Source organism: Serratia proteamaculans (genome assembly GCF_013337185.1).
Taxonomy (GTDB): Bacteria; Pseudomonadota; Gammaproteobacteria; order Enterobacterales; family Enterobacteriaceae; genus Serratia; species Serratia proteamaculans_D.
In genome coordinates, this window is sequence record NZ_SWDE01000010.1 from 1 (window position 1) to 55,764 (window position 55,764).

At 57.0% G+C, this 55,764-nt stretch carries 58 protein-coding genes and 1 tRNA gene; 18 read left to right on the forward strand and 41 right to left on the reverse strand.

The annotated features are described in order from the left end of the window. Window positions 1-15: 15 nt before the first annotated feature. A complete protein-coding gene (gene mtnK / locus FCL49_RS23785; protein WP_174355380.1) occupies window positions 16-1,215 on the reverse strand; it encodes an S-methyl-5-thioribose kinase in 1,200 nt (399 codons plus the stop codon). A 143-nt stretch (window positions 1,216-1,358) separates the two neighbouring features. Between mtnK and mtnA the strand changes: the two genes are divergently transcribed. Beyond that, on the forward strand, window positions 1,359-2,387 hold the full coding sequence (gene mtnA, locus FCL49_RS23790) for an S-methyl-5-thioribose-1-phosphate isomerase (RefSeq protein ID WP_174355381.1): 1,029 nt from the start codon (window positions 1,359-1,361) through the stop codon (window positions 2,385-2,387). 17 nt (window positions 2,388-2,404) lie between these two features. On the opposite strand, the gene FCL49_RS23795 is transcribed toward mtnA, so the two are convergent. The 3 genes from FCL49_RS23795 to FCL49_RS23805 are packed head-to-tail and all read right to left on the reverse strand — an operon-like array spanning window position 2,405 to window position 4,244. After that, complete coding sequence (locus FCL49_RS23795; protein WP_174355382.1) at window positions 2,405-2,947, reverse strand: 1,2-dihydroxy-3-keto-5-methylthiopentene dioxygenase; 543 nt, start codon at window positions 2,945-2,947, stop codon at window positions 2,405-2,407. After that, the gene (gene mtnC / locus FCL49_RS23800; RefSeq protein WP_174355383.1) at window positions 2,944-3,633 is read right to left on the reverse strand and encodes an acireductone synthase; all 690 of its coding nucleotides are present in this window, start codon (window positions 3,631-3,633) and stop codon (window positions 2,944-2,946) included. Before mtnC ends, FCL49_RS23795 begins: the two co-directional genes overlap by 4 nt. After that, window positions 3,630-4,244 (reverse strand): methylthioribulose 1-phosphate dehydratase, encoded by a 615-nt coding sequence (locus FCL49_RS23805; RefSeq protein ID WP_174355429.1) that lies wholly within the window; start codon window positions 4,242-4,244, stop codon window positions 3,630-3,632. Before FCL49_RS23805 ends, mtnC begins: the two co-directional genes overlap by 4 nt. 160 nt (window positions 4,245-4,404) lie before the next feature. Here FCL49_RS23805 and FCL49_RS23810 point away from each other — a divergent pair, with 160 nt between their 5' ends. Further along, window positions 4,405-5,565: a pyridoxal phosphate-dependent aminotransferase gene (locus tag FCL49_RS23810; RefSeq protein ID WP_174355384.1), complete on the forward strand. Its 1,161-nt coding sequence runs from the start codon at window positions 4,405-4,407 to the stop codon at window positions 5,563-5,565. Further along, entirely contained in the window at window positions 5,553-6,326 is a 774-nt protein-coding gene (locus FCL49_RS23815) for an amidohydrolase (protein ID WP_174355385.1), read from the forward strand. The genes FCL49_RS23810 and FCL49_RS23815 overlap by 13 nt, the downstream gene beginning before the upstream one ends. 36 nt (window positions 6,327-6,362) lie before the next feature. On the opposite strand, the gene FCL49_RS23820 is transcribed toward FCL49_RS23815, so the two are convergent. The 10 genes from FCL49_RS23820 to FCL49_RS23865 all read right to left on the reverse strand — a co-directional run bounded on the left by FCL49_RS23820 (window position 6,363) and on the right by FCL49_RS23865 (window position 15,029). After that, window positions 6,363-7,715: a nucleobase:cation symporter-2 family protein gene (locus tag FCL49_RS23820; RefSeq protein WP_174355386.1), complete on the reverse strand. Its 1,353-nt coding sequence runs from the start codon at window positions 7,713-7,715 to the stop codon at window positions 6,363-6,365. Between the two features lie 37 nt (window positions 7,716-7,752). Then, on the reverse strand, window positions 7,753-8,088 hold the full coding sequence (uraH, locus tag FCL49_RS23825) for a hydroxyisourate hydrolase (RefSeq protein WP_174355387.1): 336 nt from the start codon (window positions 8,086-8,088) through the stop codon (window positions 7,753-7,755). Next, the gene (uraD, locus tag FCL49_RS23830; RefSeq protein WP_174355388.1) at window positions 8,081-8,581 is read right to left on the reverse strand and encodes a 2-oxo-4-hydroxy-4-carboxy-5-ureidoimidazoline decarboxylase; all 501 of its coding nucleotides are present in this window, start codon (window positions 8,579-8,581) and stop codon (window positions 8,081-8,083) included. The genes uraH and uraD overlap by 8 nt, the downstream gene beginning before the upstream one ends. After that, the gene (hpxK, locus tag FCL49_RS23835; protein WP_174355389.1) at window positions 8,581-9,837 is read right to left on the reverse strand and encodes an allantoate amidohydrolase; all 1,257 of its coding nucleotides are present in this window, start codon (window positions 9,835-9,837) and stop codon (window positions 8,581-8,583) included. Before hpxK ends, uraD begins: the two co-directional genes overlap by 1 nt. Further along, window positions 9,837-11,078: a pyridoxal-phosphate-dependent aminotransferase family protein gene (locus tag FCL49_RS23840; protein ID WP_174355390.1), complete on the reverse strand. Its 1,242-nt coding sequence runs from the start codon at window positions 11,076-11,078 to the stop codon at window positions 9,837-9,839. The genes hpxK and FCL49_RS23840 overlap by 1 nt, the downstream gene beginning before the upstream one ends. Before the next feature lie 43 nt (window positions 11,079-11,121). Then, entirely contained in the window at window positions 11,122-11,865 is a 744-nt protein-coding gene (locus tag FCL49_RS23845; RefSeq protein WP_174355391.1) for an amino acid ABC transporter ATP-binding protein, read from the reverse strand. Then, the gene (locus FCL49_RS23850; protein WP_368040127.1) at window positions 11,846-12,502 is read right to left on the reverse strand and encodes an amino acid ABC transporter permease; all 657 of its coding nucleotides are present in this window, start codon (window positions 12,500-12,502) and stop codon (window positions 11,846-11,848) included. Before FCL49_RS23850 ends, FCL49_RS23845 begins: the two co-directional genes overlap by 20 nt. Beyond that, window positions 12,502-13,167: an amino acid ABC transporter permease gene (locus FCL49_RS23855; protein ID WP_174355392.1), complete on the reverse strand. Its 666-nt coding sequence runs from the start codon at window positions 13,165-13,167 to the stop codon at window positions 12,502-12,504. The genes FCL49_RS23850 and FCL49_RS23855 overlap by 1 nt, the downstream gene beginning before the upstream one ends. Before the next feature lie 12 nt (window positions 13,168-13,179). Next, complete coding sequence (locus tag FCL49_RS23860; protein WP_174355393.1) at window positions 13,180-13,971, reverse strand: transporter substrate-binding domain-containing protein; 792 nt, start codon at window positions 13,969-13,971, stop codon at window positions 13,180-13,182. Window positions 13,972-14,189: 218 nt separating this feature from the next. Then, window positions 14,190-15,029, reverse strand: a complete 840-nt coding sequence (locus tag FCL49_RS23865) for a MurR/RpiR family transcriptional regulator (protein WP_174355394.1) — start codon at window positions 15,027-15,029, stop codon at window positions 14,190-14,192. Window positions 15,030-15,174: 145 nt separating this feature from the next. Between FCL49_RS23865 and FCL49_RS23870 the strand changes: the two genes are divergently transcribed. The 4 genes from FCL49_RS23870 to hpxZ are packed head-to-tail and all read left to right on the forward strand — an operon-like array spanning window position 15,175 to window position 18,762. Then, complete coding sequence (locus FCL49_RS23870) at window positions 15,175-16,761, forward strand: gamma-glutamyltransferase family protein (RefSeq protein WP_174355395.1); 1,587 nt, start codon at window positions 15,175-15,177, stop codon at window positions 16,759-16,761. A gap of 25 nt (window positions 16,762-16,786) precedes the next feature. Beyond that, window positions 16,787-16,978, forward strand: coding sequence for an oxalurate catabolism protein HpxX (hpxX, locus tag FCL49_RS23875; protein ID WP_174355396.1), 192 nt, complete (start codon window positions 16,787-16,789; stop codon window positions 16,976-16,978). Further along, window positions 16,975-18,375: an AtzE family amidohydrolase gene (locus FCL49_RS23880; protein WP_174355397.1), complete on the forward strand. Its 1,401-nt coding sequence runs from the start codon at window positions 16,975-16,977 to the stop codon at window positions 18,373-18,375. Before hpxX ends, FCL49_RS23880 begins: the two co-directional genes overlap by 4 nt. A gap of 3 nt (window positions 18,376-18,378) precedes the next feature. Continuing rightward, on the forward strand, window positions 18,379-18,762 hold the full coding sequence (gene hpxZ / locus FCL49_RS23885; protein ID WP_174355398.1) for an oxalurate catabolism protein HpxZ: 384 nt from the start codon (window positions 18,379-18,381) through the stop codon (window positions 18,760-18,762). Between the two features lie 31 nt (window positions 18,763-18,793). On the opposite strand, the gene FCL49_RS23890 is transcribed toward hpxZ, so the two are convergent. Both FCL49_RS23890 and FCL49_RS23895 read right to left on the reverse strand, forming a co-directional pair. After that, window positions 18,794-19,678, reverse strand: a complete 885-nt coding sequence (locus tag FCL49_RS23890) for a siderophore-interacting protein (protein WP_174355399.1) — start codon at window positions 19,676-19,678, stop codon at window positions 18,794-18,796. Window positions 19,679-19,683: 5 nt separating this feature from the next. Beyond that, a complete protein-coding gene (locus FCL49_RS23895; protein ID WP_174355400.1) occupies window positions 19,684-20,907 on the reverse strand; it encodes an MFS transporter in 1,224 nt (407 codons plus the stop codon). A gap of 137 nt (window positions 20,908-21,044) precedes the next feature. Between FCL49_RS23895 and FCL49_RS23900 the strand changes: the two genes are divergently transcribed. Genes FCL49_RS23900 through FCL49_RS23920 form a run of 5 tightly spaced genes read left to right on the forward strand, consistent with a single transcriptional unit; the run spans window position 21,045 to window position 29,081 of the window. Continuing rightward, entirely contained in the window at window positions 21,045-22,790 is a 1,746-nt protein-coding gene (locus FCL49_RS23900) for an IucA/IucC family protein (RefSeq protein ID WP_174355401.1), read from the forward strand. After that, window positions 22,787-23,737, forward strand: coding sequence for a GNAT family N-acetyltransferase (locus FCL49_RS23905; RefSeq protein ID WP_174355402.1), 951 nt, complete (start codon window positions 22,787-22,789; stop codon window positions 23,735-23,737). Before FCL49_RS23900 ends, FCL49_RS23905 begins: the two co-directional genes overlap by 4 nt. Further along, complete coding sequence (gene iucC, locus FCL49_RS23910) at window positions 23,734-25,482, forward strand: IucA/IucC family protein (protein ID WP_174355403.1); 1,749 nt, start codon at window positions 23,734-23,736, stop codon at window positions 25,480-25,482. The genes FCL49_RS23905 and iucC overlap by 4 nt, the downstream gene beginning before the upstream one ends. Beyond that, complete coding sequence (locus FCL49_RS23915) at window positions 25,479-26,807, forward strand: lysine N(6)-hydroxylase/L-ornithine N(5)-oxygenase family protein (RefSeq protein WP_174355404.1); 1,329 nt, start codon at window positions 25,479-25,481, stop codon at window positions 26,805-26,807. The genes iucC and FCL49_RS23915 overlap by 4 nt, the downstream gene beginning before the upstream one ends. A gap of 36 nt (window positions 26,808-26,843) precedes the next feature. Continuing rightward, window positions 26,844-29,081, forward strand: coding sequence for a TonB-dependent siderophore receptor (locus tag FCL49_RS23920; RefSeq protein WP_174355431.1), 2,238 nt, complete (start codon window positions 26,844-26,846; stop codon window positions 29,079-29,081). Window positions 29,082-29,144: 63 nt separating this feature from the next. Here the strand turns inward: FCL49_RS23920 and puuE are convergent, their stop codons facing one another. Genes puuE through FCL49_RS23935 form a run of 3 tightly spaced genes read right to left on the reverse strand, consistent with a single transcriptional unit; the run spans window position 29,145 to window position 30,993 of the window. Next, window positions 29,145-30,083 carry an allantoinase PuuE gene (gene puuE, locus FCL49_RS23925; RefSeq protein WP_174355405.1) on the reverse strand — a complete coding sequence of 313 codons (939 nt, stop codon included), beginning with the start codon at window positions 30,081-30,083 and terminating at the stop codon, window positions 29,145-29,147. Between the two features lie 17 nt (window positions 30,084-30,100). Next, window positions 30,101-30,832: an allantoin racemase gene (hpxA, locus tag FCL49_RS23930; protein WP_261421017.1), complete on the reverse strand. Its 732-nt coding sequence runs from the start codon at window positions 30,830-30,832 to the stop codon at window positions 30,101-30,103. Next, window positions 30,832-30,993, reverse strand: a complete 162-nt coding sequence (locus FCL49_RS23935; RefSeq protein WP_174355406.1) for a hypothetical protein — start codon at window positions 30,991-30,993, stop codon at window positions 30,832-30,834. The genes hpxA and FCL49_RS23935 overlap by 1 nt, the downstream gene beginning before the upstream one ends. Before the next feature lie 127 nt (window positions 30,994-31,120). Between FCL49_RS23935 and FCL49_RS23940 the strand changes: the two genes are divergently transcribed. Then, on the forward strand, window positions 31,121-32,581 hold the full coding sequence (locus tag FCL49_RS23940; protein WP_174355407.1) for an NCS1 family nucleobase:cation symporter-1: 1,461 nt from the start codon (window positions 31,121-31,123) through the stop codon (window positions 32,579-32,581). Between the two features lie 46 nt (window positions 32,582-32,627). Here the strand turns inward: FCL49_RS23940 and FCL49_RS23945 are convergent. After that, window positions 32,628-32,704: transfer RNA gene (locus FCL49_RS23945), tRNA-Asp, on the reverse strand. Window positions 32,705-32,850: 146 nt separating this feature from the next. Beyond that, the gene (gene dnaQ, locus FCL49_RS23950) at window positions 32,851-33,591 is read right to left on the reverse strand and encodes a DNA polymerase III subunit epsilon (RefSeq protein ID WP_174355408.1); all 741 of its coding nucleotides are present in this window, start codon (window positions 33,589-33,591) and stop codon (window positions 32,851-32,853) included. Between the two features lie 72 nt (window positions 33,592-33,663). Between dnaQ and rnhA the strand changes: the two genes are divergently transcribed. Further along, window positions 33,664-34,131 (forward strand): ribonuclease HI, encoded by a 468-nt coding sequence (gene rnhA, locus FCL49_RS23955; RefSeq protein ID WP_017891706.1) that lies wholly within the window; start codon window positions 33,664-33,666, stop codon window positions 34,129-34,131. Here the strand turns inward: rnhA and FCL49_RS23960 are convergent. After that, complete coding sequence (locus FCL49_RS23960; RefSeq protein ID WP_174355409.1) at window positions 34,128-34,847, reverse strand: class I SAM-dependent methyltransferase; 720 nt, start codon at window positions 34,845-34,847, stop codon at window positions 34,128-34,130. The two genes, rnhA and FCL49_RS23960, sit on opposite strands and share 4 nt — an antisense overlap. A gap of 44 nt (window positions 34,848-34,891) precedes the next feature. Here FCL49_RS23960 and gloB point away from each other — a divergent pair, with 44 nt between their 5' ends. Together gloB and mltD are read left to right on the forward strand one after the other, a co-directional pair. Further along, window positions 34,892-35,647 (forward strand): hydroxyacylglutathione hydrolase, encoded by a 756-nt coding sequence (gene gloB / locus FCL49_RS23965; protein WP_174355410.1) that lies wholly within the window; start codon window positions 34,892-34,894, stop codon window positions 35,645-35,647. Window positions 35,648-35,718: 71 nt separating this feature from the next. Next, window positions 35,719-37,107 carry a murein transglycosylase D gene (mltD, locus tag FCL49_RS23970; protein WP_174355433.1) on the forward strand — a complete coding sequence of 463 codons (1,389 nt, stop codon included), beginning with the start codon at window positions 35,719-35,721 and terminating at the stop codon, window positions 37,105-37,107. Window positions 37,108-37,170: 63 nt separating this feature from the next. Here the strand turns inward: mltD and FCL49_RS23975 are convergent, their stop codons facing one another. Together FCL49_RS23975 and FCL49_RS23980 are read right to left on the reverse strand one after the other, a co-directional pair. Continuing rightward, window positions 37,171-37,965: an endonuclease/exonuclease/phosphatase family protein gene (locus FCL49_RS23975; RefSeq protein WP_153857957.1), complete on the reverse strand. Its 795-nt coding sequence runs from the start codon at window positions 37,963-37,965 to the stop codon at window positions 37,171-37,173. 242 nt (window positions 37,966-38,207) lie between these two features. Next, a complete protein-coding gene (locus tag FCL49_RS23980; protein ID WP_174355411.1) occupies window positions 38,208-39,383 on the reverse strand; it encodes an MFS transporter in 1,176 nt (391 codons plus the stop codon). 105 nt (window positions 39,384-39,488) lie between these two features. On the opposite strand from FCL49_RS23980, the gene yafC reads away from it, so the two are divergent. Continuing rightward, window positions 39,489-40,373: a DNA-binding transcriptional regulator YafC gene (yafC, locus tag FCL49_RS23985; RefSeq protein WP_174355412.1), complete on the forward strand. Its 885-nt coding sequence runs from the start codon at window positions 39,489-39,491 to the stop codon at window positions 40,371-40,373. 47 nt (window positions 40,374-40,420) lie between these two features. Here the strand turns inward: yafC and dkgB are convergent, their stop codons facing one another. The 17 genes from dkgB to FCL49_RS24070 form a co-directional block, all read right to left on the reverse strand. After that, a complete protein-coding gene (gene dkgB / locus FCL49_RS23990) occupies window positions 40,421-41,224 on the reverse strand; it encodes a 2,5-didehydrogluconate reductase DkgB (protein ID WP_174355413.1) in 804 nt (267 codons plus the stop codon). A 141-nt stretch (window positions 41,225-41,365) separates the two neighbouring features. Beyond that, window positions 41,366-42,595 carry a beta-ketoacyl-ACP synthase gene (locus FCL49_RS23995; protein ID WP_174355414.1) on the reverse strand — a complete coding sequence of 410 codons (1,230 nt, stop codon included), beginning with the start codon at window positions 42,593-42,595 and terminating at the stop codon, window positions 41,366-41,368. Next, window positions 42,592-43,323, reverse strand: a complete 732-nt coding sequence (locus tag FCL49_RS24000) for a 3-ketoacyl-ACP reductase FabG2 (protein WP_174355415.1) — start codon at window positions 43,321-43,323, stop codon at window positions 42,592-42,594. Before FCL49_RS24000 ends, FCL49_RS23995 begins: the two co-directional genes overlap by 4 nt. Further along, entirely contained in the window at window positions 43,320-43,793 is a 474-nt protein-coding gene (locus tag FCL49_RS24005) for an ApeP family dehydratase (RefSeq protein ID WP_174355416.1), read from the reverse strand. Before FCL49_RS24005 ends, FCL49_RS24000 begins: the two co-directional genes overlap by 4 nt. Beyond that, a complete protein-coding gene (locus FCL49_RS24010) occupies window positions 43,790-44,959 on the reverse strand; it encodes a beta-ketoacyl-[acyl-carrier-protein] synthase family protein (protein WP_174355417.1) in 1,170 nt (389 codons plus the stop codon). The genes FCL49_RS24005 and FCL49_RS24010 overlap by 4 nt, the downstream gene beginning before the upstream one ends. Then, complete coding sequence (locus FCL49_RS24015; RefSeq protein ID WP_174355418.1) at window positions 44,959-45,531, reverse strand: DUF3261 domain-containing protein; 573 nt, start codon at window positions 45,529-45,531, stop codon at window positions 44,959-44,961. Before FCL49_RS24015 ends, FCL49_RS24010 begins: the two co-directional genes overlap by 1 nt. Then, window positions 45,531-47,837, reverse strand: a complete 2,307-nt coding sequence (locus FCL49_RS24020) for an MMPL family transporter (protein ID WP_174355419.1) — start codon at window positions 47,835-47,837, stop codon at window positions 45,531-45,533. The genes FCL49_RS24015 and FCL49_RS24020 overlap by 1 nt, the downstream gene beginning before the upstream one ends. Continuing rightward, entirely contained in the window at window positions 47,827-48,432 is a 606-nt protein-coding gene (locus FCL49_RS24025) for a LolA family protein (RefSeq protein ID WP_174355420.1), read from the reverse strand. The genes FCL49_RS24020 and FCL49_RS24025 overlap by 11 nt, the downstream gene beginning before the upstream one ends. Further along, window positions 48,429-48,857, reverse strand: coding sequence for an acyl-CoA thioesterase (locus tag FCL49_RS24030; RefSeq protein WP_174355421.1), 429 nt, complete (start codon window positions 48,855-48,857; stop codon window positions 48,429-48,431). The genes FCL49_RS24025 and FCL49_RS24030 overlap by 4 nt, the downstream gene beginning before the upstream one ends. Beyond that, a complete protein-coding gene (locus tag FCL49_RS24035; protein WP_174355422.1) occupies window positions 48,854-50,572 on the reverse strand; it encodes a glycosyltransferase family 2 protein in 1,719 nt (572 codons plus the stop codon). Before FCL49_RS24035 ends, FCL49_RS24030 begins: the two co-directional genes overlap by 4 nt. Next, window positions 50,563-50,907: a 3-hydroxyacyl-ACP dehydratase FabZ family protein gene (locus FCL49_RS24040; protein WP_174355423.1), complete on the reverse strand. Its 345-nt coding sequence runs from the start codon at window positions 50,905-50,907 to the stop codon at window positions 50,563-50,565. The genes FCL49_RS24035 and FCL49_RS24040 overlap by 10 nt, the downstream gene beginning before the upstream one ends. Then, window positions 50,904-52,235, reverse strand: a complete 1,332-nt coding sequence (locus tag FCL49_RS24045; RefSeq protein WP_174355424.1) for an AMP-binding protein — start codon at window positions 52,233-52,235, stop codon at window positions 50,904-50,906. Before FCL49_RS24045 ends, FCL49_RS24040 begins: the two co-directional genes overlap by 4 nt. Before the next feature lie 8 nt (window positions 52,236-52,243). After that, window positions 52,244-52,801, reverse strand: coding sequence for a hypothetical protein (locus FCL49_RS24050; RefSeq protein WP_174355434.1), 558 nt, complete (start codon window positions 52,799-52,801; stop codon window positions 52,244-52,246). A 42-nt stretch (window positions 52,802-52,843) separates the two neighbouring features. Next, the gene (locus FCL49_RS24055) at window positions 52,844-53,095 is read right to left on the reverse strand and encodes an acyl carrier protein (RefSeq protein WP_174355425.1); all 252 of its coding nucleotides are present in this window, start codon (window positions 53,093-53,095) and stop codon (window positions 52,844-52,846) included. Window positions 53,096-53,104: 9 nt separating this feature from the next. Next, the gene (locus FCL49_RS24060) at window positions 53,105-53,365 is read right to left on the reverse strand and encodes a phosphopantetheine-binding protein (RefSeq protein WP_017891685.1); all 261 of its coding nucleotides are present in this window, start codon (window positions 53,363-53,365) and stop codon (window positions 53,105-53,107) included. Window positions 53,366-53,369: 4 nt separating this feature from the next. Continuing rightward, window positions 53,370-54,188: a lysophospholipid acyltransferase family protein gene (locus FCL49_RS24065; protein WP_174355426.1), complete on the reverse strand. Its 819-nt coding sequence runs from the start codon at window positions 54,186-54,188 to the stop codon at window positions 53,370-53,372. Then, window positions 54,188-54,904, reverse strand: a complete 717-nt coding sequence (locus FCL49_RS24070; protein ID WP_174355427.1) for a beta-ketoacyl synthase chain length factor — start codon at window positions 54,902-54,904, stop codon at window positions 54,188-54,190. Before FCL49_RS24070 ends, FCL49_RS24065 begins: the two co-directional genes overlap by 1 nt. Window positions 54,905-55,189: 285 nt before the next feature. On the opposite strand from FCL49_RS24070, the gene FCL49_RS24075 reads away from it, so the two are divergent. Further along, window positions 55,190-55,579, forward strand: coding sequence for a hypothetical protein (locus tag FCL49_RS24075; protein ID WP_174355428.1), 390 nt, complete (start codon window positions 55,190-55,192; stop codon window positions 55,577-55,579). The last annotated feature ends 185 nt before the right edge of the window (window positions 55,580-55,764 follow it).

The following is a 55,764-nucleotide window of genomic DNA, read 5'->3' on the forward strand; positions in this document are numbered from 1 at the left end:
CGGCATTAAGAAGTTTTAGCCGTTTTGGCGGATGCGGGCCACTAACGCGTCTATATGTTCGATCTGCGGAGCGTTGACGATCAGAGCACGCCCCAACCCCAAAGCGTTGCGTTGGCATTCGGCACGCATTTCGGCGTCATCTATGCTGTCCAGATCGGCAACGTGTGCCAGGCCGATAGTTCGGCGGATCAACTCACTACCACAGTAGCCGACAGCATCTGTCCACACCTGCTGCAGGAACTGTTCGGCATAACCCGGCACCGCCAGTGCCGCTTCGCGGGTCTGCTGGTGGCACAATGCCAGGAAGCGATCGGCGAAAATCAACCACAGCTCGCGCACATCCTGCAGACGCTGCTCACGCCCGGCAGCGGCATCGCGCGGCCCGAACAGGCCCGGTAGACCGCAGTAGTTCAGCAACAGATTACCCAGCGCGGTGCCGACATCAAAACCGATCGGGCCATAGAAGCCGAACTCGGCGTCGATCGCCTTCAACTTGCCTTCTGCAACAAAAACCGAACCGCTGTGAATATCCCCGTGCAACAGCGCTTCCGCCTTGCTCAGGAAACGATGCTTCAGTCCGGCGATAGCCAGTCTCAGCGCTGCATCGTTACGCAGCTCAAGCACCTGCGGTAATAGCACCGGTTCGAACTGATTGCGCTCATGGTCGATATAGGGGTCGGTAAAGAACAGATCTTCGGTGATCTGGCACAGCTCAGGGTTGCTAAAGCGGCTGACCTCCGCTTTTTTCTGCTGGGCCGTCTGATAAAAATCGGAGGTATGGAACAGAGTTTGTGCCAAATATTCTGCCAGTTGCCCAGCCGCCAGCGGGTAATAGTGACCCTTGACCAATTCGCTGCGCCAGATGTGATGATCAGAAAGATCCTCCTGCACCATCACTGCCAATTCGGCATCGAGATGTAGCACCTTTACCGTATGCCTTGGGCAAAAACCGCCGTGAATCAACAAGGTCTCCGCTTCAATCCGCGCACGATCAAGCGTTAGCGGCCAGGATTCGCCCACGCAACGTACGTACGGCAGCGCCTGCTTTACGATCACCCGGCTAACGCCATCACGATCGCGGATCTTGAACACCAGATTCAGATTGCCGTCACCAATCTCGTCAGCGCTCACCAGCGCCTGTGGATCGGCTAACTGCCCGTATTGACGAGCATACTCAACGGCATCGGCAGCAGTAAACGTACGATAATGTGACATCCCCAACCCCTTTAATCTTTCTCACTGACCCAGCGATTATATTTTTTAGACGTAAAAGCATTTGGACGTCTATACATCCGGAAGTCATGTTGGCAGAATAGCTTTCCAGATGCAATAACTACGCAACAAGGAATTAACCGTCGATGCAAGCGCTTAACACCACCAGTTTGACCTTGAGTGACAACCGACTTTGGATCCTCGATCAGCAGGCTTTGCCGCAGGAAAAACAGTGGCGCAGCTGCGACAGCGTGGAAGAACTGGTCGATCATATCCTTACCCTGCGAGTACGGGGTGCACCGTTGATCGGCCTGTCCGCCAGTCTGTTATTGGCCTTGCTGGCAGAGCGCGGCTTGCCGCGTGAAGAACTGGAGCAGGCACTGATCACTCTGCGTGCCTCACGGCCAACGGCAGTCAACCTGATGAACAACCTGGACCGCATGAAGCTGGCACTGGCACAGCCGCAATGGGTACCTGCGATGATGGAAGAAGCGCTGCGATTGGTGGAAGAAGACCGAAAATTGTGCGATCGCATTGCCGATCACGGTGCCGAACTGGTGAAGCCCGGCAGCCGCCTGCTGACCCACTGCAATACCGGGGGCCTGGCCACCGCCGGTATTGGGACCGCTATCGGCGTATTGTTGCGTGCTCATCAGCAGGGCAAGGTGCAGCAAGTGTGGGTCGATGAAACGCGTCCGCTATTACAGGGCGGCCGGCTGACCGCCTGGGAACTGGGTGAACTGGGTATCCCCTACCGGCTGATTTGTGACTCCATGGCGGCCAGTCTGATGGCGCAGGGCCAGGTAGACGCCGTATGGGTGGGGGCCGATCGCATCGCTGCCAATGGTGACGTCGCCAACAAGATTGGCACCTATAGCCTGGCGGTACTGGCGCACTACCACCGCATTCCATTCTACGTCGCCGCGCCGCACACTACTCACGATCCACACTGCCCGAACGGGGCTGCCATCCCGATTGAGCAACGGGCCGCAGCTGAAGTGACCGGTGTCACCGGCAGCTTTGGCTCATGCCAGTGGGCACCCGTCGATGCCCCGGTTTATAACCCGGCGTTTGACGTGACACCGGCGGCATTGATTAGCGGTTGGGTCTTTGACAGCGGCGTGATCACGCCACAACAGGTTAATGAAGGGATTTTCCAACGGGCGTTGGGTTAACGCCCGTGTTGTAGCGCTCAGTCGAGACGCGGATAGGCATCGGCGATGTTATCGCCGGTGAAATGCGCCACCCAGCCTTCCGGGTTATCGAACACGCGGATGGCAGTGAAATTCGGTGCTGAGCCCATATCGAACCAATGACGGGTATTGGCCGGTACCGAGATCAGATCGTTCTTCTCACACAGGATCTGGAAGATCTTGCCCTCCAGATGCAGGCAGAACAGCCCGGCCCCCTCTACAAAGAAACGCACTTCATCTTCGCCGTGGGTATGCTCGGACAGAAACTTGCTGCGCAACGCTTCGCGCTGGGCATTATCCGGACGCATGCTGATCACATCCCAGCTCTGGTAGCCCTTCTCCGCCACCAACCGGTCGATTTGATGCTGATACGCGGCGATCACCGCCGCCGGCTCCGGGTTTTCACCCAGCTCACGATCCGCCTGCCAGCGTTCAAAACGTACGCCAATCTTCGCCAGTTGCTGCTCAATGGCCTGCGCGTCACGGCTCTGCCACAACGGCTGTTGCGGCTCTTTATCGCTGAAAATGGTCAATCCACTCATGAGGCAAACTCCCCTAAATCGATTTGATCAAAACGGTTAACCTGCGGATGCCGGCTCTGACTATCGGCTTCATCGCGGATCAGTTGGCAGGTATGCCAACCCGCGACACGCGCGGCGTCCAGCTCTTGATGAATGTCGGAAAGAAATAACAGTTCATCAGGGGCGATACCGATTTTACCGGCGATATTAAGGTACGAAGCGGTTTCACGCTTGGCACCGACGTGAGTATCGAAATAACCGCTGAACAGCGGTTGCAGATCCCCGGCATCGCTGTAGCCGAACAACAGCTTTTGCGCCTCTACCGAACCGGAAGAATAGACGTACAGCTTCAGCCCCTGCTGCTGCCAGGCGGCCAACTGCCCGGCCACCTCGGGATACAAATGCCCGCGGAAATCGCCGTTCTGATAACCGCTGCGCCAAATGATACCTTGCAGCGCCTTCAGCGCGGTGGATTTGCGGTCTTCGTCCATAAAGCGGTACAGCGCAGTAATCAGTTGCTCAATATCCGCCTGCGGCTGGTCAAGCTCCTGGCGTAAGGCGGTCAGTGGCGCGGCGACTTCGGCATCTTCTGCATGAAGACGGACAAATGTGGCCAGGCGTTTACGTGCGTAGGGGAACAGCACCTGATGAACGAAACGGATATCGCTGGTGGTGCCTTCAATGTCGGTAACGATGGCGCGGATCATTTTGCCTCCAGTAAACGGCGTTGCAGTTCGCACTGGAACAGGAATTCCAGCCCTTCAAGATGACGACGAGCCTCCGCGACCTGGCGCCCCCAGCAATACAGACCGTGGCCGCGCACCAGAAAACCGTACTGCAACGGCGTGACTTCGGCATGGGCTGCCACACGTGCCGCTAGTCGCGAGATATCCTGATCGTTATCGAAAATCGGGATCACCACGCTGTCCAGATGCGTAGTCTGCCCACCGAGTGATTTTTGCATTTCATAACCCTGCAATACCAGCCCATCGCTGCGTTCAACCCGCGACAGCACGGTCGCATTCACCGAATGCGTATGCAGCACCGCACCAATCTGCGGGTACAAACGGTAAATAAGGGTATGCAGACCGGTTTCCGCCGATGGCGTGCGACCGCTCGGCACATGGTTGCTGGCGGTTTCCACCAGCAGGAAGTCATTTTCGGTCAGGCTGCCCTTATCCTTGCCGGATTCGGTGACCAGACAATGTTGATCATCGAGACGCAGCGACATATTGCCGCCGGTCGCCGGGCACCAGCCCTTTTCACCAATCCAGTGACAGGCCGACAGTAACGCTTTAAGTTGCTGATTTTCAGTCATTAACATTTTTTGACCTGTAGGTTATAAGCAAATGATGCCTAGAATGATTTGATTAAGGGTAAGACTTTTTCTTCATTTAGCCATCTAAGCGTCTTGATTGCCAAATACTAACATCGTGTTATATTGACGGCAACATAAGCGCCAGGAGTATTAGCCTACGATGAGCACTTCAGCACTGATTCCCGAAAGTAAACTACCCGCGCTGGGCACCACTATTTTCACCCAGATGAGTGCGCTGGCGGCGCAGCATCAGGCAATCAACCTGTCGCAGGGCTTCCCCGATTTCGATGGCCCGGACTACCTGAAAGAACGTCTGGCCTGGCATGTCGGCCAGGGGGCGAACCAATATGCACCGATGACCGGCGTTGCCCCACTGCGCGAAGCCATCGCCGAGAAAACCGCTGCTCTGTACGGCTGGCTACCGGACGCCACTAACGAAGTCACCATCACGGCGGGTGCCACCGAGGCACTGTTTGCCGCCATCAGCGCGCTGGTGCGCCCGGGTGATGAAGTTGTCTGCTTTGATCCCAGCTACGACAGCTATGCACCGGCGGTGACCCTATCCGGGGGCACGCTAAAACGCATTGCGTTGCAGCCGCCGGCATTCAGCGTCGACTGGCAACAGTTTGCCCAAGTGCTGTCACCGCGCACCCGGCTGGTGATCCTCAACACACCGCACAATCCTTCTGCTACTGCCTGGCAAGCGGAAGATATGCAGCAACTGTGGCACGCCATTAGCGATCGCGAGATCTACGTGCTCAGTGATGAAGTCTACGAGCACATCTGTTTCGCCAGGGGCGGCCACACCAGCGTGTTGGCCCACCCGCAACTGCGCCAACGCGCCATCGCGGTGTCCTCTTTCGGCAAGACCTTCCACATGACCGGCTGGAAAGTGGGTTACTGCGTAGCACCGGCAGCGCTGAGCGCGGAAGTGCGCAAGGTGCATCAGTACCTGACCTTTTCGGTCAATACCCCGGCCCAGTTGGCGCTGGCGGATATGCTGCGCAGCGAGCCGGAACACTGGCAGCAGCTGTCGGCATTTTATCGCGCCAAGCGCGACCGTTTTGTGCAGGCGCTGTCCAGCAGTCGACTGGAAATTTTGCCCTGCGAGGGTACATACTTCTTGCTGGCAGATTACAGCGCCGTCTCCGATTTGGACGACGTGGCGTTCTGCCATTGGTTAACCGAGCACGTTGGCGTGGCGGCGATCCCGCTGTCAGTCTTCTGTGCCGATCCTTTCCCCCATAAATTGATCCGGCTGTGCTTCGCTAAACAGGATGCCACGCTGGATGCGGCTGCGGAGCGGTTATGTCGACTTTAAAAATTACCCTGTTGCAGCAACCTCTGGTTTGGCGTGATGGCGAAGCCAACCTGCGGCATTTTGATGAGCTGTTGGCGCCCTTAAGCGGCCGCGATTTGATTGTACTGCCGGAGATGTTTACCACCGGTTTTGCCATGGATGCCGGGGAAAGCGCACTGCCGGAGCAACAGGTTATCGACTGGCTGCACGGCTGGGCGAGCAAAAGTAACGCTCTGGTCGGCGGCAGCGTGGCACTGAAAACCGCCGAAGGCGCGGTTAACCGTTTCCTGCTGGTGGAGCCGAACGGCCGGGTGCATGCCTATGATAAGCGCCACCTGTTCCGCATGGCCGGTGAGCACCTGCACTATCAGGCAGGCAAAAAACGTGAAATTTTCGAGTGGCGCGGCTGGCGCATTCTGCCGCAAATCTGCTACGACCTGCGCTTCCCGGTGTGGTCACGCTATCAGCAGGATTACGATCTGGCGCTGTACGTCGCCAACTGGCCAGCCCCGCGCAGTAAACACTGGCAAACGCTGTTGGCCGCTCGCGCCATCGAGAATCAGGTGTATGTGGCCGGCTGTAACCGCGTCGGCGAAGACGGTAACGGCCTGAACTACAGCGGCGACAGCCTGATCCTCAGCCCGCAGGGGGAAACGCTGGCCCAGGTGGAACCTGGTGCCGCCGCACGGCTGGACGCCGAACTGTCGCTGGAAAACCTGCAAAGCTACCGCAGCGCCTTCCCGGCCTGGCGTGATGCCGACAGCTTCCTGCGCCACGATTGATATTCTCGGGCGCGGTTCTGAACTGCGCCCGTCATTTCAGGAAACCTCCTCTCCCGCCGTATTGTCTTGTGTAGCATCAATAGGGTTAAACAGCAGGTTCAGCAGCAACGCCACCAGACAAGAAGCGCTGATACCGGAATGCAATAAAGTACGTACCCAGCCCGGGAACTGGTCATAGAAACTCGGCATCACTATCGGGATCATACCAAAGGCAATTGCCGTCGCGACCACCACCAGATTCATGTTGTCCTTATAATCCACTTTCGCCAGAGTACGAATGCCACTGGCCGCCACCGAGCCGAACAACACCACACCGGCCCCCCCCAATACCGGCAACGGAATACAGGCCACCAGCCGCCCCAGCACCGGCAGAACCCCCAGCAGCACCAAAATGGCCCCACCGGCACTGACCACAAAGCGGCTCTTCACGCCGGTGATCGCCACCAGCCCGATATTTTGGGCAAACGAGCTTTGCGGGAACGAGTTGAATACCGGTGACAACGCGCTCGACAGCATATCGGCACGCAAACCGTTGGCGATACGGCGTGCGTTCACCGGTGAACCGACAATCTCGCCGACCGCCATCAGTCCGGCGGTGGTTTCCGTCAGCAACACCAGCACTATTAATAGCATGGAGATAATCGCACTCAGTTCGAAGGTCGGCCAACCATAGGCAAATGGCTCGGGAAAGGCCAACCATGGCCCGTTGCCGACGGCGGCAAAGCTCACTTTACCAGCCAGGAGCGCCGCCACGCAGCCAATCACCATCGCCAGCAATACCGACAGTCGTTTCAGCGCCGGAGAACCCACCTTATTGAGTAGCAAAATCACCATCAGCGTGAATGCTGCCAGGCCAATATTTCCGGTCGATCCCCAGTCTGCCGCCCTGGCGTTGCCGCCCATGGCCCAGCGCACCGCCACCGGCATCAGCGACAGCCCGATCACCGTCACTACGGTGCCGGTCACCACGGGCGGAAAGAAACGGATAATTTGCGAAAAGAATGGCGCGATCAACAGCCCGACCAGCGAAGCGGCGATCACCGCGCCAAACACCGCCGGTAGCCCGCCATCACCGGTGACAATCGTCACCATGGTCGCCACCCCGGCAAAGGAAACGCCTTGTACCAGCGGCAGTCGCGAACCGAAGCCGGGTGCCCCAAGAGTTTGCAGCAAAGTCGCCAGCCCACTGACAAACAGGGCTGCCGTCACCAACATGCCAATCTGCGGCGCACTCAACCCTGCGGCCGAACCGATGATCAAGGGCGGCGCGATAATCCCACCGTACATGGTCAGAATATGCTGTAAACCGTAGGCGAAGGTCTTTGCCAGCGGCAGTTTTTCATCTTCCGGGCAGCACGAAGCCGCACCCTTATCCTGAGACAGAGCCATAAGTACCTCGTCAATGCGGGTTAACCGCTAAGGGCGTTTAACTGCCCCGGTAGGTCGAATAGGAATACGGGCTGATGAGCAGCGGTAAATGGTAATGCTGCGCCGCATCCTGGATGACGAAATCGATAATTGCCGTGGCGTACAGCGTGGCACGCAGGTCAGCGGCAAAGTAAGCGCCGAGATCGGCAGACAGGCGGTAATGTCCGGCGCCCAGACTGTCAGAGGTGAGATCACGCGCGCGGCCGTCAGCATCGGTCTGGCTCTCTGCCAGAGTTCGCCACTGCCCGTCCTGTTGATATTCCAGCCACACCCGTACGCCCGCAGCGGGTTTACCCAGTGAGGTGTCCAGAATATGGGTGCTGATATTACTCATCGCTCAGTAACTCCTTAAAACGCAGCATGGTGATTTCACGCAGTTGTTCGGCTGTTTCCTGCCGTTCCTGTTCCACACTGTTGCTCAATCGCCTTTGCAACTCGCGCAGAATGCTCTGGCCGTCACGACCGGCGGCACGGATCAAAAACACCTGGCCAAATTGCTGTTCATAGCGTCGATTGCCGACCCGCAGCGCTTCGGTCAGCTCTGCATCCTGCGCGTTGACCGCCGCTTGTTCACGCTGCGAAAACTGCGCCTCTTGCCCCTGGCCTTTGGCCCGTTCGCCGATACGCGGATGCTGCGCCAGTGCCTGGCTGACCTCTTCCGGCTGCCAGCGCAATGCCGCCTGCCAGGCCACCGCCAGTGCGGCTTCAAGGCTGCTGAATGGCCGCGCCACCATCACCGCCGCAATCCAGGCCGCAATATCCACGCAGGGCCGCAGTAAACGTTCAGCCTCCGCCTCCGGTAACTGATTAAATCGCTGCAGACGCATCAGCCATCCTCCCAACTGCCAACCGTCTGGCAGTAAGTCTGGATCGCCAGCGCCACGTCGGACTGGCTGACGGCTTCGGCCGGATGGTGGCTAATGCCGCGATCGCAGCGGACAAACAGCATCCCCACCGGCCAACAGGCCGCTACGGCAATAGCATCATGCCCGGCACCACTCGGCAACGCCATGCTGCGCCCCTGAACCGCCATCACGCCCTGCTGCCAGCGCTGTTGCAAATTTGCATCACAAGCCGTTGCATTTATGCGGTAAAACTCTTCGCTGTCAAAACGCAGTCCCCGACGGGTACAGATCGCCTGCGCCTGTTCCAGCAGTTGCGTCAGCAACGCCGCCAGCGGGCCATCTTCCGGCCCACGCACGTCCAGCGACAGCCTGACCTCACCGGGGATCACATTAACTGCCCCTGGCAGGCTTTCAATCCGGCCGACGGTCGCCACCAGATGTCCGTCACCGGCCGAGGTCATCGCCTCTACCGCCACCATCCATTCTGCCGCCGCCGCCAGTGCGTCTTTGCGTTGCCCCATCGGCACGGTACCAGCATGCCCAGCCTGACCGGTAAAAGTGCAGTTAAGCCGACGGGCACCGTTAATCGCCGTCACCACGCCCAAAGCCAGATCGGCGACCTCCAGGCACGGTCCCTGTTCAATATGCAGTTCCAGATAGCCACAAATATCACTGGGTGCTCGCCGCGCTTCACCGACGGCTGCAGGATCCAGCCCAAACTCACGCAACGCCTGTGCCACGCTGATACCGTCGGCATCGGTGCGCTGCAGCCAGTCGGCTGGCCACTGGCCGGTAATGCCCCGGCTACCCAGCAGCGCGATACTAAAGCGTGTGCCCTCTTCATCGGCAAAGCCAATCACCTCCACCGCCACCGGCAAACGTCGCTGCTGCCGATGCAAATGCGCCACCACTTCCAGCGCGGTCAACACGCCGAGCATGCCGTCATAGCGCCCGGCGTTGCGTACCGTATCCAGATGCGACCCGAGCAGCAGTGCGGGGGCATTGGGCGTTTGGCCTTCATAGCGGCCACAGAGGTTGCCGACGCTGTCCTGCCAAACTTCCATGCCGATAGTGCGCATCCAGTCGCCGACCAGCTGGTTGGCGCGTTGATGCTCCGGTGACAGGTAGACCCGCGTCAACTGGCCCGGTGTGGCGCTGATCGCCGCCAGCGCATCGCAGCGGTCCATCACCCGTGCCGCGGCCTGCTCCGCCTCCTGGGCGGTTAACAGCGCCGCCATCAACGACTCCCGTCGTCGTAGGTATTCCAGGCCGCCTGCAGCGCTTCGCCCTGTTGGCTGGCGAAACCCAGCCGGTTCAGCACCGCTTCCAGTGCAGTCAGAGTCTGCAGCACGCAGTCTTTACGCGCGTTATAACCCATGGTGCCGATGCGCCAGATTTTACCCTGCAGCGGACCGAACGAGGTGCCGATCTCAATGGCGAAGTCGTTCAGCATCATCTGGCGTACCTGCTCGCCATGAACCTGCTGCGGGATCACCACGCCGAGCACGTTATTCATTCGGTTCTCAAGGCTGCCGAACACTTCCAGCCCCATACCCTGAATGCCGGCCAGCATGGCCGCGCCGTGCAGCTTATGACGGGCGATGGTGTTATCCAGCCCTTCTTCCAGGATCACCCTGGCGCACTCGCGCGCGGCAAACAGCATGCTGGTGGCTTCGGTATGGTGGTTCAGGCGCTCCGGCCCCCAGTAATCCATGATCATGCCGAGATCGAAATAGTTGGAGTAGATCATCTCATCCTCACCATCCGCGTGATCGAGGGTGCGTATGCCCTGCTCCACGCATTTGCGGCGGCGAATAATCTCTTCAAACTGCGGGCTGAGCGTGACCGGCGAACTGCCCGATGGGCCGCCCAGGCATTTTTGCAGACCGGCGGAGACCGCATCCAGCCCCCAGGCGTCGGTTTCCAGCGGGTTACCGCCAAAAGAGGCAGTGGCATCGGTGTAAAACAGCACGCCGTGGCGGCGACAGATATCTCCCAATTGCTCCAGCGGCTGCAGCATGGTGGTGGAGGTGTCGCCTTGCACCGTCAACAGCAGGCGCGGACGTACCTTCTTGATCGCGTCTTCAATCTGGTCGGCACTGAATACTTCGCCCCAGGGCACCTCGATGCTGTGTACTTCGGCGCGACAGCGGCGGGCTATCTCACACAACAGATGGCCAAAACGACCGAATACCGGTACCAGCACCTTGTCTCCAGGGCGAATGGAGGAGACCAGCATGGCTTCGATACCGGAGCGAGAAGTGCCGTCCACCAGCATCGTCCAGCGGTTTTCGGTGCGGAACAATGCGCGATACAGTTCCATCACCTGATTCATGTAACCGGTCATCGCCGGATCGTACTGACCAATCAACTGGCTCGACATGGCACGCAGCACGCGCGGATCCGCGTTGATCGGCCCCGGCCCCATCAACAGGCGGGCGGGTGGGTTAATCTGATCGAATTGGGTGATATCTAACATGTTAATTCCTTACCAGCTTAATAACTTAATAAAGTTGATGGCATCAGTTCTCAGACAGACCGCGGACCGACGCAATAAACTGTTTTAATTCCTGCGTTTGCGGATTGGCGAACAGCGTGCGGCTATCGCCCTGCTCCCAGACCTTGCCCTGGTGCATAAACACCACCCGGTCTCCGACCTCGCGGGCAAAGTTCATTTCATGGGTCACCAGGATCAGCGTCATGCCCTCTTTGGCCAGCTGTTCCAGCACTTTCAGTACTTCGCCCACCAGTTCAGGATCCAACGCCGAGGTAATTTCGTCACACAGCAACACTTTCGGGTTCATCGCCAGCGCCCGCGCTATCGCCACCCGCTGCTGCTGGCCGCCGGAAAGGTTGGCCGGTGAGTAATGCATCCGTTCGCCCAGCCCGACCTTATTCAACATCTCTTCCGCCAGCTCGCGGCATTCGGCCGAGCTTTTCTTCAGCACCCGACGCGGCGCCAGCATCACGTTCTCCAGCGCGGTCATGTGCGGAAATAAATTGAAGTTCTGGAACACCATGCCAATGGAGCGACTGATTTCACGCGCCTGCGAATCGCGATCGGTCACCGTCATGCCGCCCAGTTTGATACTGCCTTCCTGATAACCTTCCAACCCGTTGATGCAGCGTAACAACGTGCTTTTTCCGGAGCCGCTGCGGCCGATGATCGAAATCACCTGGCCCATGTCGATATCCAGATCCACGCCCTTCAGTACATGGTTCTGACCGTAATATTTTTGAACCTGATTAATTGTGATGAGCGGCATGGAATTTCTTCTCCAGATAATGACTGTAGCGCGACAGCGGATAACACATCAGGAAATAGCCCAGCGCCACCAGACCAAAAACTTTAAAGGGTTGATAAGTGACGTTGTTCAGCATGGTGCCGGCCTTGGTCAGTTCGACAAAACCGATGATCGACGCCAATGCGGTCCCCTTGATCACCTGAACCGAAAAGCCGACGGTAGGTGCAATGGCAATACGCACGGCCTGCGGCACGATCACCCGCACCAACGCCTGGCCAAAACTCAGCCCCAGACAGCGCGACGCTTCCCACTGGCCTTTCGGCAAGGCGGCGATGCTGCCGGACCAGATATCCACCAGAAAAGCGCTGGTGAATAACGTCAGCGCCAACGCGGCCGCGGTCCAGGGGCTAACATCAATGCCGAACAGTGCCAGCCCAAAAAAGGCCAGGAACAGCTGCATCAGCAGTGGCGTGCCCTGAAACAGCTCGGAATAACCGCGAACCAACCGCAGCGCCCACGTACGTTTGCTCAGGCGTAGCAACAACAGCGGCAGCGTCACCAGGGTGCCGCCAAAAAACGCCGTCAGCGACAGCAGCAAGGTCCAGCGCGCCGCCAGCAGCAGGTTGCGCACAATGTCCCAGTCGGTAAAAGTCAGCATCAGCCCTGGCTCCCTAGAAAACGGCGTCCGGCGGCCAGCAACAGCTGCCGCATCAGTATCGACAACAGCAGGTAAAATAGCGCCGTCACCAGATACACCTCAAAACTGAGGAAGGTGCGCGACTGGATCAGGTTGGCGGCGAAGGTCAACTCTTCAAACGACACCTGCGACACCACCGATGACCCCAGCATGACGATAATGCACTGGCTGACCAGCGCCGGATAAATCCGCTGCAGCGACGGCGGCAGCACGATGCGCAAAAAAGTCTGGCTGCGGCTGAGACCCAGTACCCTGCCGGCCTCCCACTGGCCTTTCGGCGTCACCTGAATACCGGCACGGATAATTTCGGTACTGTAAGCCCCCAGGTTTATCACCATAGCCAGCAGCGCCGCCTGCCCGGCGGTCAGTTTCCAGCCCAGGCTCGGCAGGCCGAAGACGATGAAGAACAGCTGCACCACGAACGGCGTATTGCGTACCACCTCAACGTAAATGCCCCAAACGCGACTAACCAGGTTAACCTTGCCGCTGCGGATCGCCGCACCACAAATACCCAGCGCCACCCCGATCAACGTGGCCAGAGCCGTCAGCTCAATGGTGGTCAACAGACCGGCCAGCAATTCAGGCAGGTAAGGCCACAGCGCAGGAAAGTTCAGCTGATAGGTCATCAGGCGCCCCCGTTATGCACCGAAGTCGACAGGCAGCGGCGCTTTCAGCCATTTCTCGGACAGACCATTGAGGGTGTTATCCTTCAATGCCTGTTCAATCAGTTGGTCCACTTTGGTTTTCAGCGCCGGTTCACCCAGACGCAGCCCGACATAGCAGGGTGAATCTTTCAGCATAAATTTGGCCACCGGTGCCTTGGTCGGGTTCTGCCGCGCAATGGCGCTCACCACCAGATTGCCGGTAGCGATGTATTGCACCTGACCGGACAGATAAGCCGACAGTGTGGTGTTGTTGTCTTCATAGCGTTTAATCTGCGTGCCCTTCGGCGCGGTGTCGCTCAGCACCATGTCTTCCACCGCACCGCGCGTCACGCCGATGGTTTTACCGTCCAGTTGCGCGGCGTCTGCCAGCACCGACTCTTTCGGGCCAAATACGCCCAGGAAGAACGGCGCATAGGTGCGGCTGAAGGCGATCGCCTTCTCGCGTTCCGCGTTTTTGCCCAGGCTGGAAATCACCAGGTCAACCTTGTTGGTCTGCAGATAAGGCACGCGGTTGGCGCTGGTGACCGGCACCAGCTGCAACTTAAGTTTCATCTTGTCGGCCAGATACTGCGCCATATCGATGTCATAGCCCTGTGGCTGCAGATCGGTGCCCACGGAGCCGAACGGCGGGAAGTCCTGCGGCACCGCTACCCGCAGCACGCCGCGCTGCTGAATTTCCTGCAGTTGATCCGCCATCGCCGAAGCGGCCTGAGCCATCAACAGCACTGCACCTAATGCCACTACGCCGATTTTCTTGAAGTTCATAGACTATCCCCGATGGTGAAATTATGAAACAAAAGATTCTTTGATCACCACTCTGCAACTAATGTGCCAATAAGCGACATCAGCAACGATCGGCTTTAGTGTCGGTAAGTTAGGGGATTAAGCTGGGAATTCCCCTGTCAAGGTGATGACAGGGTGAATGAATAAAGCGGGCAAATTGCGCACCATCAAAGTGCGTCAGCACCAAAATAGCGCTGGGATCAGCGCTGCTCCAACTCATCCAGACCCGTATACAGATCGGCGATCTGGTGAATGCGTTGCCGCCCCTGCGCCAGCGTCTCGTGCAGCAGGGCATTGCTGAGCAGGTTGGCCAGACTCATGGCAGCGGAATAGCTGTCAAAGGCGGAAACGCTGTCGAGCGGCGCCGCCAGATGCCAGTTCGCCAGCGGGATCAGCGCCTGTGCCTGGGGTTCACACACCAGCAGTGTCGGCACCTGCTGAACCTGCAATTGTGTCAACAACGCCCGCATCTGGCGCGGTCGGCGACGAAACGCCACCACTATCGCTACATCTTGCTGGGCCAGATCTACCAGCTCTTCCGCCAGTGTCTGACCCGGCTGCGGCACCAGTAACACCTGCTCACGCACCTGCATCAGTTGCTGGCGCAGGTGCATCGCCACCGGATAACTATTGCGAAACCCCATCAACACCACGCGCCGCGCCTGCACCAAAGCAGCAATCACTGCGTTGAACTGGTCGGCATCAATATGGTTCACCCACTGGGTAAGGTTAGCCATTTCCTGCTTGTAGTGGCGCGCCAGCAAGGTATTGCCCTGCACCGCATCCCGGTTATCGGTCAGCGGCATACCGCTCTGGCGCAGCGTGCGCAATTCGTCACGCATAGCGCGGTAGCTCGGGTAGCCCAGGCGTTTGAACAAGCGGCTGACGGTGGCTTTGGAGACGCCGCTCAGGCGTGCCAGCTCGGCGCTGTTGTAGCTGATCAGGTCATCGAAGTGATCGAAAATAAAATCGGCCACCCGCTGTTCCTGCGGCGTGAGCTGCGGATATTCCCCGCGCAGGCGTTCATCAATCTGCTGCATTGCTACTCCTGCTGTAACCTTTGTTTCAGCGGAACATAGCACGGTCAATCCACCCGCTGGCAAGCGATTATTGCCCTGGCAGAAAACATGGAACGTCTCTTGCTTGTGTTTGAGGCAGACGCTGACCTCAAACAAGGGCCAAGAAATGATTAACAGCAACACCGCGCCATTGGGTATGGCCGTCACGCCGCACCACCTCGCCAGCGAAAGTGCACTGGCGATACTGCGCAAAGGCGGCAACGCGATTGAAGCCATGGTCGCCGCCGCCGCTACCATCGCCGTGGTCTACCCACACATGAACGGCCTGGGAGGTGACGGGTTCTGGCTGATCGTGCCGCCGCAGGGGGATCCGGTGGCCATCGACGCCAGCGGCGCAGCCGGATCGCTGGCCACGCTGGATTTTTACGCCGGTGAAAGTCACATTCCCCATCGGGGACCCAAAGCCGCACTGACCGTCGCCGGTACCGTCGGTGGCTGGCAGGAAGCACTGGATTACTCCGCTGAATTGGGCGGCGAAAAGTTGCCGCTGCCACGCCTGCTGGCAGATGCGATTCGCTACGCCGCGGACGGTATTCCGGTCACGGCCTCGCAGGAGGCGGCTACCCGCAGCAAATATCATGAGCTGGCCGATCGGGAGCATTTTGCCCGCACCTATCTGCCGCACGGTGAAATTCCTCACGCCGGGCAGCGTTTCTGTCAGCCGCAGTTGGCGGACACCCTGATAGCGTTGGCCGAACAGGGGTTGGACAGTTTCTATCGCGGCCGATTGGCAGAGAGCATGGCGGCGGATATGGCCAGGCTGGGCATGCCACTCACTGCGCAGGATCTGGCGGATTATCGGCCACGCCGCCGTACGCCGCTGCGGCTGGAGCATCAAAAAGGTGAGATCTTTAACCTGACGCCGCCGACTCAGGGCCTGGTGTCACTGGCGATCCTCGGGCTGACCGACCGTCTGCCGCTAGCCAGCCGCAGCGAAGGCGCGGTGGTACATGGCATCGTCGAAGCGACCAAACTGGCTTTCGGCCTGCGTGACCAATTCATCACCGATCCGCGTCAGATGACTCAGGATCCACAGGCGTTACTGGCGGCCGAACATCTGGATGCGCTGGCCAGGCGCATCGATCCTGAACAGGCCGCCGCCTGGGGGAAAGGCAAAGGGCCGGGCGATACCGTGTGGATGGGGGTGATGGACAGCAGCGGTCTGGCGGTGTCCTTTATTCAAAGCATTTATCACGAATTCGGCAGCGGCGTAGTACTGCCGCAAAGTGGCGTGCTGTGGCAAAACCGTGGCGCGTCCTTCAGCCTGGATGCCGCACATTTGCTGGCACTGGCGCCGGGTAAACAACCTTTCCACACTCTGAACCCGGCAGCGGCACGCCTGTATGACGGACGCACTCTGGTGTACGGCTCGATGGGCGGCGACGGCCAACCGCAAACCCAGGCGGCGGTGTTTGTCCGCCATGTGGTACAGGGGTTGCCGCTGCAACAGGCGATCAGCGCGCCGCGCTGGCTGCTCGGCCGCACCTGGGGTGAAAGCTCCGACTCATTAAAACTGGAGGGGCGTTTTAGCGAAGAAACCCTGGCCTACCTGCGTCAACGCGGCCACGAGGTGGAACTATTACCGGATTTCAGCGAGGCGGTCGGCCATGCCGGCGCCATTGTTCGCCATACTAACGGCATGCTCGAAGGCGCTTTTGATCCACGCAGCAACGGCAGCGCCGCCGGCTTCTAGCCGCTCTCTCAATAAGGGGATCCCCATGAACCATCCACCTGCCACCGACTGGGCGGCTTATATCAGCCAGATGGAGAACATACTGGCCCTGGAATTGAATGACGCACGCCGTCAGGAACTGCTGATCCAATTCAACCGCATCGCCGCAATGGCCGAGCCGCTGATGGCCCTGCCGCTCGATCAGCGCCTGGAAACCGCCGGAGTGTATCGAGCATGAATCCGTTAAACGCACTGTCGATCGCCGAGACTCGCGCCGCCCTGAAACAGGGCGCGATTTCCGCCCGCGAAATAGCCCAGCACACGCTGGACAATATCGATACCCTGAACCCCTCGCTGAACGCCTATACCCACGTCACCCGTGAACGCATGCTGACGGAGGCCGATCATCTCGATCGCGCCCGAGCCAAAGGGCAAGCTCTACCCAGCCTGGCGGCCATTCCTTATGCGGTGAAAAATCTGTTCGATGTCACCGGCGAAACCACCCTGGCCGGTGCCAGCCTGTTTTGCGATAACCCGCCCGCCAAACAGGACGCCTGGGTAGTCAACAAGCTGGCGGCACAGGGCGCGTTGCTCTCCGGCATGCTGAATATGGATGCCTATGCCTACGGTTTCACCACCGAAAACAGCCACTATGGCGCAACGCGTAACCCACACGACACCACGCGTATTGCCGGGGGTTCCTCTGGGGGGTCAGCGGCTGCGGTCGCCGCCGGGCTGGTAACATTTTCACTCGGCAGCGATACCAACGGCTCAATACGCGTGCCCTCTTCGCTGTGCGGTATCTTCGGACTGAAGCCGACCTTTGGCCGCCTGTCGCGCAGCGGCAGCCAGCCGTTTGTCGCCAGTCTGGATCATGTCGGCCCCTTTGCCCGGCGGGTGCGCGATCTGGCCGCGGTGTATGACGTGATGCAAGGCACCGATATCGAAGACCGCTTCCAGGCGGATAAACCGATTACCCAAACCGAATCGCTGCTGCCGCGTGGCCAACAAGGACTGCGTTGTGCGGTGCTGACCGGCTATTTCCAGCAATGGTGCAACGAAGACGCCAAAGCGGCGGTGCAACAGGTCGCTCAGGCGCTGGAAGCCATTACCGAAGTTGAACTGCCACAGGCTGAACTGGCGCGTTCGGCGGCGTTTATTCTCACCGCCGCCGAGGGAGGTAATCAGTATCTGCCGCAGTTGCGCAGCCAGCCTGAGCGCTTTGAACCGCTGTCGCGCGAGCGGCTGCTGGCCGGGGCCATGCTACCCGCCGCCTGGTACCTGCAGGCACAACGTTTCCGCACCCATTTCCAGCAGCAGGTATTGCCGCTGTTTGAACACTGGGACATTCTGATCGCCCCGGCAACACCATGCGGCGCGACGGTTATTGGTCAGGAAACCATGCGTATCAACGGCACCGACCTGCCGATCCGCGCCAGCATGGGCATGCTGACGCAGCCGATCTCTTTTCTCGGCCTGCCGGTGGTGACGGTCCCGCTGAAAACGGCGTCTGGATTGCCGATCGGCCTGCAGCTTATCGCACCGCCATGGCGTGAAGATCTGGCGTTGCGAGCCGCCTATGCGCTGGAGCAACGCGGCGTAGCGATCTGTGTTTTACCAGGGAAACAGGATTAATTAATGAAGAGTGAATATATCGACAGGCCGGCAGTGCTGGCAGAGGTGAACGCCGCCTTTTATCGTTACGAACAGGCGCTGACTGGCAATGATATTGAAGTTTTGGACGAGCTGTTTTGGCACGACGGGCGAACCGTCCGTTATGGTGCGACGGAGAATTTGTACGGTATCGATCAGATCCGCGACTTCCGCCAACAGCGGCCATCAAAAGGGCTGGATCGCCTGCTGGAAAACACCGTCATCACCACCTACGGTGACGATATGGCCGTCGCCAGCACCGAGTTCCGCCGCCCCGGCAGCGACAGCGTCGGCCGTCAGATGCAAACCTGGGTCAAATTGCCCTGCGGCTGGCGCATCGTCGCCGCGCATGTGAGTATAATGGGATAAGACTCAGGGCGCGAGCATCGCGCCCTTTAACTCAACACCAATAGGCCATAAAGTTAACGGTGGAACGGTCCAAATCGCGTTCGCCAATCAGGTAACGGCGCAATGCCTTCACTGCTGAGGATTCTGCCGCGACCCAGGCGTAGAAGCTTTTCGCCCCTTCAGCCCGTTCCCACAGCAGGTCGCCGCCCAGGCTGTTTTCGGTCAGCGATTGTGACTGCGTACGCGCCGACTCTGGAATATTCACCCGCTGGCGCACCGATTCCACCAGCAAGGTGCCGTGCATCTGCTGATGTCCCACATCACGCGGCAGCCAATACACTTCGGCAAACGGGAAGCGGTCCATATTCAGGCAGTCACCCGCGACCGGCACTTCAAAGAATGCCTGCACCCGTGGCGGATTGGCCTGCTGCGCCAGCTGTTCCAAAATACCCACCGCCGCCGGCACCGCAGTTTCATCGGCGATCAGCAGTGCCTGTTGCAATGCGCTCGGCGGTGCCCATTCGTAACCGCCGCTGTCGCCGTCAAAATCGGCATTGGGCGCAACCGCCTGCAGGGTATCACCCGGTTTAGCCCCGGTCGCCCAGGCGGAAGCCGGGCCGTTGACGCCATGCAACACAAACTCGACGTCCATCTGATGGAGTTCAGTGCGCAAGGCTCGCAGCGTGTAAGTACGCATCACCGGGCGCTGTTCTTTGGGTATCGCCATATAATGACGATACCAGTCGTCGCTGTTTTCCAGACAGGAAGGCTGACCATTCTCCGCCGGGAACAACAGTTTGATGCGCTGATCCGGCGCCTCCAGCTTCATGCGATGGACGTCCGGTCCTTCGAAAACGCAGCGCAGTAACGAAGGCGATACGTTTTCTTTTACTTTCAGTGTGATATCAAAAACTCTGTAGCTTGATGTGCCGGACATAACTGTTACTCTCCCGCAGAATTTACCCTGACACGGTGCTGGCACCACAGCCAGCCGCTGATACCGCCCAACAGCACCGCCATCGTCAGAGCCGCCGCAATCAGCTGCGACTCACCATAAAACCTGGCCACCACCGGCACCATCAGCGCGCTCAGACCGTAACCCAGCGTGTGGCTGGTGGCGATGACTCCCGACCCTTTGCCGGTGGACAATTTATCATTCAGCAACAGTTGGTAGCCCGGTGTCGCCATAGCCGCGCCAAAGGAAGCCAACGCACAACCGGCATAGAACAACGCCAGCGGCTGAGCGCACATCAGGCCCAGCCCGACCACCATCAATACGGCGGCAAGCAGCAGCAATTGTGACGCGCTAAAGCGCTGTGGCCGCACCACCAGAAACTGTGCCAACAAGGTACAACCCGCCGCTACGCTCAACAGCACCGCCACATGATGGCTGACGCTGGTGGCAGAGTGGCTGAATAAACGACTCAAATGCGGCGCCAACCCGAGTTGCATCAGGCTGACCGAAGCCGCCAACAGGACCGCGCACAGCAGATAAGGCACCATATTGAGACGCAGCCGGTTTTGCTGATGGGCTACCGGTGGCAAAGGCGGATCGTTATGCTGACGGCATATCACCAGCAAGGCGATTAATGGCGCAAGCGCCATCAGCCACAGCGGCGCCATCGGATGAATCGACAACGCCAACGCGGCGCACAAGGGTCCTAGCAGCCGTCCGCAGCTCAGCCCGGAGCTGATGGTGGCCAGCGCCGACATACGCTGTTCGTAACCGGCCCGCTGCAGGGCCCAGGTCTGACTGGCCGGCACCATGCCGGACACCGTCAAGCCATAGATAATCCGTGCCACGATCAGGGCGCCCAATCCCGGCATTGGCGCAAGCCAGCCTGCCGCCAGCCCCCAAACCGCCATTGCCAGTAAAGCAAAACTGAACAAATACCCTGCTAATGCCATGGTTACTACAAACTTGCAGCCGCGAATTTCCGACTGCTTGCCCCACCAGGGTGAGCCGACCAGAAACAGCATCGAGCCGAGCGTTAATAGCCCGGCCCAGACGGAAAGCGACAGATGAGTCATGCTGACCAACACCGGCAATGCCACCAGCAGGCCGTTTTGCCCGATGCCCAACAACCCGGCACAAAGCGCCAGCGGCCAATTGGAAGGAGACGTATTCCCAATTGTCGGTGATTTAGGGGGAGAAGAAATATGCATCAAACGTAAATTTACCGTTAATAAAATTATAAGGTTATGTTCAATTCATTGAAAAATTGTATCATAGGACGATTGATAACAATAAATATTATTGATATAAGAATCATTCTCAATTGATTCAACAGTGAAATGGGATCATGACAATCCAGTTTGAAACCGCGACGACCGACGTGGCTGCACAATGTTTTCTCAACGCATTGATGCGTGAAACCCGGGACTGGCAAATCGTTCCGGCGGCCAGCCACCAACAGTATCCGCAACTGCACATTCCACTTTCGCCTTCTCAGGCTATTCGCATCGCTTTACGCCATACTTCCCCCACCCAGCATCACCAGTACCTGTTCCCCGCTTATCTGTATCAGCAGGATGACGGTGCCGGGGTTGCGCTGAGCGTGGAACAGCTGGTGACCTTGCTGCTGGAAAAACCGGCGGTGAAAGGCGAACTGTCGGATGAAGTGGTAGCCCGCTTCCGTCAGCGAGTGCTGGAGAGTCATGACAACACCCAGCAGGCAATCAATATTCGTCTGGATTGGCCCGCGCTGCGCGACAAGCCGCTGAATTTCGCTCAGGCGGAACAAGGTCTGCTGGTGGGGCACGCCTTCCACCCTGCCCCGAAGTCTCATGAGCCATTCAACCATCAGCAGGCTCACCGCTATCTGCCGGATTTTGCTGCCAGCTTCCCGCTGCGTTGGTTTGCCGTTGATAAACGCCAACTGTGCGGCGACAGCCTGAACCTGACGCTGCAGCAGCGCCTGCAACGTTTTGCCGCCGAAAGTGCCCCGCAGCTGTTGGCACACTTTAGCGATAATGTCTGGCTGCTGCCGATGCATCCCTGGCAGGCCGACCATTTACTGACGCAGGGCTGGTGCCAGGATCTGGTGACCCAGGGACTGCTGTGCGATCTGGGTGAAGCCGGCGAACGCTGGCTGCCTACCAGTTCTTCGCGCTCGCTGTACAGCGCCAGTAACCGTGACATGATCAAATTCTCCCTTAGCGTGCGTTTGACCAACTCGGTGCGCACCCTGTCGGTAAAAGAAGTGAAGCGTGGGATCCGCCTGGCACGTCTGGCGCAAACGCCGCGCTGGCAACAGTTACAGGCGCGCTATCCAACCTTCCGCGTCATGCAGGAGGACGGCTGGGCCGGTCTGCGCTCGGCAGACGGCAGCATCCAGGAAGAAAGCCTGATGGCGCTGCGCGATAACCTGCTGTTCGAGCAGCCGCAAAGCCAAACCAACGTGTTGGTGACGCTGACCCAGGCCGCGCCGGATGGCGGCGACAGCCTGCTGGCTGCCGCGGTACGCCGTTTGGCCAGCCGCCTGAATCTGCCGTTGCAACAAGCCACCCACACCTGGCTGGATGCCTACTGCCAACAGGTGCTGCTGCCGCTGTTCAGCACCGAAGCCGATTACGGGCTGGTGCTGCTGGCTCACCAGCAAAACATTCTGGTAGAGATGCAGCAGGACCTGCCGGTCGGCATGCTGTATCGCGACTGTCAGGGCAGTGGTTTTACCCGTGACGCCGGCCCCTGGCTGGAAGAAATTGGCGAAGCCGATGCGGAAAACCGCTTCAGCGAGCAACAGTTGCTGCGCTACTTCCCTTATTACCTGCTGGTGAACTCCAGCCTGGCGGTCACCGCCGCACTGGCCGCGGCCGGTTTCGACAGTGAAGAGGCATTGATGGCCCAGGTACGCGACGCACTGAGCGGCCTGCGCGCCAGTGCCAAAAACACCCTGTGCCTGGACTACGTGCTCGACAGCAGCCATTGGAACTGTAAAGGCAACTTCTTCTGTTACCTGCACGACCATAACGAAAACACCATCGTTGATCCGGCGGTGATTTACTTCGATTTCGTTAACCCGCTGCGCCAGGGGGCCACCCAATGATGCCGCACGCCAAACTGATGCATGCCGCCAGCGGTTTCCGCTGCGAACGGCTGGAACGGGAGTTGCAGCTTGGCCTGGGCCTGGACGGCAGCGCCGTATTGCACTATCCGGGCCCACTGCCACAGGGCTGGCTGGTTCAAGCGTTAGACCAGTTACTGGTGGCCGCGCCGCAGCTCAGCGGTGTTACGCTGCCCTACGCGCAATGGCGTGAAGAACCGCAGGCGCAGGCGCTGTTCGCCCTGGCCAGCGGTGATTATCTGGCACGCGAAACTTTTTATCAGTTGCCGCTGTGGCTGATGGCTGAACGCAACCGCGCCTCCGGCCAGATGCAGTATGACGCCGAACGCAGCCTGTGGTACCCACAGCGCCCGGCGCGTCCCAGCGGTGAGGTCTATCGCCGTTACGATCCGCAGTTGAAGAAAACCCTCAGTTTCCGCCTGCCGGAAGTGGAACGCGACGCCGAACAGTTCACCCGCTGGATGAATTCACCGCGCGTTGACGCCTTCTGGGAAATGAGTGGCCCACTCGAAACCCAGGCCGCCTACCTGCAGCGTCAACTGGATTCCAGCTACTGCTACCCGCTGCTGGGTTGCTTTGACGATCGTCCGTTCGGCTATTTCGAAGTTTATTGGGCGCCGGAGGATCGCATTGGCCGCCATTATCGCTGGCAACCCTTCGATCGTGGGCTGCACATGCTGGTGGGTGAAGAAGACTGCCGCGGTGCACAGTACATCCGCAGTTGGCTACGCGGCCTGACGCATTATTTGTACCTGGATGAGCCACGTACCACCAGGGTGGTCGCCGAGCCGCGTGCCGACAACCAACGCCTGTTCCGTCATCTGCCTGCCGCCGGTTATCACACCCTTAAAGAGTTTGATTTCCCACATAAGCGTTCGCGTTTGATCGTGAATCAGCGCGCCGAATTCTTCCAGGAGACCTGCGTATGATGACCCCGGATTACGCCGACTGGCAGCGCGTTAACCGCCAGATGATCGCCAAGATCCTCGCCGAGCTGGAATACGAGCGAGCGCTGCAGGCCGAGCTGCACGACGGACAATGGCACATTGCGTTGGGCGACGCCCACTACAGCTTCCACGCCGAACGCGGCATCTGGGGCTGGCTGCACATCGACCCGACTACGCTGGCCTGCGATCAATTGCCGTTAGCCGCCGACCAAACGCTGCGCCAACTGGCGCAGGTGTTGAAGATGGACGATGCGCAGGTTGCAGAACATCTGGAAGACCTGTACGCCACGTTGCGTGGCGATATGCAGTTGCTGTCTGCCCGCCACGGCATGAGTGCGCAGGATCTGATTGCGCTGGACGCCGATGCGCTGCAATGCCTGCTGGCCGGACATCCCAAGTTTATCTTCAACAAAGGCCGCCGTGGTTGGGGCCTGACCGCGCTGCAGCAGTATGCCCCGGAATACCAGGGCCAGTTCCGCCTGCACTGGGTGGCGGCCAAGCGTAGCAGCTTCGTCTGGTGTGCCGATGAAGAATATCCGCTGACTCAGTTGCTCGATAGCGCCATGGACAGCGCCGAACGCCAGCGCTTCGATCGCCGTTGGCACGAGCTGAAACTGACCCATGACTGGATCCCGGTCCCCCTGCATCCGTGGCAGTGGCAGCAAAAGATCGCGCTGCACTTCCTGCCGCAGTTGGCCGAAGGTGAACTGGTGGAGTTGGGGGAGTTTGGTGACAACTATTTGGCGCAGCAATCGTTGCGTACCCTGACCAACATCAGCCGCCGCTCCGCCTTCGACATCAAGCTCCCGCTGACCATTTACAACACCTCGTGCTATCGGGGCATTCCTGGCAAGTACATCAGTGCCGGGCCGGCCGCTTCCCGCTGGCTGCAGCAGATCTTTAGCGAAGACAGCACGCTGCGTGCCAGCGGCGCCGAGATCCTGGGTGAACCGGCGGCGGGTTATATGACCCACCCAACCTACGCTTCCCTGGCCAAAGCGCCCTACCGCTATCAGGAAATGCTCGGCGTAATCTGGCGTGAGAACCCGTCTTGCTATCTGCAGGAAGGCGAACAGGCCATTTTAATGGCGACGCTGATAGAAACCGACAACCATGGCCAGCCGCTGATCGCCGCCTATATTGCTCGCTCTGGCCTGAGCGCTGAAGCCTGGCTGCAACAGATGTTCAGCGTGGTGGTGTTGCCGATGTATCACCTGATGTGCCGCTACGGCGTGGCGCTGATCGCCCACGGGCAGAACATCACGCTGGTGATGAAAAACCACGTGCCTCAACGCGTGCTGCTTAAAGACTTCCAGGGAGATATGCGCCTGGTGGATAAGGACTTCCCCGAAGCGGCGTCGCTGCCGAAAGTCGTCAAGGACGTCACCGTGCGTCTGTCCGCCGACTATCTGATCCATGACTTGCAAACCGGCCATTTCGTCACCGTGCTGCGCTTTATTTCGCCGCTGATGCAAGCCTGTGGAGTCAGTGAAACCCGTTTCTATCAACTGCTGGCAAAGGTGTTGGAAGGCTATATGGCTCAACATCCGGACATGGCAGAACGCTTTGCTCTGTTTGATCTGTTTAAACCACAAATCATTCGCGTGGTGCTCAACCCGGTGAAACTCACCTATTCGGAGCAGGATGGTGGCAGCCGCATGTTGCCGAACTATCTGCAGGATCTGGATAACCCTCTTTATCTGGTCACCAAGGAGTTTGCCCAATGAATCAGCCCCTGGATTTCATCGGCATTGGCGTAGGTCCGTTCAACCTCAGTATTGCCGCACTCGGCAGCGAAATTGCCGGTTTTAACAGTAAGTTTCTCGAGCGCAAACCGCACTTTTCCTGGCACCCCGGCATGATGGTGCCGGATTGCCATATGCAGACCAGTTTCCTCAAGGATCTGGTCAGCGCGGTATCGCCGACCAATCCCTATAGCTTTATTAACTATCTGGTGAAGCGGAAGAAATTTTACCGTTTCCTGACCACCGAGCTGCGCACGGTGTCGCGTGAAGAGTTTGCCGACTACCTCGACTGGGCGGCCAATGGCCTGAAGTCGCTTGAGTTCAGCCAGGACATTCAAAGCGTGGATTTTGACGACCAGCAGCGCCAATTTGTCGTCACCACCCAGCGTGCCACCTACCGGGCACGCCACGTCTGTCTGGGCATCGGCAAACGCATCAAGCTGCCGGACTGCGTGACCGAACAAAACGACCGCTGCTTCCATGCCAGCGAGATGACGTTGCGCAACCCGGATTTGACCGGCAAGCGCGTCACCATCGTCGGCGGAGGCCAGAGCGGTGCCGATCTGTTCCTGAACATCTTCCGCGCCGAGTGGGGCCAGCCGGCGCAGTTGAACTGGATCTCGCGCCGCAACAACTATAACGCCCTGGATGAAGCCGCCTTCGCCAACGAGTACTTCACCCCGGACTACGTTGACAGCTTCTATGGCCTGAACGACAGCGCCAAGCAACGCATGCTGACCGAGCAGAAGATGACCTCCGACGGCATCACCAGCGACTCGCTGTTGGCGATTTACCGGGCGATGTATCACCAGTTTGAAGTGCTGCGCGAAAAGCCCTGGGCGCACCTGTTACCCAGCCGCTCGCTGGCGGCGATCCAGGCCGCAGGCAACGGCTGGCAGTTGGTAACCCACCATCATCTCGATCAGGGCAAAGAAACCTTCGATACCGATGTGGTGATCTTCGCTACCGGCTATCAGCAGGATCGCCCGGCGTTTCTTGAACCGCTGGCGGAGCGTCTGTTAACCACCGCCGATGACCAGTATCGCGTGGCCCCCGACTTCACCCTGGAGTGGCAAGGCCCCAAGGAAAACTGCCTGTTTGCGGTTAACGCCGGCATGCACAGTCACGGCATCGCCGAACCCCAGCTCAGCCTGATGGCCTGGCGTTCGGCTCGTATTCTCAACCGGGCATTAGGACGCGACCAGTTCGATTTAACGTCCACCCCGGCGGTGATCCAATGGCGTAGCCAGCAACCGGGCACCCCTGCCCGTGCGGCACACGCCATGCTCAATTACACCGAGTTTTAACTACACACCAATGATGGGAAACACTGGAAGATAATGATGAAGCGCAAACACCTCTGGGTATTAAATCCTTGTCTGCTGGCGATGATCGCCCCAGCAGCAGCCTGGGCAGAAGAACAAAAAAGCGAAGAGCAAATGGTGGTTTCCGCCAGCCGCGCGCACCGTACCGTAGCAGAAATGGCGCAGACCACCTGGGTGATTGAGAGCCAGGAAATTGAGCAACAAGTACAAGGCGGCAAAGAGATCAAGGACATGCTGGCGCAGTTGATCCCGGGTATGGACGTCAGCGGTCAGGGCCGTACCAACTACGGCATGAACCTGCGTGGCCGTTCAATGATGGTGATGATCGACGGCGTGCGTTTGAACTCTTCACGCAGCGACAGCCGCCAGTTGGACTCGATCGACCCGTTTAATATCGACCACATTGAAGTGATCTCCGGTGCCACTTCGCTGTACGGCGGCGGCAGTACCGGCGGATTGATCAATATCGTCACCAAAAAAGGCCAGAAAGAGCAGCAGGTTGAACTGCAGATCGGCGGCAAAACCGGCTTTGGCGGCCATAACGACCACGACGAGAACGTGGCGGCGGCCGTCAGCGGCGGTAACGATAATGCCTCGGGCCGCCTGTCGGTCTCGTACCAGCGTTACGGTGGCTGGTACGACGGCAAGGGTAATGAAGTCCTGATCGATAATACCCAGACCGGCCTGCAGTATTCCGATCGCCTCGACGTGATGGGTACCGGCACCATTAATATCGACGATCACCAGCAGCTGCAACTGACCACTCAGTATTACAAAAGTCAGTCCGATGGCGACCACGGCCTGTTCCTGGGGGAAAATTTCTCCGCGGTGACCGGCAGCGCCAAAGCTTATAACAGCGGCAACCTGAATTCGGATCGTATTCCTGGCACTGAACGTCACCTGATCAACCTGCAGTACTCCAACACCGATTTCCTCGGTCAGGATCTGGTGGCTCAGGTTTATTATCGCGATGAATCGCTGACCTTCTACCCGTTCCCGACGCTGGCAGGCAAAGCACCGAACTACTACGTCAGCAGCATCGGTGCTTCGCAGCAGAAAACCGACTTTTACGGCGGCAAGCTGACGCTGAACAGCAAACCGATCGACGCCCTGACGCTGACCTACGGCATCGACGCCGAGCATGAAAGCTTCAACTCCAACCAGCAGTTCTTCAATCTGGCGAAGGCACAGCAATCCGGCGGCATGACGCTGGAGAATGCCTATAACACCGGTCGCTATCCGGGTTACACCACCAGCAACCTGGCCACCTTTATGCAGGCCAGTTACGATATTAACCCGATCTTTACCCTGAGCGGCGGCGTACGTTATCAGTACACCGAAAACAAGATTGATGACTTTGTCGGTTATAGCCAACAACAGGCCATCGCCACCGGTGGCGCGACCTCTGCGGACGCGATCCCAGGAGGGAAAACCGACTATAACAACGCGCTGTTCAACGCCGGCCTGCTGGCGCACCTGACCGAACGCCAACAGACCTGGGTCAACTTCTCGCAGGGCTACGAGATCCCGGATCCGGGCAAATATTACGGCAATGGCACATATTCGCTGAATAATGGCCACTATCAGTTGAACAAAAGCGTCAACGTCGGCGACTCCAAGCTGGAAGGCATCAAGGTTAACTCCTATGAGCTCGGCTGGCGCTATACCGGTGACAACCTGCGTACGCAGATCGCCGGCTACTACTCACTGTCTGATAAGAGTATTTCAGTAAACAAAACCGATATGACCATCAACGTCAATTCGGATAAGCGTCGTATCTACGGGGTGGAAGGCGCGGTCGATTACTTCTTCGAAGACAGTGACTGGAGTGCGGGCACCAACTTCAACTTCATTCGCTCCGAGACCAAGGTCAACGGCGAGTGGAAAAAGTTGCTGGTGGACACCGCCAGCCCGTCGAAAGTCACCGCTTATGTCGGCTGGGCTCCGGGCGACTGGAACCTGCGTCTGCAGTCACAGCAGAGCTTCGACGTCTCGGATGACGGCGATTACACCAAGGTCGGCTCCACGCAGGGCCGCAAAATTGATGGCTACAACACCATCGATTTCCTCGGCAGCTATGCCCTGCCGGTGGGTAAACTCAGCTTCAGCGTAGAGAACCTGCTGGACAAGGAATACACCACCGTCTGGGGCCAGCGCGCACCGATCCTCTATAGCCCAACCTACGGCTCACCAGAGCTTTACAGCTATAAAGGCCGTGGCCGCACCTTTGGTCTGAACTACTCCGTCCTGTTCTGATCCTTGCCTGGGCGCATTTTCGCGCCCAAACAGAATGAAGAAAGGGCCACTTCGGCCCTTTCTTCAATTCTTGAACGGGTGCTGCGCTACCCAGTGCTCGGCGATATCCTGCCGCCGGCATATCCAGACCCGATCGTGTTGCTCGATATAATCCAGAAAACGCTGCAATGCGCGAAACTTGCCAGGACGCCCCAGCAAGCGGCAATGCATACCGACTGACAACATCTTCGGCGACTCTGCCCCTTCGGCGTACAGCACGTCAAAGCTGTCTTTCAGATAGGTAAAGAACTGCTCACCGGTGTTAAATCCCTGCGGCGAGGCAAAGCGCATGTCGTTAGCCTCTAGCGTATAGGGCACGATCAAATGCGGTTTCTTCTCGCCATTGGCGCACTGCACTTCGGTCCAGAACGGCAGATCATCACCGTAATAATCGCTGTCGTACAACAGGCCACCTTGCTCCACCACCAACCGGCGGGTGTTCGGGCTGTCGCGGCCTGTATACCAGCCGAGCGGTGCCTTGCCGAACAGATCGCTCAATACTGTGATGGCCTGCTGCATATGCTGCCGTTCAGTCGCTTCATCCATATGTTGATAGTGGATCCAGCGCCAGCCGTGGCTGACTACGTCGTAATCAGCATTTTTTATCGCTTCAACCACTAACGGATTACGGGCCAACGCCATCGCCACGCCAAATACCGTCAGCGGCAGACCACGACGCTGAAACTCATTATGAATGCGCCAGAAACCAGCACGTGAACCATATTCGTACAGGGAATCCATCGACATGTGCCGTTCGGGATAACTGGCAGCACCAATGATATCGGAAAGAAATTGTTCAGAACCGGCGTCGCCGTGCAGCACGTTATTTTCCGCGCCCTCTTCGTAGTTGAGAACAAACTGCACTGCGATTCGCGCCTGACCAGGCCAAGCTGCGTGTGGCGGACGTCCACCATAACCGATCAAATCTCGAGGATAGTTTTTATTGAACTGGTACTCACTCATTGCCGTTTCCCTATTGATTACCCGTTAAAGTCAGCAAACATGCCGGACAAAGGTTTTGCCAGCGGAAAATCCAGATCGCCGTGTTTGCTGGTACTCAGACCTAACGCATGCAACGACTCGATCATTTTCACCGCCGCACTGACGCCGTCAATCACCGGGATGCCCAAATCCTGCGTCAGCTCACGAGCCAAATCGGCCATGCCACCGCAGCCAAGTACAATCGCCCCGCTGCCGTCCTGTTGTTTTGCCTGAATACACCGCTCACGCACCTTTTGCTGCGCCAGGCCGCTGCCGTCTTCCAGCGCCAACACCGGCAGGTCGATAGCATGCAGTGCGGCGCAGTGGCGCTCAAAACCGTATTGATGCAGTAAATGCCGCGCAATCACCAGCGTACGCGGCAGCGTGGTGACGATGGAAAAACGCGTCGCTACCAGCGTCGCCATATGCATGGCCGCCTCGGCGATGCCAATCACCGGCCGGTTTGCCAACTCCCGCGCGGCCAGCAACCCCGGATCGCCAAAACAGGCAATGACATGGCCGCTGACGCCCGCCTCCCGCCCCAACTTCACCTGCTGCAAGACGCCGATGGCAGCAATGGCTTCGTCAAAATGCCCTTCTATTGAAGCAACGCCTTCCTGTGGGCAGACCGCCAGGATCTCGGTTCCCGGCGCGGCGACAGCTCGGGCAGCCGCGCCTATGGTTTCAGTCATCGCCCGGCTGGTGTTTGGATTGATCAGTTGAATTTTAATCAAAATACCCACCCATTCTGATTACGCATCAGACGTTGTGCACCATGTCCGGGCATTTTTCCCCCCCACTGCACTGCACCAAAGCGCGACGTCACCTTCAACCCCATGACGAAAATACAAATATGCCGTTCGTCCTCAGTCGTTTGAATGCCCATTGTCATTCTGCTCCTCCTGGGGTAGGTACATTAAACATAGCCAGAAATATCGAGTTGGTCTGGATCCTGCAAAGCCCCTGCTAACCACCGTTGCTAAAAACGTTCGAATACCATTTCGAGAGGAGCAGGATTTATGCCAACCCCTAATGAAAACTATAGCCCCAAGCTGTGTAACGACGACCTGGCCCCCACGCGTGACCAGAACTGGAGCTGGTACAACATCTTTTCTTTCTGGATGTCGGATGTACACAGCATGGGCGGTTATGTGGTGGCCGCCAGCTTCTTCGCCCTCGGCCTGTCTAGCTGGCAGGTATTGATTTGCCTGCTGGTAGGAATTTGCATAGTGCAGTTTTGCGCCAACCTGGTGGCCAAACCCAGCCAGCTCGGCGGCGTACCCTACGCGGTATTAAGTCGTCAGGCGTTTGGCGTGTTCGGTGCCAATATTCCGGCGGTGATCCGTGGCATGATCGCCTTCGCCTGGTACGGCATCCAGACCTATCTGGCCTCCAACGCGCTGATGCTGACACTATTAAAATTCTTCCCGACGCTGGAGCCGATGACCCAGCCGCATTTCCTCGGGCTGTCACAACTGGGTTGGGTCTGTTACATCACCATGTGGCTGTTGCAGGCGATGGTGTTCTGGCACGGCATGCAGGCGATTAAGCGTTTTATCGATATCGCCGGGCCGGCGGTGTATCTGGTGATGTTCGCGCTGGCGGGCTGGATTGTTTACCGCGTCGGCTTCTCCAACCTTTCACTCACTCTCGCGAGTAAAAACCTGAGCTCCGGTGAACAAGGCTGGCTGATGCTGACCGCCACCGCACTGGTGGTGTCCTATTTTTCCGGGCCGCTGCTTAACTTTGGCGACTTTACCCGCTACGGTAAAAGCTTTGCCGAAGTGCAGCGTGGCAACCGCTGGGGTTTACCCTTCAACTATCTGCTGTTCTCGCTGGTAACTGTAGTGATCGTTTCCGGCACTCTGCCGCTGTTCGGGCAACTCATTACCGACCCGATCGAAACCGTCACCCGCCTCGACAGCGATATCGCCGTCGCCCTTGGCTTGCTGACCATGATTGTCGCCACTATCGGTATTAATATCGTGGCCAACTTTGTGTCGCCGGCGTTTGATTTTTCCAACTGCTCGCCGCAGAAGATCAGCTTCCGCACCGGCGGGATGATCGCCGCCGTCGGCTCATTCCTGCTGACGCCGTGGAACCTGTTCCAGTCCCCCGAACTGATTCATTACACGCTGGACGTTCTGGCAGCCTTTATCGGCCCGCTGTTCGGCATTTTGTTGGTAGACTTTTACATCATCAAACGTGGTGAGCTGCACGTCGATGACCTGTATAACGCCACGCCAAACGGCCGTTATTGGTACAAGAATGGGTTCAACCCGAATGCGATTTGGGCTTTGGTGCCGTCGGTAATTATCGGACTGGCGATCAGTTTCACGCCGGGCCTGCATCAGGTGGCGAATTTCAGTTGGTTTATTGGTGCAGCATTGGGTGGGGGATGCTATCGAATCATTGCCCGGCGCGAATGGGCAGCCAATCAGGCGGTGACCTTTGCCAGAGCAGAATTGAGCAAAGATTAAAAACAACGAAGCCCTGAGTTATTGCTAACTCAGGGCTTCTTAATGTTGGCGGAACGGACGGGGCTCGAACCCGCGACCCCCTGCGTGACAGGCAGGTATTCTAACCAACTGAACTACCGCTCCGCGCCGTTCTTCTCTTTCGAGAGGAACGAGGCGCATATTACGGTTGAGCCACTATGCCGTCAATGCCTTTTTCTTACCAAATGAACCGTTTGCACAGTTTTTCAACTAACAGGGCCGAAAGACTCTCTGCCCAGATTAAAACCGCGTTATTCAGCTTCCGTGCGCCACAGGCAACTGCCGCCCTTTTTCGCCACTAAATCCAGACGTGCTTCGTGGGCTACCACTTCTTCATCGCTGGCATAGACGACTTTCATCGTCGTCGCCGGGCGCACAATACGCTGAATGTCCTGCGTGGAGTTGCTATTTTGCGTATCGCCTTCCATCTGGAATGCCATCGACGTCTGCCCACCGGTCATCGCCAGATAGACTTCCGCCAGGATCTCGGCATCGAGCAAGGCGCCGTGCAGCGTACGCTTGCTGTTGTCTATCTCGTAACGGCCGCATAACGCATCGAGGTTGTTGCGCTTGCCGGGGAACAGGCGGCGCGCCATTAACAGGCTGTCGGTGATGGTACAGAAGGTATCAGTCTTCGGGATGCCCTGCTGCAGCATGCGGAATTCGTGATCCATAAAGCCGATGTCGAACGCCGCGTTATGGATGACTAACTCGCCGCCGCGGATAAAGTCGATAAACTCATCGGCAATTTGGGCAAAGGTCGGCTTATCCGCCAGGAACTCATCGCTGATGCCGTGAACCCCATAGGCTTCTGGATCCACCAGCCGATCCGGCTTGATGTAGACGTGGTAGTGACGACCGGTCGGGCGGCGGTTAATCACTTCCAGCGCACCAATTTCAATGATGCGGTGGCCTTCGTAATGTACCCCGAGTTTGTTCATACCGGTGGTTTCGGTATCGAGGACAATCTGTCTGGTGGTTGTAGAGATCATATTGCAGTGCTCGCAGCGCTTGTTTATGTCAGACTTGGCTTTTATAAAACTGATAGGAAGAGTCTACCAGAGATGCTCAAACAGGTAGAAATTTTCACCGACGGCTCCTGCCTTGGCAATCCGGGCCCCGGTGGGTATGGTGCAATACTGCGCTATAAGCAGACTGAAAAAACCTTCAGCGCGGGCTTCCGCCTGACCACCAACAACCGCATGGAGATGATGGCAGCGATTGTCGCGCTGGAAGCTCTGACTACGCCCTGCGAAGTGACTCTGAGCACCGACAGCCAGTATGTACGCCAGGGCATCACCACCTGGATCCACAACTGGAAAAAGCGCGGCTGGAAAACGGCCGACAAAAAACCGGTCAAGAATGTCGATTTATGGCAGCGGTTGGATTTGGCCATTCAACGCCATACGGTTAAATGGGAATGGGTCAAGGGCCACGCCGGCCATCCGGAAAACGAACGCTGCGACGTGCTGGCGCGCGATGCGGCCGGCAATCCAACCCAGGATGATGTCGGTTACAAACCGGAAAGTTAAGGCAGTTTGCGATAACTCTTGGTCGCGCCGACGGCGCGGCTGAGAGCGGGTTTCCTCGCACCGAATTTCATCGGCGTTGGCGTCAGCGGCAAGGTGCGTTTACGCGCCACAATCACGCTCATGCAGCCCAACGCTGGCAAATGAGTGCATAAGAACTTCCCGCCTTTACGCTGCCACGGCAACACGTGAAAACGCGACTGATGCAGTACTTCATAATTCAGCAGGCTCAGCCAGTCCAACAAACGCATCTGGGTGAACATCCGGCTTGCATAAGGCTGACGGTGACGTAACCCAGGCACCAATTTCCCCAAACCCAAAAGACTAAACGGATTGAAGCTGCTGATCACCAGCCAGCCATCGTCAATCAACACGCGATCAACCTCTCGCAGCATGCGGTGCGGGTCATCAGCATAGGACAGCGTATGCGCCAACAGGCAGGCATCCACCGATTTGGCAGCAAAGGGGAGCTGGTAAGCATCCGCGATCACCTGCAGGTTCTCACCTTCCAGGCCTACATTCACCTGATGAGAAATAGCGCATTTGTCGGTCGCCAGACTGGCACTGAGATTACCGAGCTTTAGCAGGTGGAAACCAAACAGCTTCGACCACCAGGGTTGCAACTGCCGCTCAAGCGCCTCACGATAGTATTCCCCCCACGGCAACTCCGCCCAGGACTGTGGGCCGGTGAGCTTTTGTAGAGTATGGGCTGGTTTCATGATTTATTATCTTCTTTCAAGCCGTTGCCAACGAGAGGTCCAACATGAATCTTATCAGCATTCCCGCCTTCCAGGACAATTACATTTGGTTATTGGATAACCAGCAGGGGCATTGCATTATCGTCGATCCCGGCGAAGCGCAGCCGGTATTGGAAACTCTGGCTCGCCTGAGTCTGACACCTGACGCGATCCTGCTGACCCACCATCATCACGATCACGTTGGTGGCGTAGCGCAAATTGTGGCGCGTTATTCCGGGCTGAAAGTCTATGGGCCGCAGGAAACTGCCGACAAGGGGGCTAATCACATCGTTCATGACGGCGAAACCATCGAAATTAACGGCCAAAAATTCGCCACAATCGCGGTTCCCGGTCATACCTTGGGCCATGTAGCATTCTATAGCGCACCTTATCTGTTCTGCGGAGACACTATTTTCTCTGCCGGCTGCGGAAGGCTTTTTGAAGGAACCGCAGAGCAAATGTTCAACTCATTTCAACAGCTCGCGCAACTTCCCGATAACACCTTAATTTGTTGCGCGCATGAATATACGCTTTCAAATCTTAAGTTTGCGCGAGCTATTTTGCCAGAAGATCGACACATTGAAACATATCAGCAACAAGTTGAGGCGTTACGGGCAAAAGGCCAACCCAGTGTGCCAACCAAGCTACAATTAGAGCGTAAAATTAACCTATTTTTACGCTGTCATGACACTGATTTACAAAGAAAATTAGGCTTTCATACGCCACCAGAGCACCTTCATTCAGTTTTTTCCGAATTACGCCTGCGTAAAGACAACTTCTGAGCTTTTAGTTGTGTTGTTTGGCGAAGCAAAGTATGATTGCTCGTCTTTTAAGCAACTACATTGACACACACATGAAGGCTAAAGCGATATTTCTCGCCTCAGTCTTGCTAGTGGGGTGCCAGTCGTCCAGGCAGGACGCACCGGCCCCAGAACAGCATGCACAGAGTTTGTCTTCGGCAGGTCAAGAAGGTGAAGCAGGAGAGTACACAGCGAATGGTCGAGCGAGCTCGGCGCGGTGGCTAGATAACAATAGTGGTGCCGCGCAACAGAACCTGTGGAACTTCATTAGCGACGAGCTGAAGATGGAGGTTCCGGAAAATTCCCGGATCCGTGATCAAAAAAGAAAGTACCTAAAAAGTAAGAGCTATCTCCACGATGTAACATTACGGGCAGAGCCGTACATGTACTGGATAGTCGGGCAGATTAAGAAACGCAATATGCCGATGGAACTGGTACTGCTACCCATAGTGGAGAGCGCTTTTGACCCCCACGCCACGTCAAGTGCCAACGCCGCAGGGCTATGGCAAATCGTGCCGCAAACGGGTCGGAATTATGGTTTGAAAAACAACCAGTGGTATGACGGGCGACGCGATGTCGTGGCCTCGACAACTGCTGCGCTTGATATGATGCAGTATTTGAACCGCATGTTTAACGGTGACTGGTTACTGACCATTGCCGCTTATAACAGTGGTGAAGGCCGTGTCATGCAGGCGGTTAAGGCGAATAAACGCCAGGGTAAGCCAACCAATTTCTGGGCATTGTCGCTTCCACGTGAAACGTCAATTTATGTCCCGAAAATGCTGGCGCTGAGCGACATCATTAAAAACAGCAAGAAGTACGGTATCAATCTGCCCAAGACTGATAACACCCGTGCACTGGCGCGTATTGATGTTGGGCAGCAAATACAGTTAACTCAGGCGGCTGAGATGGCTGGGCTTTCACTGACCAAGATGAAGGCTTACAACCCAGGCTACAAAAAAGGCGTTACGGCACCCAACGGGCCCCATTACATTATGGTTCCCAAAGGTCATGCCGATCAGCTGAAAGACTCGTTGGCCGATGGCCAGATCGCAGTGACTCAGCCAACCACTCAGTTGGCGAAAAACAGCGGTTTGACTGGTGGCAGCTCGTATAAAGTGCGCTCCGGCGACACGGTATCGGGCATTGCCAAGCGGTTGAATATCAAGTCCAGCGATTTGCAGAGTTGGAACAATTTGCGCGCCAAGAGCACGCTAAAAGTTGGGCAAACCCTGCAAGTGGCCAGTAATACCGGCAGTAACAGCAGTATCACCTACCAGGTTCGTAAAGGTGATTCGCTTGCCAGTATTGCACGTCGTCACGGCGTCGATATTAACGACGTGATGCGTTGGAACTCAACGCTTGCCAAAGCCAACAGCAACCTGCAACCGGGTCTGAAATTGACCCTGTTTGTCAGCGATAAAACGTCGCCGGATACCTAAATTTTCGGCACAAAAAAAGCACCCTTCGGGGTGCTTTTTTATTGTCTGAATACGGTGCCAACATTACCAGTGCGGCTTGTCGGCCTCTGGGTGAAACTCCACCAGCAGCGGATTATGATCCGATGCGCTGGTCACCAGCACCGAAGCTTCTGCTACCCCCATATTGCGATAAAACACAAAGTCCAGCGGGCGGCCAAATGCCTTGCGGCGGTGATCGTCGGTAAAGTTCACCTCACGCAATGCCATATCACTGGCAAACTGATACAGCGCATTAATTCGCTTACGGCTCCAGGCATTAAAATCCCCGGCCATGATCACCGGCCCATGGTGATTGGCAATCTGCTCACCAATCGGCCCCAGCTGCTTGCTGTAAACGTCCACGCCCAGGCTGAAATTCACCGCATGGATATTCACCACCATCAAAAGCTGACCGTTAAACAACGGGTAGACGGTAATCAGCGCCGACTTGGACAGCCGCAGCAATGGCTCACGTTCACGCAATGGGCAACAATAGACCGGATGCGCCGCCGCCAGCGTCATTACGCCGGAAGGATGCTGAGGCAACACAAATGCCGGCACCTGATCGGCAGCCAGATAGTTTGAGGTGGCAAAGCTCACCAGCTCAGGCGTGGTTTGCGCCTCCTGCAACAGCACCAACTGCGCATCCTTGCCATAACTTTTCAGCACCGAAAGCCAATCGGCCCGCTGCTGTTTAAAGATATTCCACACCATCACCCGTAATGCGCCGGACGTGGGCAATGCAGCCCCAGGCGGCAGCGGTTGGTTGATGGCGCCAGGGAAAATTCGCTCAACTGGCTGACCTGCAACATACCTCATTGCATAAGTTCGTTTCGGCACGCTATTCGCCTATTTCCCATTAGGATAAAACTGGCAGTGACATTCCCGCCAACAATGAATTGATTATACGCCTGCCCTCGGCTGACGGCATGGCTTTTAGGGGTTATACCCTTTCAGTTATAGGGGCGTGATTCAAGGATTTCAATATTCTGACAGTATATGTGTGTAAAGGTTGGCGGTGACGTGTCATAAATGCGAAAAGGCCCGCAAAATGCGGGCCAGAGAAGAGAGAGTGAGGAGGTTTATGCCAATTGCGACCGGTATTTCTTATCCAAACGCCCACTTAGACCAACCAACAATAGAGCCACCAGCACAATCAAGGCACCCATCCACGGTGTCTGAGCCAGCCCCAAGGTGGCTACCGTTTGCCCACCAATCACCGAACCCAGCGCAATGCCCACGTTGAAAGCCGCAATGTTCAGGCCGGAAGCCACATCCACCGCGTTTGGCGTGTACTGCTCGGCTTTCTGTACCACATACACCTGCAGACCTGGAACGTTACCGAAGGCAAACACTCCCATAACGATCACCGTCAACAGTGCCGCGATGCTGTGGCTGGCGGTGAATTGGAACACCAGCAGCAGAACGGCCAGCGCGGCAAAAATAAAGCTGAGTGCGCGTACCGCTCCGTGACGATCTGCCAGTTTTCCGCCCCAAATGTTGCCAATCGCCACGGCAATGCCGTAGGCCAACAGGATCCAGCTTACTGCCGGGGCGGAGAAACCCGCCAGTTCCTGCATCATCGGTGCCAGGAAGGTGAAAGTCGTGAACACCCCGCCGTAACCCAGTGCAGTAATGGCGTAAATCAGTAACAGGCGAGGATGGGTCAGCACTTTAAACTGCTCCCTAATACTGGCGCTGGCCTGATTTTTAATGTTGTTTGGCACCAAAATAGCGCTGGCTACGGTGGCGATTACCCCAATCAGTGATACTGCCAGGAAGGTTTCACGCCAGCCAAAGTGCTGACCGATAAAGGTCCCCAATGGCACCCCTGTCACCAGCGCCACGGTCAGGCCACCAAACATGATGGCGATCGCCGAAGCGGCCTTCTCTTTCGCGACCAGACTGGTCGCAATGGTAGAACCGATTGAGAAGAAGACCCCGTGAGCCAGGCCAGTCAGCAAACGGGCCACCACCAGCGTCCCATAGCCAGGCGACTGCCAGGCCAATAAGTTACCGAGAGTGAACAGCACCATCAGGCTGATCAGCAGCAACTTACGTGGCACGCGACCGGTTAAGGCTGTCAGCACCGGTGCGCCGATGGCCACGCCGATAGCATAGATGGTCACCAGCAGCCCGGCAGAAGGCACGGTCACCCCCAGCTGTTCTGCGATAGTCGGGATAAGTCCGACAATTACGAACTCCGTGGTGCCGATAGCAAAGGCACTGATGGTCAATGCAAGTAATGCGAGAGGCATCTTTTTACTCCAAATAGCATTCAGGTTGATGGCGGCTATTATCGACCCGTGCTTAAATGATAAAAATGCTCAAAATATCAAATTAATTTTGCCAAAGGAGCAACAGTGAAAGCGAATTCTGATGAGTTAATTACCTTTGTCACCGTGGTGGAAAGCGGTAGCTTCAGCCGGGCAGCAGAACAACTGGATCAGGCCAATTCGGTGGTCAGCCGCACGGTCAAGAAGCTGGAAGCCAAGCTGGGCGTGACGTTACTCAACCGCACTACGCGCCAAATCAGTCTGACGCAGGAAGGGGAAAGCTATTTCCGTCAGGTGCAGAAGGTACTGAGTGATATGGCTGCGGCGGAGAATGCGCTGATGGAGAGCCGTCAGCGGCCGCAGGGGCTATTACGCGTCGATGCCGCCACCCCGGTGGTGCTGCACGTCTTGACCCCGCTGGTGGCGGAGTTTCGGGCGCTGTATCCGGAAATGTCGTTGTCGCTGGTGTCATCGGAGAACTTTATCAATCTGATTGAGCGCAAAGTGGATATCGCCATCCGCGTCGGCGAGTTGACCGACTCCAGCCTTAAGGCGCGCAAGCTGATGACCAGCTACCGGCGTGTCCTGGCCTCGCCCGCCTATTTGGCACAGTACGGCACGCCTGGCACGGTCGAGGAGCTGGAGCAGCATAGCTGCATTGGTTTTAACGATCTGCCCAGCCTCAACCGCTGGCCACTAGCCTGCGCTGATGGCCGCCAGTTGGAAATTGCTCCGAGCCTGACCACCAACAGTGGGGAAACCCAGCGTCATCTGTGTCTGCACGGCAACGGTATTGCCTGCCTGTCGAATTTTATGATTGACGCAGATATCCAACGCGGCGATCTGGTGCCGATTTTGGTTGAAGAAACCCTGCCGGTAGCAATGCCAGTAAACGCGGTGTATTACAGCGACAGCGCGGTCAGCAATCGCCTGCGCAGCTTTATCGATTTTATCAGTGAACGATTGGCGTAATAAAAAAGGCGCCCCTGTGGGCGCCCCGATGCATAAGTGAGAAAGAATCAATCCCAGTTGGGTGCCAGCCCTTCCGGGCTGACCAGACGTCCATTGTTTTCCAGCCTGGCGATCTCTGTCATTTCATCAGCGGTCAGCGTCAGCTGCTGAGCCAACAGGTTGCTCACCAGGTTTTCACGCTTGGTTGATGATGGGATCACCGCATAACCCAGTTGCAACGCCCAGGCCAGGATAACCTGCGCCGGGGTGGCATGGCGGCGTTCCGCGATAGCCTTGATGGTCTCATCCTGCAGCGCTTTGCCATAGGCCAGCGTCATGTAGGAAGTGATGGCGATGCCGTGCTGCTGGGCAAACTCCACCACTTTGCGGTTCTGCAGATAGGGTGACAGCTCGATCTGGTTAGTGGCAATCTGATCGCTACCTACGGCATCAATCGCCTGCTGCATCAGATCCAGAGTGAAGTTGGACACCCCAATCTGGCGGGTCAGGCCCAGTTTTTTGGCTTCCGCCAGTTCGGTCATAAACTCGGCCACCGAGACTTCGTCATTCGGCGAAGGCCAGTGGATCAGAGTCAGATCCACATAGCTGGTTTGCAGTTTGCTCAGGCTCTCTCTCAAGCTTGGGATCAGCTTGCCCTTCGCCAGATTGGCGATCCAGATTTTGGTGGTGATAAACAACTCGTCACGTGGCACGCCGCTGGCAGCGATTGCCTGGCCCACCGCGGCTTCATTTTCGTAGATCTGTGCGGTATCAATGACACGATACCCCAGCTCCAGCGCCGTGCTGACCGAGTCGATGACAACCTGATCCTGAAGACGGAAGGTACCTAAACCAAATGCAGGGATGCTCATAATTTTATTCTCTCATTAGGATGTTGAAGCGATATGGGAGGATTATGGCAACTGTTTTGTTGATCAAAAACGCCCTATTGTGCATAAGACTTTTGATTAAACGGCAACAATTGCCGGAGTGAGCACCCCGGCAACGCAAAATTACGCCCAGCGGCGCAGGATCAGTGAGGTATTGATGCCGCCAAACGCGAAGTTGTTCGATTGCACAAACTCGGTCTCAATCTGGCGATAGTCGCCCATGATGTAGTCCAGATCTCCACAGGCGCTGTCCGGCTCACTGAGGTTAATGGTCGGCGCAAAGCGGCCTTCACGCATCATTTCCAGCGCCATCCAGGCCTCCAGTGCGCCGCAGGCACCCAGCGTATGACCAAAATAACTTTTCAATGACGAAATCGGTGTGCTATTGCCGAAGATCGCTGCCGTTGCCTGACTTTCTGCGATATCGCCACGATCGGTCGCCGTGCCGTGAGCACTAATATAGCCGATATCGCTGCTCGCCAGCCCAGAGGCCTTCAGCGCCTGCTGCATGCAGATTTGCATGGTTTCCTGCTGCGGCTGGGTAATGTGTGCCGCATCGCAGTTGGTGGCAAAGCTGATAATCTCGCCATAAATGGTGGCACCACGCGCCAGCGCGTGCTCCAACGACTCCAGGATCAGCGTCCCCGCGCCTTCGCCAATCACCAGTCCGTCACGTTGACGGTCAAACGGACGTGGCGAAAGCTCCGGATGGTCGTTCTGCTGACTGGTGGCAAACAGCGTGTCGAACACTGCCGCCTCTGAAGGACACAGCTCTTCGGCTCCGCCCGCCACCATCACCGTCTGATAGCCGTGGCGAATGCTCTCGTAAGCGTAGCCAATCGCCTGACTGCCCGAGGTGCAGGCGCTGGAAGTCGGGATCACCCGGCCGCGCAGGCCGAAGAACAGGCCAGTATTCACCGCCGCGGTATGAGGCATCATTTGCACATAGGTGGTGCCGGTAATATTGCCGGTGTGCTTCTCGGTTAGCATGGTGGCGAACTCGCTGACCGGCTTGGTACTGCCGGTCGATGAACCGTAGGCGATACCGGTCTCACCATTGGTCAGTACCGCCTCCCCCAGCAACCCAGCCTGCTCAAGTGCCAGTTCGGTCGCGCGGGTGGCCAACAGTGAAACCCGCCCCATCGAACGAATGCGCTTGCGGGTATAGTGCTCCGGCAAGACGAAATTCTCTACCGGTGCGCCAAGGTGGGTATTCAGCCCCTGATACTCTTCCCACTGCGTCATGTAACGCACCGCATTCTTGCCCTGCTGCAGGCGGCTGGATACGTCTGCCCAGCTATTGCCAAACGCGGTCACACCTGCCATGCCGGTCACTACCACTCGTTGTGTCATACCATTCCTCCATTAATGGAAATGACCTGCCGCGTCACATAGCCGGCGATATCCGACATCAGATAGCTGGCCAGCCCGGCCACCTCTTCCGCCGAACCCATGCGTTTGAGCGGGATAGCGCGCATTGCTTCATCCAGCGCCGCCGGCTCCATGTCAATCATGCCGGTATCAATCAGGCCAGGCGCAATGCAGTTCACGGTGATTTTGCGTTTCGCCAGCTCAATCGCCAGTGCCTTGCAGGCACCGATCACCCCGGCCTTTGCCGCACTGTAGTTGACCTGTCCACGGTTGCCCATCACGCCGGAAACCGACGACAGCGCGACGATCCGCCCACCCTTGCGCAGGCCAATCATTGGCATCACGCAGGGGTGCAGTACGTTGTAGAAGCTGTCGAGATTGGTATGGATCACGCCATCCCAGTCGTCTTCGCTCAGCGCAGGGAAAGCGCCATCGCGGGTAATGCCGGCATTGTTCACCACGCCATAATAGGCGCCGTGGGTGGCAATATCCTGCTCCAGCACCTCACGGCACTGGCTACGATGGCTGATATCAAACTGAATCAGTCGCCCTTGCCCGCCGGCGCTGACAATCTGCTGCAGTGTGTGTTCGGCCCCGGTCTTATCACTGTGGTAATGAACGGCTATCAAAAAGCCATCGGCAGCCAGGCGGCAGGCGATAGCCTGACCGATCCCTTTGCTGGCGCCGGTGACTAAAACGGAACGCATCATGCGTCTCCCCTTAAGGTCGTCAATTGAATGATTTCTTGTTGATCAGGCTGGTAAGTATTCAGCCTGCCCTGCGCGATGCGCACATTATCGATACTGATTTCACACTCAAAACTGGCCAGCTTTTCATCTTTTAACAGTTGCTGCACGCTAACCAAAAGTTTACTGCCGGCAGGAAATACTGGTAACTCGCAGTAAATCGCGCGTCCGCCCAACAACATGCCAAGCTGTGGCGGTTGAGCGCTCTGACGGCCATGCCAGCCACTCCAGACGCCAATCGCCTGCGCCATCAGCTCAATGCCATACCAACCCGGCAGTGCGCCTTGTGCGTCAAGAAACGGCGCCAGCACGCCGTCGCCACTCACCGTAACGGCGCATCGGGCATGCTCTTCCCCCACTTCAAGCACCTGCTCCAGCAGTACCATGGGAGAGGCATGGGGCAGATAGTATTCGGCAGCATGATAATGATTCATCGGGCATCCCCCAGCAGCAGACAAGCATTGTTACCACCAAAGGCAAACGAGTTGGACAAAATCGCACGCTGCCCCAGCGGCTGTGGCTGGCAAACCAAGCCGATCGGTGCCAGTTCCGCATCGCGCGGCACGCGGCTGAAATCTTGCTGTGGTAGCGGCAATGGTTGAGTCAGCAATAGCCAACTCAACGCCGCTTCCACCGCACCGGCCGCGCCCAGCGTGTGACCAGTGAGATGTTTGGTAGAGCTGCAAGGCGTCTCGGTGCCAAACAGGCGATTGACCACCTGCGCTTCAACCTGATCGTTTAGCCGCGTAGCGGTACCGTGCAGATTAATATAACCAATTTGCCCGGCATTGAGACCGGCCTGCCGCAGCGCCATGCTGATGGCCCGCTCAGCGCCCTCACCAGCGGGATGCGGTGCTGACATATGCCAGGCATCGGATGATTCGCCAACGCCCAACAGCGCTACCGCTGCCGGTTCCCGCGTTAACAGCATCAACGCCGCTGCCTCGCCGATATTGATGCCACTGCGCCCGGCCGCAAACGGCGTACAACGTTGTGCGGACAGTGACTCCAGGCTGTTGAAACCGTTAATCGGCATTTGGCACAGGCTATCGGCACCGCCGACAATCGCTGCATCCACCAGCCCGGCGTCGATCAACCGTTTACCGCTGATGATGGCTCGCGCGCTGGAGGAACAGGCCGTAGACAGGGTATAGGCCGGACCACGGGTCGCGAGAAAAGCGCTGAGAAACAACCCCGGATCGCCCAGCTCCTGCTGCTGATAGTCATAACCCTGTGGCCACTGTCCCGTCTGATACTGCTGCAACGCCAGCTCGCCTTCATGGATACCGGAGGTACTGGTGCCCATAATCACCGCGACACGATCCGCGCCGTAGCGGGCGATGGCTGCACGCACTGGCGTGTCGATCTGCGCCAATGCTGCCAGCAACAGGCGGTTATTGCGCGAATTATGACGTTTGAGAAGTTCAGGAATGGCGGGTAGCTCACCCTGTACGTTACCGAACCAGGAAGGTTCCCCGCCAATCAGCCACTGCGTCTGCTGCTGCATGCCGGGCGACACGCCAAGCGCCAGATTTTCCGCGATCTGCGACAGGCTGTTGCCCAACGCATTCACCATCCCTACGGCAGAGAAGTAAACCATTATTCGCTCCCCAGATTCTGAATAGCGATGCGGTAGTGGAAGGCGGATTGGGCAATCGACTGCGGTTCGCGCCGGCCGTCGACCTGCTGGTAACGGATTTCGCTAATGATCGTCCCGCGATCGTCATACAGCCGACGCCTCTGCGGCTGATCCTCAAGTCGCCACCCGGCGGGCAGCAAAGGCCGCCAGTCCGCCAACGGCCAGTAACTCAGCATAATGTCGGCCAACACCTGACTGGCGGGGGGTAACTCGCCCACTTTGATCAACTGTTCGGTATGGATCCCCTGGCGATCGTAAGTCAGGTTGAATAACCGGATGCCCAATGGCGACATGCCCACCAGTTGCAGGCGCTGACCGTCGGCGTTGAGCAACACCAACATCGAATGCTGCTGTCCTTTTACTTCGGCGGTCAGCAACTGCTGCTGGCTGAATGGCTGTGCCAGCGTCGGTGCCGGTAATGTCACCCGTGTACCGGGTTTCAGCCACGCCTGCGGCAGGGTTTGATTCTGCGAACCGGCACAGCCAACCAGCAGGGGAGCCAGCATTAACAGCATCATTCGTAAGCCACGCATCAGGCTTTTCCTCTTTTTCTTCTGGTTGCTAACGTCAGTGGCGCCAACAAAAAGGCCACGGCGATACCGCTGCTTAATACGATGCCAAAACTGCTGATGGCCTGGGTATGACTCAGCACCAGCATGCCAAAGGTCAGTTGGGTGGTGAGTACCGCCATAAAGATGGCAAACATCGAGGTGGTCGGCGTGCCCCGGGGATTGGTAAAGAACAGCGTATAGTTAATGCCGATCCCCAATACCAGCACCAGTGCCAACAGCGAGAACAGGTTCAGCGTATGGCCGCTCAGCGCTAGCACCGCAATGCCGCTGCCCAGTGACAACAGCGTCGGCACCATGCAGCGCAGACCGTGACGCAGGCCAAAACGCCACAGATAAATCAGTGCGATCGCCGCCACCGACAGCATCAGCAGATAGGAAAGATACAGCCGATACTGGCCAAAAAGCTCACTGAATTCGGTTTTACGGTCGATCCAACCCGTGCCCGGTACCTGTTCAGACAGAGCCTGCATCGCCGCACTGTTCTGCACGCCGTTGACCGGTACCAGCGCCGCACTGCGCCCATCGGGCAGAGACAACCACAGTAACCGCCAGCCTTCACTAACCACGCTGCCCAGCCACTGATCCGGTTTCACCCATTCAGGGGTCAAGTCGGGGGCTTTCAGGGTCAGGTCCGCCTGCTGTAATTGCGTCATCACCTGCGGTGCCACCCGTTGCAACAGAGCGATGTTCTGCTGCTGGCGCTGGAGTGAAGGCAGAGGTAACAGACGATAATCCGCCAGCATGCCCTGCCGTTTTGCCTGTGCTAACTTGGGCTGCAGCAGCTCGATGCGCTGCAACAACTGTTCGGCATTTTCGCCGTACACCACCAACCATTTCTGATCGTTATGCTGCCCGGTCAACGCCGCGATGCGTTGTTCTTGCTGTTGCAACGCCGCGGGTAAAGCCTGCAATTGGCCAATATCGTCGTCGACCTTCAACTGACTTAAACCCGCCACTACCAGTAACAATACCGCCGTGGGCAGCCCGTAGCGCAGCAAGCGCCTATGGCGCCAGGCGTGCAGCCAGCCCAGGATCAGCCGCAGCCCCGGTGCCGGGCGCACCGGCAGGCGACGCGACAAACCTGGGTACCAACAAATGACGGTGATACAGGCGGCGCTTAGCCCGGCAGCAGCAAATACCGCCAGCTGTTGCAGGCCCGGGAAGGGAGCAATCAATAGCGCCAGATAGGCAGCCACAGTGGTCAGCAATGCCATCGACAACGCAGGCAACAGCTTCTGCAAGCTGGCCAGCGGCGTTGATTGGTCACCGTGTACCATACGCTCGGTCAGGAAATAGAGCGTGTAATCGGCCGAGATGCCGACAATGCTGATGCTCAACACCAGCGTCATCAAATGTATTTCGCCAAAAGCCAATAGCGTGGCGACGGTGCCCGCCAGCGCCCCCATCCCCACGGATAATCCGCACAACAGCAGAGGCAGTGGCGAACGGAACATCAACAACACCAATAAGAACACGCCAACTACCGACGCCAGGCCAATAGTCGAAATATCTCGCTCGGCCTGTTGGCTGGCGTAGTTGCTGTAAAACAGCGTACCGCGGTTGAGTACCTCTGCCCCCGGCCAGCGCTGCTGCAGTTGCTGTTGCAACGCGCCCAGTTTATCCACCGTGCGTCGGGCACTGCTGATGTCATAAGAAGAGGCGCTTAATTCGGCGTGCAGCAGATACCAACTGCGGCCCTGCGCATCACGCGCCACCAGCCAGCCATTGGACAGGCTCAGCAAGCCACCGTTTTGCTGCTGAGCCAACTGCGAGGCACGCACCAGCATCAGCGGATCGTTAGCCAGCTCCTTGCCGCTGACCCCGGCGAAGGCAGAATAGAGTTGCCCGAGGATCCACTGACTTTGCGCGTCCGCGCCCTGCTGCAAACGCTGCCGGGTGGCGTCATCGAGCAGCACATTGCGGTGCTGATAGAAAAAACGCCCCCACTGCTGCTGACGCTGCGCATCCATAGGTCCGCCTACCTGCTGTAGTTCAGGCATCTGGCGTAACTGCTGCCACCACCAGCTCACCGCAGCGTTGTCCGCCCCCGGCGGTGGACTGACCAACCACATCAGTTGCCGGTCGAGCCGACGGCTGAAACCTTCGGCCAGTTCATCCGGCACGCCCACCAGTTGCTGCTTCGGTAATAACGCCAATACGCTGCTGTTGATCTGGCTGCGCGGCAACAGCCAACACAGTGCCGCCAACAGCAGCAGGCAAATCGTCAGCCAGCCAAACGCCAGCCGCCGGTGCAGCTCAGGACGCAAAACGCTGTTGCTCCCCGGCGGTCAGCGTCTGGGGTGCCGTACGCTGGTTAAAGAAGCGGATATGAGTAGCGTCACTTTGCATGTCATCGATATCAATGGTTTCCAGGAATTGCGCACCGTTGAGGGTGATACGCTTGAACAGTTTGTCGAGCGGCGTGGTTTTTGGCGTCAGCACCAGTCGCCATTGGTTATTACCCAGGTCGCTGAACTGCAAAGCAAAGTTTTGCTCCAGGGCCTGGCTGTCTGCATGAAATAATGCGGTCAGCAAGTGGTTGAACTGGAACATCTGCGGATTGTTTTCTGCCGTCACCACCTGCGGCGGTTGGCCGGCCAGAGTTTGCACCATACGCTTATCATCCAGCAGCAGGGTCAGCAGGAAGGGTTTCTGTTGCGCCCACCACAGCCCTTTTTGTTGTGAAATCAGCAGCTCACCGCTGGATTTCAGGGGTTTCGTCATACCGCTGATGCTGCGCTGCTGTTCGAACTCGGCGCGCAGTACCGGCTGTTGGCTAAAGCGCTGTTGCAGCTCCGGCAGCGTGACCGCCTGGACGCTCAGGCTGAAAAAGGTGATAAGAAACAATAACCCGTACTTCATTGCGCCCCCTCAATGTTATCCAACAGCACCTGCGGTGAAACAAAACACATTTCTTTGCTGTCAGCCTCTACCGCTACCTGAATGGTATGACCGCGAGTAGTGAGTTTGCCGCTATCCGCATCGAGAATGCGGTAACCAATGCGCAGGCGGTTTTCATACTCTTCCAGCTCGGCACAGACGATGATGCGTTGTTCAAACAGCACTGGCGCGATGTATTTCACTCGCGTATCCACGATCGGCCAGACATAGCCTGAAGCCTGCATCTGCCGATAACCGTAATTAAACTGTTTGAGTAGCGCTTCACGCGCGACCTCGAAATAACGGAAGTAGTTGCCGTGCCATACCACGCCCATGGCATCGGTATCATGGAAAGGGATAGCGATTTCAATGCTGACGGAAAATCGCGGATCGTCTTTTAACTTCATGTCTCAGGCCCCTGTTGCACTGACGGCTGTGCCGCCAATTGCCAGAAATCGAAAAAATTAAACCAGTCGAGCGGTGCCAACAGGCAATAATGCTCCAGCCGCGCGGCATAACTGTCCACCACATCTTGCAACGCCTGCTGGCGCTGCTGGCGGGGTAATAACAGCGGATCGGCAAAGGGTTCGAAATAAACGTTAAGACGCCCCTGCTGCTTGAGGCCGAACATCAGAAATATCGGACAACGCAGAGCCGCGGCCAGGACAAATGGCCCCTGAGGAAACGGCGCCGGTTGGCCAAGGAAGTTGCTCCACACCACACGCGGTTGCTCACCCCGTTGATGCTTGCCGGCCGAGGTGCGATCGCCGACGATCGCCACCCATTCACCGGCATCCAATTTGTCTTGCAGACGCATGGCCGTTTCTGGCCCCAGCGACGTCACCTGGATCAGGTTCAGATTGGCTCGCGGATTTACCTCTTTCATCACCTGATTGAAGCGCTCGGCGTGCTCGGTAAACACCAGGGCATTCACCTTTACGCCAGAATCCAGCTCACCCAGTGCGCGGCAAGACTCGATATCCCCCAGGTGTGAAGCCAGGATCAACGTGCCTTTTCCGGACGCTATCTGCCGCTCACAACGCGTGCGATCCACCAGCCGAATGTCATTGAGCTCCCCGCGCCAGCTCGCCAGCTTGTCGAGCATCGCATCACCAAATCTCATAAAGTGACTGAAGCTGTTGAGCGGTGCAGGCAATGGCTGTTGCCGCTGCTCGGCGAATTGCCGCAGGCGCTGCAGATAGTCGCGTGATGCCTCACGCTGGCTACGCCCGGTCAGCCAGAAATAACCGATCACCGGATACAACAATAACTGAAATACCCGGCGGCCAAACAGTCGGTAGACTTGTAACATCAACCGGATGCCCCACAGGCCGTGGCGCTCCTGGGTTGCCGACCAGTGTTGCGGACGGGTCGTTTGTCGGCGTTGGCGCAGCAGACGAGGAATACGCGGCAACATACCGAAGAACAAACGGGTATGCATCCAGGAAATACGCAGGTTATCGCGCAGTGCGTCAAAATGAGAAACACCGTCAACCGGATAGGTGACGCGCGTCGGCAGAAAACGGCTGGGCACGCCCTGCCAATACAGTCTGACCATCACTTCGGTATCGAAATCCATCCGTTTGCCGAGCGGATGACGCGTCGTTAACGCCAACGTCGGAGCCACCGGGTAAACGCGGAAACCGCACATGCTGTCTTTCAGCGACAGTGACAGAGTTTCTATCCACACCCAGACATGGGTGACATAGCGACCATACAGGCGTGCTTTTGGTACTGAGCTGTCGTAAATGGGTCGGCCGGAAATCAGGCAGTCTGGATGAGCGCGGGCTTCGTCAATCATTGCCGGAATGTCACTCAGTTGATGCTGGCCGTCAGCATCCACCTGTAAAGCGTGGCTGTAGCCCTGCCGTTGCGCCAGTTGCAGGCCGGCGATCACCGCCGCGCCTTTCCCCTGATTTTTATCCAGCCGCATCAACCTGACCCACGGCCGGTCAGCGGCCAGTCGCTGTAGCTCCTCGGCTGTGCTGGCATCGCTGCCATCGTCCACTATCAGACATGGCAGGCCATAATCGGCTAACCTGGTCAGCACTGCGGCCATCATCTGTCCGTGATTGAAACAGGGGATAATAATGCAGGGAGTAAAGGGAGCTTTCACTGACATAATGAGATCTTGCCGCTGCTGGCGGTCGCCTCGCCCACGCGGTAGCTGAACAACAGTTTATGCCGCGCCGGCTGCCATTCGAGCTGCAATAACACACTTTGCTCCGGCAGTAAGGGCTGTTGAAACTTCACCACTTCAATGCCTTTGAAGCCGGCCTCGATAGCCAGCAACTGACGGGCATACTGCATCACCCAGTTCAGCTGTGTGACTCCCGGCAGGATCGGATGTTCAGGAAAATGGCCGCGAAACCAAAATAGATCTGCGGGCAAACGCAGCAGCAGGCTGGCATGGGTAGCATCGCTCACCTGCTGTTGCAGCACCTCAGGTTGCATCATAAAAACAGCTCCTGTAGTTCAGCATAGGCGCGCTTGCCCTGCGGATTCAGAGGGATAGCCTCGATAATACGCCAACGGCGCGGCAGGGCCACCGGCTCCAGCCAGCCCCGCAACGCCTGATGCAGTTCGCGGGTTAACTCCCCTTCTGACAATTTTTGTCGACGGGTTTCACCATAGGGTGACAACACTATCGCCGCGACCAATACTGTGCGCCCGGTTTGCTGCTGGGTTAGCACGGCAGCATCGGCGACCTCCGGCAGGGAAATCAGCCGGCGCTCAACTTCGGTCAGCGACAGACGTTTTTCTTCCAGCTTGATAATGCGGTCAGCGCGGCCGTTTAACTGAAATTGCCGACCACCCGGCGCAAGCTGAATCACATCGCTCAGTGCGAGTTCACCGGTATCGGGTATCAGAGGCGACGCGACATTTATGCTGTTATCTGGATTTGCCGTTAGCGTCACGCCGGCAAACAGTCGCCACAGGGTGGCCTCCCGAACTTGCTTGCGCCATGCCAGCGTGCCGGTTTCCGTTGTGCCGTAAATTTCCAGCGGCAATACGCCCAATGCTTGCTGCGACAGATTAGCTTCTGCGTAAGAGAGCGGGCCGCCGGCGGAAAATACCTCAACGCACTCTGCCAATGCCAAACGGCTATCCAACCGTTTAAGCCAGGCGGGGCTGCTGATAAATACCAGACGCCGCCCCTGATGCCGGGCAATCAACTGCTCGTGATACTGCGTTAACTGTGCATCAAACGGCAGGCCAAAAGCCAGTGGCAGGAACAAGCGAAAGCTCAGGCCATACATATGCTGGTGAGAGACCGACGCGATCACGCTGCAACCCTGAAAGACATCTTTCCAGCTTGCGGCCAATAGCTCGCTTTCACGATCCATGCAGGCAACGGACTTGGTCACCGCCTGTGGTTGGCCGGTCGAGCCGGAAGTATAAAGGATAAATCGTGGGTCTTGCGGCCAGGCAGGCAGTGTTACCTCCGTACAACTCCCTTCTGCTACCGGTAAAACCGGTACATCGAGATCTAGAGGTAAATCAGTTAGCAATGCGTCGAAGTCTGCCCGCTGCTCTTTGAGGATAGCTTCGCGCTGATGACCAAAAATTACCGGCATTCTGTTGGCATACAAAGAGGCCAACAACGCAACGGCAAAACGATAGCTATCATCAAAACACAGCGCCCAACGCTGTTCTTCCCTGCCTGCCAGTTGTGCGGCCAATGTGGCGACATCACGGCGAAATTGACCGAGACAGAATCCCTGAGCGCCACGCCAGGCAATAAGCAACCCATCATCACGCTCCACGCTGAGCCATTGGCTCATTGGTAAACTCAGGCGCGTCTGACCCTTTTCCTGACTATCCATTCAATACCCATTAATGCCCCCATCAGCAGGTAGCTGATGCCGCCGTTATACAGCGTCCAGAGTGTGATATCCCCAGACAGACAGGTTGCCAGCGCTATTGCACCGTTAACAATAAAGAACCCGCACCAGACCTGAGTCACCTTGCGAGTATAAGCTACGCCAACGGCATCCAACTGTGGCTCGGTTATACGCGCCAATCGCTCTACCACTGTTGGGGGTGCAAACAACGAGTATGCAAATAGCAACAGCAGTAATGCGTTGACCAAGACCGGGTAATACAGCAGCCAATGGCTCTGTTTCAGCGCCCAACTGGCAAGCGCCAGCAAGATGCCGACAATCACCAAGGCTTTGCCCAACCACATCTGCTGACGAAGTTTACCGCGCAGCAGTATTAGCCGTAAGGTGAAGACAGTCACCAGCAGCGGTCCCAGGACGTTGGTGCCCCAGCGCGCCAAACCAAACCAGACCGCCAGCGGATAAAGCAGCAGCGCCAGCCAGGTCATGGCCTGCAACAGCCGCAACATCGGGTTTATCCAAGGGGACGTTTTCACCTTAACGCAGCGGCCTTAGCTGTCAGACTTAAGCAGCTCATCAATGGCATCAACCACGTCTTGCACGGTGCGCACCGACTTGAACATTTCCGGTTTGATCTTCTTGCCGGTTGTTTTTTGCAGGTGCACCACCAGATCCACCGCATCAATGCTGTCCAGCTCCAGTTCCTCGTACAGACGGGACTCGGGCTTGATGTCATCGGCATCAAGCTCAAACAGTTTGACCAGCAACGCCTTAATTTGCAGGTAAATTTCTTGCTTATCCATGAAAACCCCTTATTTGCTACGCTGTGCAGAAACAAACTTTGCCAGCGTTTCCACGGAATAAAAATGTTGGCGCATATCCTGGCTTTCAGCCGACAGCACCACGCCATAACGGTTCTTTAATGCCAGGCCCAATTCCAGTGCATCGATGGAATCCAGGCCCAGTCCATCACCAAACAGCGGTGCCTCGGCGTCAATCTCCTCCGGTGTCATACCTTCAAGATTGAGCGTATCAATGATCAATTGCTTGATTTCGGTGCTCAATAAATTCATTCCGCTATATCTCATTATTTATAGGTTCTGACTGTAAGGCGTCAGTTAAATGCTGGGTTAATCTTCTTGCCGCAAGGGCGGGAGAAACGTCATTTGCATGAATGAATGCGCGGGCGTCGATCTTATCCTGAACGGTGATATGGAACTGCGGTTTTATCGCCGGGATCTTATACCATTTGCCTTGCTTCGTCAGCATGGGGGGATGGCAGTGAATATGCACCACTCGGATGTCGCACTGCCCTCGTAGCGCAATATTGGCGGCCCCCCGCTGTAATGTCAGCGCCTTGCCCGGCGTAGTACGAGTGCCCTCCGGGAAGATCAGAATGGTCCCTCCGCTGACCAGACGTTGGCGGCACTGTTCCAACAGAATATCCGACTGCGCATTAGCCAAATATCCTGCCGCTTTGATCACCCCGCTGACAAATACATTATTCAGCAAGGCCTCTTTGACAATACAGTCGCAGCGCGGCATTTGTGATGCCAATAGCACATAGTCCAACAGGCTGGGATGGTTGGCGATCACCAGGCAACCGCGATCCTCACTGAAGCGTTCTGCATTGTCGAAATGGTAATCCAGTACGCCGAAAAAACGCGTCGTTGCCAGGAAGAAACGGAAACTGTGACGGATTGAGTTCTGCGTTAAACGACTGCGCCGTGCGGGATCTCGCACTACCAGCCGCATCAGGTTGAACCAGACTCCAGACAGTAGCAGGCCACCCAAACCAAATAACGAAAAGCAAAACCCCGTAGCCACCACTCGCCAACAGCGATTAAACCATGAGGATTGTTCGGGAGCCGTTTGGGCAGGGATCGTTGTAGCCATCAGCGTTTCCACAACCAGCCGTGCCGTGGGCCCGGTACCGTAAATTCATCATCAGCGCCCAGCCATCCCCGTAAAAACGACAGGCCCTGTGGCTCCTGGTGGTTCACCCGTTCGGTAGTTGTTGCCTGGCAGTGCAGCGTGCCACCACTTTCGAGCAGCAGGGCGACCGCATAGGGAACCGAATTTTCCGGCGCAAAAGGCCGGTAAACATCCGGTACGATCCCGTCGAAATCGATTAATAACACCCGTTCCGCACTGCCCGTGGCCAATACGGCCTGGGCCTCAATCATCCCCTGCTGAAAGCTGTCTTCGCCGGCGGCCAGTGAAGTGGTCGGCAAAGTATTCTTCGCCATAATAGTCAACCACCCCGCCGCCGTGTTGTGTACCGACATGGCAAAATCCGTTGGCGATAAAGGTTGTTGCTGATGCAGGTTCTGAAGAATTTTGTGCGTCCGCTCCAACTCGCCATGACGACTGGTAAAGATCGCCATATCCGCCGGGGAATCCTTCAATAAGATCAGCCCGCTTTCTACCGCCAGGCGCGTTCCGATACTCATTCGACGCAGTGACATCATGGGGATATGAGAGCAACCGGGTAATACCCCCGGGTATTCAGCGGTAAGAGCATTATCCGTAGCCCATTGGCGCCATGCATCACGCGTTCCACGATCGGGAGCCATTGCCCACCAACTGAGTATATTCATGTCGCCCGCCATTAAGGGTATTACAGGTAAGAAAAATTCCGTGGGTAAATTTATTATATCTAACCCCAGAATGCATTCCCAAAATTCCTATTTTTACGCGGAATATTCGATTAAACGATTAGGCTTACTTATCGACATAAGTTGGCAACACTTGAGAAAAAAGGGAATTATCACGATGAAAAGCAGCAATATTTGTCGAATTTTCCTGATGAGAGTATCTTAATCAGGGATCGTCATGCATCACTTGCTCTGCATGATTAATACATTTCTTACTTATCAATACTCATGGACAAGAGAATGAAACCTTTAAGATTCATTTTAACGAGCGTATTCGCCGCTATTCTGGTCACCGGTTGCGCAGGCACGGCTCCGGTGAAAAACGTCAGCCAAAATATTGCTGGTAGTCACAGTGATGCACAGGTACGCCAGGCGATCCTCTCCGCCGGCCTGAGCCGCGGCTGGATCATGAACCCAACCGCTGACGGTGTGATTGACGGCAAGATCTTGCTGCGTGGCCACAGCGCAGACATCCGTATCACTTACAATACCAATAGTTATCAGATTAACTATATTGGCAGCGGAAATATGGATGCCAAAGACGGAAAGATTCATCCAAACTATAATCGCTGGGTGGCCAATCTGGATAAGGATATTCAGTTGGAACTGGCACGTCAGAATATTAAATAACGGCAAAAAATTTATTACCGGCAGGGATCCTACTGCCGGGTATATTATTCTTTGTATTGGCATGCAATTCGGATAATTATTTACCAGAACAGATTTTCACCGCATAAATCACGCAGCTATATTCAATTTCGTTGAATTTTGCATATGAAAAAGCCCTGAGTCAGAGACTCAGGGCTTATCAAATT

Excerpts from the sequence above, each read along its gene's own strand:
- FCL49_RS24055 (WP_174355425.1), bottom strand. The coding sequence starts at position 53,095 with ATGGATAAGCAAGAAATTTACCTGCAAATTAAGGCGTTGCTGGTCAAA.
- FCL49_RS23870 (WP_174355395.1), top strand. The coding sequence starts at position 15,175 with ATGATTAACAGCAACACCGCGCCATTGGGTATGGCCGTCACGCCGCAC.
- FCL49_RS23895 (WP_174355400.1), bottom strand. The coding sequence starts at position 20,907 with ATGCATATTTCTTCTCCCCCTAAATCACCGACAATTGGGAATACGTCT.
- gloB (WP_174355410.1), top strand. The coding sequence starts at position 34,892 with ATGAATCTTATCAGCATTCCCGCCTTCCAGGACAATTACATTTGGTTA.
- FCL49_RS23890 (WP_174355399.1), bottom strand. The coding sequence starts at position 19,678 with ATGTCCGGCACATCAAGCTACAGAGTTTTTGATATCACACTGAAAGTA.
- FCL49_RS24015 (WP_174355418.1), bottom strand. The coding sequence starts at position 45,531 with ATGCGTGGCTTACGAATGATGCTGTTAATGCTGGCTCCCCTGCTGGTT.
- FCL49_RS23860 (WP_174355393.1), bottom strand. The coding sequence starts at position 13,971 with ATGAACTTCAAGAAAATCGGCGTAGTGGCATTAGGTGCAGTGCTGTTG.
- uraD (WP_174355388.1), bottom strand. The coding sequence starts at position 8,581 with ATGCGTCTGCAGCGATTTAATCAGTTACCGGAGGCGGAGGCTGAACGT.
- FCL49_RS24075 (WP_174355428.1), top strand. The coding sequence starts at position 55,190 with ATGAAACCTTTAAGATTCATTTTAACGAGCGTATTCGCCGCTATTCTG.
- FCL49_RS23935 (WP_174355406.1), bottom strand. The coding sequence starts at position 30,993 with ATGACAATGGGCATTCAAACGACTGAGGACGAACGGCATATTTGTATT.
- FCL49_RS23995 (WP_174355414.1), bottom strand. The coding sequence starts at position 42,595 with ATGACACAACGAGTGGTAGTGACCGGCATGGCAGGTGTGACCGCGTTT.
- dkgB (WP_174355413.1), bottom strand. The coding sequence starts at position 41,224 with ATGAGCATCCCTGCATTTGGTTTAGGTACCTTCCGTCTTCAGGATCAG.
- FCL49_RS23880 (WP_174355397.1), top strand. The coding sequence starts at position 16,975 with ATGAATCCGTTAAACGCACTGTCGATCGCCGAGACTCGCGCCGCCCTG.
- FCL49_RS23795 (WP_174355382.1), bottom strand. The coding sequence starts at position 2,947 with ATGAGTGGATTGACCATTTTCAGCGATAAAGAGCCGCAACAGCCGTTG.
- FCL49_RS23820 (WP_174355386.1), bottom strand. The coding sequence starts at position 7,715 with ATGGCTCTGTCTCAGGATAAGGGTGCGGCTTCGTGCTGCCCGGAAGAT.
- FCL49_RS24025 (WP_174355420.1), bottom strand. The coding sequence starts at position 48,432 with ATGAAGTACGGGTTATTGTTTCTTATCACCTTTTTCAGCCTGAGCGTC.
- FCL49_RS23815 (WP_174355385.1), top strand. The coding sequence starts at position 5,553 with ATGTCGACTTTAAAAATTACCCTGTTGCAGCAACCTCTGGTTTGGCGT.
- FCL49_RS23900 (WP_174355401.1), top strand. The coding sequence starts at position 21,045 with ATGACAATCCAGTTTGAAACCGCGACGACCGACGTGGCTGCACAATGT.
- FCL49_RS23940 (WP_174355407.1), top strand. The coding sequence starts at position 31,121 with ATGCCAACCCCTAATGAAAACTATAGCCCCAAGCTGTGTAACGACGAC.
- puuE (WP_174355405.1), bottom strand. The coding sequence starts at position 30,083 with ATGAGTGAGTACCAGTTCAATAAAAACTATCCTCGAGATTTGATCGGT.
- FCL49_RS23980 (WP_174355411.1), bottom strand. The coding sequence starts at position 39,383 with ATGCCTCTCGCATTACTTGCATTGACCATCAGTGCCTTTGCTATCGGC.
- FCL49_RS23805 (WP_174355429.1), bottom strand. The coding sequence starts at position 4,244 with ATGACTGAAAATCAGCAACTTAAAGCGTTACTGTCGGCCTGTCACTGG.
- FCL49_RS23840 (WP_174355390.1), bottom strand. The coding sequence starts at position 11,078 with ATGTTAGATATCACCCAATTCGATCAGATTAACCCACCCGCCCGCCTG.
- FCL49_RS24010 (WP_174355417.1), bottom strand. The coding sequence starts at position 44,959 with ATGGTTTACTTCTCTGCCGTAGGGATGGTGAATGCGTTGGGCAACAGC.
- FCL49_RS23810 (WP_174355384.1), top strand. The coding sequence starts at position 4,405 with ATGAGCACTTCAGCACTGATTCCCGAAAGTAAACTACCCGCGCTGGGC.
- FCL49_RS23915 (WP_174355404.1), top strand. The coding sequence starts at position 25,479 with ATGAATCAGCCCCTGGATTTCATCGGCATTGGCGTAGGTCCGTTCAAC.
- FCL49_RS24045 (WP_174355424.1), bottom strand. The coding sequence starts at position 52,235 with ATGAGCCAATGGCTCAGCGTGGAGCGTGATGATGGGTTGCTTATTGCC.
- uraH (WP_174355387.1), bottom strand. The coding sequence starts at position 8,088 with ATGAGTAATATCAGCACCCATATTCTGGACACCTCACTGGGTAAACCC.
- FCL49_RS23905 (WP_174355402.1), top strand. The coding sequence starts at position 22,787 with ATGATGCCGCACGCCAAACTGATGCATGCCGCCAGCGGTTTCCGCTGC.
- hpxK (WP_174355389.1), bottom strand. The coding sequence starts at position 9,837 with ATGGCGGCGCTGTTAACCGCCCAGGAGGCGGAGCAGGCCGCGGCACGG.
- rnhA (WP_017891706.1), top strand. The coding sequence starts at position 33,664 with ATGCTCAAACAGGTAGAAATTTTCACCGACGGCTCCTGCCTTGGCAAT.
- hpxX (WP_174355396.1), top strand. The coding sequence starts at position 16,787 with ATGAACCATCCACCTGCCACCGACTGGGCGGCTTATATCAGCCAGATG.
- FCL49_RS24035 (WP_174355422.1), bottom strand. The coding sequence starts at position 50,572 with ATGTCAGTGAAAGCTCCCTTTACTCCCTGCATTATTATCCCCTGTTTC.
- FCL49_RS24005 (WP_174355416.1), bottom strand. The coding sequence starts at position 43,793 with ATGAATCATTATCATGCTGCCGAATACTATCTGCCCCATGCCTCTCCC.
- FCL49_RS23855 (WP_174355392.1), bottom strand. The coding sequence starts at position 13,167 with ATGACCTATCAGCTGAACTTTCCTGCGCTGTGGCCTTACCTGCCTGAA.
- FCL49_RS24040 (WP_174355423.1), bottom strand. The coding sequence starts at position 50,907 with ATGATGCAACCTGAGGTGCTGCAACAGCAGGTGAGCGATGCTACCCAT.
- mltD (WP_174355433.1), top strand. The coding sequence starts at position 35,719 with ATGAAGGCTAAAGCGATATTTCTCGCCTCAGTCTTGCTAGTGGGGTGC.
- FCL49_RS24065 (WP_174355426.1), bottom strand. The coding sequence starts at position 54,188 with ATGGCTACAACGATCCCTGCCCAAACGGCTCCCGAACAATCCTCATGG.
- mtnC (WP_174355383.1), bottom strand. The coding sequence starts at position 3,633 with ATGATCCGCGCCATCGTTACCGACATTGAAGGCACCACCAGCGATATC.
- FCL49_RS23845 (WP_174355391.1), bottom strand. The coding sequence starts at position 11,865 with ATGCCGCTCATCACAATTAATCAGGTTCAAAAATATTACGGTCAGAAC.
- FCL49_RS23850 (WP_368040127.1), bottom strand. The coding sequence starts at position 12,502 with ATGCTGACTTTTACCGACTGGGACATTGTGCGCAACCTGCTGCTGGCG.
- mtnK (WP_174355380.1), bottom strand. The coding sequence starts at position 1,215 with ATGTCACATTATCGTACGTTTACTGCTGCCGATGCCGTTGAGTATGCT.
- FCL49_RS24000 (WP_174355415.1), bottom strand. The coding sequence starts at position 43,323 with ATGATGCGTTCCGTTTTAGTCACCGGCGCCAGCAAAGGGATCGGTCAG.
- FCL49_RS23920 (WP_174355431.1), top strand. The coding sequence starts at position 26,844 with ATGAAGCGCAAACACCTCTGGGTATTAAATCCTTGTCTGCTGGCGATG.
- FCL49_RS23865 (WP_174355394.1), bottom strand. The coding sequence starts at position 15,029 with ATGCAGCAGATTGATGAACGCCTGCGCGGGGAATATCCGCAGCTCACG.
- iucC (WP_174355403.1), top strand. The coding sequence starts at position 23,734 with ATGATGACCCCGGATTACGCCGACTGGCAGCGCGTTAACCGCCAGATG.
- dnaQ (WP_174355408.1), bottom strand. The coding sequence starts at position 33,591 with ATGATCTCTACAACCACCAGACAGATTGTCCTCGATACCGAAACCACC.
- FCL49_RS23960 (WP_174355409.1), bottom strand. The coding sequence starts at position 34,847 with ATGAAACCAGCCCATACTCTACAAAAGCTCACCGGCCCACAGTCCTGG.
- hpxZ (WP_174355398.1), top strand. The coding sequence starts at position 18,379 with ATGAAGAGTGAATATATCGACAGGCCGGCAGTGCTGGCAGAGGTGAAC.
- FCL49_RS24070 (WP_174355427.1), bottom strand. The coding sequence starts at position 54,904 with ATGGCGGGCGACATGAATATACTCAGTTGGTGGGCAATGGCTCCCGAT.
- mtnA (WP_174355381.1), top strand. The coding sequence starts at position 1,359 with ATGCAAGCGCTTAACACCACCAGTTTGACCTTGAGTGACAACCGACTT.
- FCL49_RS24050 (WP_174355434.1), bottom strand. The coding sequence starts at position 52,801 with ATGTTGCGGCTGTTGCAGGCCATGACCTGGCTGGCGCTGCTGCTTTAT.
- FCL49_RS24030 (WP_174355421.1), bottom strand. The coding sequence starts at position 48,857 with ATGAAGTTAAAAGACGATCCGCGATTTTCCGTCAGCATTGAAATCGCT.
- FCL49_RS24060 (WP_017891685.1), bottom strand. The coding sequence starts at position 53,365 with ATGAATTTATTGAGCACCGAAATCAAGCAATTGATCATTGATACGCTC.